This is a genomic window from Minwuia thermotolerans (assembly GCF_002924445.1).
Lineage (GTDB): Bacteria > Pseudomonadota > Alphaproteobacteria > Minwuiales > Minwuiaceae > Minwuia > Minwuia thermotolerans.
In genome coordinates, this window is the sequence record NZ_PIGG01000026.1 from 56070 (window position 1) to 111683 (window position 55614).

At 67.4% G+C, this 55614-nt stretch carries 54 protein-coding genes (2 of these 54 running past the window's edge); 31 read left to right on the forward strand and 23 right to left on the reverse strand.

The window, feature by feature from the left end; translation table 11 throughout:
• A protein-coding gene (locus CWC60_RS05965; RefSeq protein WP_109793081.1) for a LysE family translocator crosses the window boundary here: on the forward strand, nt 1-66 show its final stretch. The gene continues 537 nt to the left of window position 1, outside the view; only the last 66 of its 603 coding nucleotides appear in the window; its start codon lies off the left edge, out of view; it ends in the stop codon at nt 64-66.
• Nucleotides 67-79: 13 nt separating this feature from the next.
• Here CWC60_RS05965 and ada read toward each other — a convergent pair whose 3' ends face one another.
• Nucleotides 80-1150 carry a bifunctional DNA-binding transcriptional regulator/O6-methylguanine-DNA methyltransferase Ada gene (gene ada / locus CWC60_RS05970; RefSeq protein WP_109793082.1) on the reverse strand — a complete coding sequence of 357 codons (1071 nt, stop codon included), beginning with the start codon at nt 1148-1150 and terminating at the stop codon, nt 80-82.
• A gap of 56 nt (nt 1151-1206) precedes the next feature.
• The gene (locus tag CWC60_RS05975; RefSeq protein ID WP_109793083.1) at nt 1207-3015 is read right to left on the reverse strand and encodes an acyclic terpene utilization AtuA family protein; all 1809 of its coding nucleotides are present in this window, start codon (nt 3013-3015) and stop codon (nt 1207-1209) included.
• Between the two features lie 84 nt (nt 3016-3099).
• On the opposite strand from CWC60_RS05975, the gene CWC60_RS05980 reads away from it, so the two are divergent.
• A complete protein-coding gene (locus CWC60_RS05980) occupies nt 3100-4356 on the forward strand; it encodes a mechanosensitive ion channel family protein (RefSeq protein WP_109793084.1) in 1257 nt (418 codons plus the stop codon).
• 9 nt (nt 4357-4365) lie between these two features.
• On the opposite strand, the gene CWC60_RS05985 is transcribed toward CWC60_RS05980, so the two are convergent.
• Nucleotides 4366-5511, reverse strand: coding sequence for a HupE/UreJ family protein (locus tag CWC60_RS05985; RefSeq protein WP_109793085.1), 1146 nt, complete (start codon nt 5509-5511; stop codon nt 4366-4368).
• A 31-nt stretch (nt 5512-5542) separates the two neighbouring features.
• Between CWC60_RS05985 and CWC60_RS05990 the strand changes: the two genes are divergently transcribed.
• Complete coding sequence (locus CWC60_RS05990) at nt 5543-6352, forward strand: DUF4198 domain-containing protein (RefSeq protein WP_164516399.1); 810 nt, start codon at nt 5543-5545, stop codon at nt 6350-6352.
• A gap of 56 nt (nt 6353-6408) precedes the next feature.
• On the opposite strand, the gene CWC60_RS05995 is transcribed toward CWC60_RS05990, so the two are convergent.
• On the reverse strand, nt 6409-8037 hold the full coding sequence (locus tag CWC60_RS05995; protein WP_109793086.1) for a GMC family oxidoreductase: 1629 nt from the start codon (nt 8035-8037) through the stop codon (nt 6409-6411).
• Nucleotides 8038-8102: 65 nt separating this feature from the next.
• On the opposite strand from CWC60_RS05995, the gene putA reads away from it, so the two are divergent.
• Entirely contained in the window at nt 8103-11702 is a 3600-nt protein-coding gene (putA, locus tag CWC60_RS06000; RefSeq protein ID WP_109793087.1) for a bifunctional proline dehydrogenase/L-glutamate gamma-semialdehyde dehydrogenase PutA, read from the forward strand.
• Nucleotides 11703-11793: 91 nt separating this feature from the next.
• Here putA and CWC60_RS06005 read toward each other — a convergent pair whose 3' ends face one another.
• The 6 genes from CWC60_RS06005 to CWC60_RS06030 all read right to left on the reverse strand — a co-directional run bounded on the left by CWC60_RS06005 (nt 11794) and on the right by CWC60_RS06030 (nt 18739).
• A complete protein-coding gene (locus tag CWC60_RS06005) occupies nt 11794-12666 on the reverse strand; it encodes an SHOCT domain-containing protein (RefSeq protein WP_109793088.1) in 873 nt (290 codons plus the stop codon).
• 81 nt (nt 12667-12747) lie between these two features.
• The gene (locus tag CWC60_RS06010) at nt 12748-14031 is read right to left on the reverse strand and encodes an NAD(P)/FAD-dependent oxidoreductase (protein WP_109793089.1); all 1284 of its coding nucleotides are present in this window, start codon (nt 14029-14031) and stop codon (nt 12748-12750) included.
• A complete protein-coding gene (gene typA / locus CWC60_RS06015) occupies nt 14028-15851 on the reverse strand; it encodes a translational GTPase TypA (protein WP_109793090.1) in 1824 nt (607 codons plus the stop codon). The genes CWC60_RS06010 and typA overlap by 4 nt, the downstream gene beginning before the upstream one ends.
• A 62-nt stretch (nt 15852-15913) precedes the next feature.
• Nucleotides 15914-16681 (reverse strand): enoyl-CoA hydratase/isomerase family protein, encoded by a 768-nt coding sequence (locus tag CWC60_RS06020; RefSeq protein WP_164516400.1) that lies wholly within the window; start codon nt 16679-16681, stop codon nt 15914-15916.
• A gap of 90 nt (nt 16682-16771) precedes the next feature.
• The gene (locus CWC60_RS06025) at nt 16772-17359 is read right to left on the reverse strand and encodes an ActR/PrrA/RegA family redox response regulator transcription factor (protein ID WP_109793092.1); all 588 of its coding nucleotides are present in this window, start codon (nt 17357-17359) and stop codon (nt 16772-16774) included.
• A 39-nt stretch (nt 17360-17398) separates the two neighbouring features.
• The gene (locus CWC60_RS06030; protein WP_109793093.1) at nt 17399-18739 is read right to left on the reverse strand and encodes an ActS/PrrB/RegB family redox-sensitive histidine kinase; all 1341 of its coding nucleotides are present in this window, start codon (nt 18737-18739) and stop codon (nt 17399-17401) included.
• 226 nt (nt 18740-18965) lie between these two features.
• Here CWC60_RS06030 and CWC60_RS06035 point away from each other — a divergent pair, with 226 nt between their 5' ends.
• From CWC60_RS06035 to CWC60_RS06055, 6 genes are all read left to right on the forward strand, one after another.
• On the forward strand, nt 18966-19691 hold the full coding sequence (locus CWC60_RS06035) for a LytTR family DNA-binding domain-containing protein (protein ID WP_164516401.1): 726 nt from the start codon (nt 18966-18968) through the stop codon (nt 19689-19691).
• On the forward strand, nt 19688-20152 hold the full coding sequence (locus CWC60_RS06040; RefSeq protein ID WP_109793095.1) for a YcgN family cysteine cluster protein: 465 nt from the start codon (nt 19688-19690) through the stop codon (nt 20150-20152). Before CWC60_RS06035 ends, CWC60_RS06040 begins: the two co-directional genes overlap by 4 nt.
• Nucleotides 20149-21078, forward strand: a complete 930-nt coding sequence (locus CWC60_RS06045) for a dihydrodipicolinate synthase family protein (RefSeq protein ID WP_109793096.1) — start codon at nt 20149-20151, stop codon at nt 21076-21078. Before CWC60_RS06040 ends, CWC60_RS06045 begins: the two co-directional genes overlap by 4 nt.
• Nucleotides 21079-21164: 86 nt before the next feature.
• Nucleotides 21165-23129 carry a DNA topoisomerase IV subunit B gene (gene parE / locus CWC60_RS06050; protein WP_109793403.1) on the forward strand — a complete coding sequence of 655 codons (1965 nt, stop codon included), beginning with the start codon at nt 21165-21167 and terminating at the stop codon, nt 23127-23129.
• Between the two features lie 397 nt (nt 23130-23526).
• On the forward strand, nt 23527-24129 hold the full coding sequence (locus CWC60_RS23210; RefSeq protein WP_125182730.1) for a hypothetical protein: 603 nt from the start codon (nt 23527-23529) through the stop codon (nt 24127-24129).
• 40 nt (nt 24130-24169) lie between these two features.
• Nucleotides 24170-25006, forward strand: coding sequence for an LLM class F420-dependent oxidoreductase (locus tag CWC60_RS06055; RefSeq protein ID WP_109793097.1), 837 nt, complete (start codon nt 24170-24172; stop codon nt 25004-25006).
• A gap of 129 nt (nt 25007-25135) precedes the next feature.
• Here CWC60_RS06055 and asnB read toward each other — a convergent pair whose 3' ends face one another.
• From asnB to CWC60_RS06075, 4 genes are all read right to left on the reverse strand, one after another.
• Complete coding sequence (gene asnB, locus CWC60_RS06060; RefSeq protein WP_109793098.1) at nt 25136-26938, reverse strand: asparagine synthase (glutamine-hydrolyzing); 1803 nt, start codon at nt 26936-26938, stop codon at nt 25136-25138.
• Nucleotides 26938-27744: an aldolase/citrate lyase family protein gene (locus tag CWC60_RS06065; RefSeq protein ID WP_109793099.1), complete on the reverse strand. Its 807-nt coding sequence runs from the start codon at nt 27742-27744 to the stop codon at nt 26938-26940. Before CWC60_RS06065 ends, asnB begins: the two co-directional genes overlap by 1 nt.
• The gene (locus tag CWC60_RS06070) at nt 27741-29219 is read right to left on the reverse strand and encodes an aminotransferase class I/II-fold pyridoxal phosphate-dependent enzyme (protein WP_277422316.1); all 1479 of its coding nucleotides are present in this window, start codon (nt 29217-29219) and stop codon (nt 27741-27743) included. The genes CWC60_RS06065 and CWC60_RS06070 overlap by 4 nt, the downstream gene beginning before the upstream one ends.
• A 100-nt stretch (nt 29220-29319) precedes the next feature.
• Nucleotides 29320-30573 (reverse strand): O-antigen ligase family protein, encoded by a 1254-nt coding sequence (locus CWC60_RS06075; protein ID WP_164516402.1) that lies wholly within the window; start codon nt 30571-30573, stop codon nt 29320-29322.
• 156 nt (nt 30574-30729) lie between these two features.
• Between CWC60_RS06075 and CWC60_RS06080 the strand changes: the two genes are divergently transcribed.
• The 6 genes from CWC60_RS06080 to CWC60_RS06105 all read left to right on the forward strand — a co-directional run bounded on the left by CWC60_RS06080 (nt 30730) and on the right by CWC60_RS06105 (nt 38785).
• Complete coding sequence (locus CWC60_RS06080) at nt 30730-32478, forward strand: feruloyl-CoA synthase (protein WP_109793100.1); 1749 nt, start codon at nt 30730-30732, stop codon at nt 32476-32478.
• 201 nt (nt 32479-32679) lie between these two features.
• Complete coding sequence (gene flgK, locus CWC60_RS06085; RefSeq protein WP_109793101.1) at nt 32680-34770, forward strand: flagellar hook-associated protein FlgK; 2091 nt, start codon at nt 32680-32682, stop codon at nt 34768-34770.
• A 16-nt stretch (nt 34771-34786) separates the two neighbouring features.
• Complete coding sequence (locus tag CWC60_RS06090; protein WP_109793102.1) at nt 34787-35743, forward strand: flagellin; 957 nt, start codon at nt 34787-34789, stop codon at nt 35741-35743.
• A 96-nt stretch (nt 35744-35839) separates the two neighbouring features.
• The gene (locus CWC60_RS06095; protein ID WP_109793103.1) at nt 35840-37075 is read left to right on the forward strand and encodes an acyl-CoA dehydrogenase family protein; all 1236 of its coding nucleotides are present in this window, start codon (nt 35840-35842) and stop codon (nt 37073-37075) included.
• A 12-nt stretch (nt 37076-37087) separates the two neighbouring features.
• Nucleotides 37088-38029, forward strand: a complete 942-nt coding sequence (locus CWC60_RS06100; RefSeq protein ID WP_109793104.1) for an alpha/beta fold hydrolase — start codon at nt 37088-37090, stop codon at nt 38027-38029.
• Between the two features lie 42 nt (nt 38030-38071).
• Entirely contained in the window at nt 38072-38785 is a 714-nt protein-coding gene (locus tag CWC60_RS06105) for a response regulator (protein WP_109793105.1), read from the forward strand.
• Here the strand turns inward: CWC60_RS06105 and CWC60_RS06110 are convergent, their stop codons facing one another.
• From CWC60_RS06110 to CWC60_RS06130, 5 genes are read right to left on the reverse strand one after another with little or no spacing between them, the layout of a single operon-like run.
• The gene (locus CWC60_RS06110) at nt 38786-39187 is read right to left on the reverse strand and encodes a hypothetical protein (protein ID WP_109793106.1); all 402 of its coding nucleotides are present in this window, start codon (nt 39185-39187) and stop codon (nt 38786-38788) included.
• Between the two features lie 27 nt (nt 39188-39214).
• Complete coding sequence (locus CWC60_RS06115) at nt 39215-40096, reverse strand: lipid kinase (RefSeq protein WP_164516403.1); 882 nt, start codon at nt 40094-40096, stop codon at nt 39215-39217.
• A 39-nt stretch (nt 40097-40135) separates the two neighbouring features.
• Nucleotides 40136-40600 (reverse strand): PaaI family thioesterase, encoded by a 465-nt coding sequence (locus tag CWC60_RS06120; protein WP_109793108.1) that lies wholly within the window; start codon nt 40598-40600, stop codon nt 40136-40138.
• Nucleotides 40597-41043, reverse strand: coding sequence for a PaaI family thioesterase (locus tag CWC60_RS06125; RefSeq protein WP_109793109.1), 447 nt, complete (start codon nt 41041-41043; stop codon nt 40597-40599). The genes CWC60_RS06120 and CWC60_RS06125 overlap by 4 nt, the downstream gene beginning before the upstream one ends.
• Nucleotides 41043-41996: an LLM class F420-dependent oxidoreductase gene (locus CWC60_RS06130; RefSeq protein ID WP_164516404.1), complete on the reverse strand. Its 954-nt coding sequence runs from the start codon at nt 41994-41996 to the stop codon at nt 41043-41045. The genes CWC60_RS06125 and CWC60_RS06130 overlap by 1 nt, the downstream gene beginning before the upstream one ends.
• Nucleotides 41997-42075: 79 nt before the next feature.
• Between CWC60_RS06130 and CWC60_RS06135 the strand changes: the two genes are divergently transcribed.
• From CWC60_RS06135 to CWC60_RS06145, 3 genes are all read left to right on the forward strand, one after another.
• Nucleotides 42076-42501: a TIGR03668 family PPOX class F420-dependent oxidoreductase gene (locus CWC60_RS06135; protein WP_109793406.1), complete on the forward strand. Its 426-nt coding sequence runs from the start codon at nt 42076-42078 to the stop codon at nt 42499-42501.
• A gap of 27 nt (nt 42502-42528) precedes the next feature.
• Nucleotides 42529-43143, forward strand: coding sequence for an FMN-binding negative transcriptional regulator (locus CWC60_RS06140; RefSeq protein WP_109793111.1), 615 nt, complete (start codon nt 42529-42531; stop codon nt 43141-43143).
• Nucleotides 43144-43254: 111 nt separating this feature from the next.
• Nucleotides 43255-43794 (forward strand): hypothetical protein, encoded by a 540-nt coding sequence (locus CWC60_RS06145; protein ID WP_109793112.1) that lies wholly within the window; start codon nt 43255-43257, stop codon nt 43792-43794.
• A gap of 199 nt (nt 43795-43993) precedes the next feature.
• Here CWC60_RS06145 and CWC60_RS06150 read toward each other — a convergent pair whose 3' ends face one another.
• Nucleotides 43994-44587 carry a 2-hydroxychromene-2-carboxylate isomerase gene (locus tag CWC60_RS06150; protein ID WP_109793113.1) on the reverse strand — a complete coding sequence of 198 codons (594 nt, stop codon included), beginning with the start codon at nt 44585-44587 and terminating at the stop codon, nt 43994-43996.
• Nucleotides 44584-45258, reverse strand: a complete 675-nt coding sequence (locus CWC60_RS06155; RefSeq protein ID WP_109793114.1) for a cupin domain-containing protein — start codon at nt 45256-45258, stop codon at nt 44584-44586. The genes CWC60_RS06150 and CWC60_RS06155 overlap by 4 nt, the downstream gene beginning before the upstream one ends.
• Nucleotides 45259-45343: 85 nt before the next feature.
• Here CWC60_RS06155 and CWC60_RS06160 point away from each other — a divergent pair, with 85 nt between their 5' ends.
• Nucleotides 45344-46048, forward strand: coding sequence for a hypothetical protein (locus CWC60_RS06160; protein WP_109793115.1), 705 nt, complete (start codon nt 45344-45346; stop codon nt 46046-46048).
• 86 nt (nt 46049-46134) lie between these two features.
• Entirely contained in the window at nt 46135-47328 is a 1194-nt protein-coding gene (locus CWC60_RS06165) for an amidohydrolase family protein (protein WP_109793116.1), read from the forward strand.
• A gap of 10 nt (nt 47329-47338) precedes the next feature.
• Here the strand turns inward: CWC60_RS06165 and CWC60_RS06170 are convergent, their stop codons facing one another.
• Complete coding sequence (locus CWC60_RS06170; protein WP_109793117.1) at nt 47339-47692, reverse strand: hypothetical protein; 354 nt, start codon at nt 47690-47692, stop codon at nt 47339-47341.
• A gap of 94 nt (nt 47693-47786) precedes the next feature.
• Here CWC60_RS06170 and CWC60_RS06175 point away from each other — a divergent pair, with 94 nt between their 5' ends.
• The 10 genes from CWC60_RS06175 to CWC60_RS06220 all read left to right on the forward strand — a co-directional run bounded on the left by CWC60_RS06175 (nt 47787) and on the right by CWC60_RS06220 (nt 55181).
• The gene (locus CWC60_RS06175) at nt 47787-48485 is read left to right on the forward strand and encodes a glutathione S-transferase family protein (RefSeq protein ID WP_109793118.1); all 699 of its coding nucleotides are present in this window, start codon (nt 47787-47789) and stop codon (nt 48483-48485) included.
• Nucleotides 48482-49624, forward strand: coding sequence for a trans-sulfuration enzyme family protein (locus CWC60_RS06180; protein ID WP_109793119.1), 1143 nt, complete (start codon nt 48482-48484; stop codon nt 49622-49624). The genes CWC60_RS06175 and CWC60_RS06180 overlap by 4 nt, the downstream gene beginning before the upstream one ends.
• Before the next feature lie 24 nt (nt 49625-49648).
• Nucleotides 49649-50266 (forward strand): glutathione binding-like protein, encoded by a 618-nt coding sequence (locus CWC60_RS06185; RefSeq protein WP_109793120.1) that lies wholly within the window; start codon nt 49649-49651, stop codon nt 50264-50266.
• Nucleotides 50263-50760 (forward strand): YbaK/EbsC family protein, encoded by a 498-nt coding sequence (locus CWC60_RS06190; protein WP_109793121.1) that lies wholly within the window; start codon nt 50263-50265, stop codon nt 50758-50760. Before CWC60_RS06185 ends, CWC60_RS06190 begins: the two co-directional genes overlap by 4 nt.
• A 101-nt stretch (nt 50761-50861) precedes the next feature.
• On the forward strand, nt 50862-51146 hold the full coding sequence (locus tag CWC60_RS06195) for a hypothetical protein (protein ID WP_109793122.1): 285 nt from the start codon (nt 50862-50864) through the stop codon (nt 51144-51146).
• Nucleotides 51147-51205: 59 nt separating this feature from the next.
• Nucleotides 51206-51877, forward strand: coding sequence for a ceramidase domain-containing protein (locus CWC60_RS06200; RefSeq protein ID WP_109793123.1), 672 nt, complete (start codon nt 51206-51208; stop codon nt 51875-51877).
• On the forward strand, nt 51852-52589 hold the full coding sequence (locus CWC60_RS06205; RefSeq protein ID WP_109793124.1) for an enoyl-CoA hydratase/isomerase family protein: 738 nt from the start codon (nt 51852-51854) through the stop codon (nt 52587-52589). Before CWC60_RS06200 ends, CWC60_RS06205 begins: the two co-directional genes overlap by 26 nt.
• 3 nt (nt 52590-52592) lie before the next feature.
• The gene (locus tag CWC60_RS06210) at nt 52593-53630 is read left to right on the forward strand and encodes an LLM class flavin-dependent oxidoreductase (protein WP_109793125.1); all 1038 of its coding nucleotides are present in this window, start codon (nt 52593-52595) and stop codon (nt 53628-53630) included.
• A gap of 27 nt (nt 53631-53657) precedes the next feature.
• Nucleotides 53658-54587 (forward strand): toll/interleukin-1 receptor domain-containing protein, encoded by a 930-nt coding sequence (locus tag CWC60_RS06215; RefSeq protein WP_109793126.1) that lies wholly within the window; start codon nt 53658-53660, stop codon nt 54585-54587.
• Between the two features lie 18 nt (nt 54588-54605).
• Nucleotides 54606-55181, forward strand: a complete 576-nt coding sequence (locus CWC60_RS06220) for a TMEM165/GDT1 family protein (protein WP_109793127.1) — start codon at nt 54606-54608, stop codon at nt 55179-55181.
• Nucleotides 55182-55272: 91 nt separating this feature from the next.
• Here CWC60_RS06220 and CWC60_RS06225 read toward each other — a convergent pair whose 3' ends face one another.
• Nucleotides 55273-55614, reverse strand: partial view of an acyl-CoA synthetase gene (locus CWC60_RS06225; RefSeq protein WP_109793128.1) — the end only. It continues 1518 nt past the right edge of the window; only the last 342 of its 1860 coding nucleotides appear in the window; its start codon lies beyond the right edge, outside the window; its stop codon occupies nt 55273-55275.

Sequence of the window (55614 nt, forward strand, 5' to 3'; positions counted from 1 at the left end):
ATGGCCGTGGCCATGATGGCGGTCGTGGCGATGACGCTGCTGGCCGGCGGCATCGCCGGGGCGTGAGACCGGACGCGGCTCAGTCGCGCCGTTCCATCTCCAGCAACGCCTGTTTGCGCTCCAGCCCCCAGCGGTAGCCATGCAGCTTGCCGTCCGATCCGACGGCGCGATGGCAGGGTATGGCCAGCGAGACGGGGTTCCGCCCGCAGGCCGACCCCACGGCGCGGACCGCCTTTGGCTTGCCGATCGCCTCGGCGATCTCCGCATAAGTGCGTGTCTCGCCGTAGGGAATGTCCATCAGCGCCTGCCAGACCCGCCACTGGAACGCCGTCGCCCGAACATCAAGCGGCAGGGCCGGATGCGGGCCGTCGCTGTCGAGATAGGCCGTCAGCGCCGCCAGCGATTCCGAAAGCGCCGCGCCGTCCTCGGCCAGTTCCGCATTCGGATACTCCTCGCGAAGTTCGCCGGCAAGCCGGGCCGGATCGTCGCCCAGATAGACCGCCGACACGCCCTTTTCCGTCGCCGCCGCCAGGACCAGGCCCAGCCGGCTCGCAGCGAAGCCGTAGGCCATGCGCACGCCCGGCGCGCCGCGGGCGTAGACGCCGGGCGCCATGCCGAGCGTCCGGTCCGCGTTCTCGTAGACCCTGCTGGGCGAGCCATAGCCGGCGCCGTAGATGGCGTCGGCGACGCCGTTCTCGGCGCGCAGCCCGGATTTGAGCAATGCCACGCGCCGGGCCTCGGCGTACTGGCGCGGGCTCAGCCCCACGGCCCTCTTGAACGCCTTCTGGAAGTGATGGGCATTGAAGCCCGCCCGCTCGGCCAGCGCCGAGAGCGAGGGCACCGCGCCGGCCTCCGTCAGGCTCCGCTCGATGCCGCGCGCGGCATCCTCGATGGCGGCCATCATCGGGTCGGCCAGGTGCTGGCGCTGGGGATGGCAGCGCTTGCAGGGGCGGAAGCCGGCCTGTTCGGCCGCCGCCGGCACGTCGAAGAACATCACGTTCTCGCGCTTCGGCGTGCGCGCCGGGCAACTCGGCCGGCAGTAGATGCCCGTGGTCTTCACACCCAGGACGAAATGGCCGTCGAAGGTCGCGTCGCGCGTCTCGACGGCGGTCCAGAAGTTCTGTTCGGTCATGGTTCGCTCCTCGATCATGACCGGCAATCTCGTCCTTTCTCCCGGCCGCGGCTATCCGGGGCTTGTCGTCTATATCAGGCGGCGGCCCGGCCGGCATCGATGCCCCAGGACCTGGGGATATCGATATCCATGTCCATCAGCATCTGGGCGTAGGCCTTGCCCTGCGGGTCATTGCGCAGGCTTGCCACGCCGCCGCCGCCCAGGCTGCCGTAGAGCATGAAGTTCATCGCCCCGATGCCGGGGAGGTCGTAGCGGTCCACCTTCACCTGGTCGTCGAAGACATGGGCCATGTAGGCGCCGACCGCCTCCGCCGTCAGGGCGTGGCGCAGCACAGGCAGGTATTCCGGCCTGCGGGCAATGACGCCGATGTTGGAATGCGCGCCCTTGTCGCCGGATCGACCATGGGCCACCGCCAGCAGCGGTACCGTCACCGTCTCGCCGGACGGCGCCTCGGCCGGTACAGCGTCGACGTCGCCGACCATGGCGGGATCAAATCCACCCCCGGTCGGCACATCGACATCGAACCTCGCGCCGTCGACGACGACGGAAACGGGCACGTCCGACTTCTTCGCCAGGAAGGAGAACAGGCGGATCACCGGCTGGGCCTTCGGCCGGCCGGCGCCGAAGCCGGTGGTGCCCTGGCTGAACGACGTTCCGGCCGCCGCAATCTCCTTGGTGAAGATCGAGAGCGCCTTCATGTCCGGATGCTTGACGGCGAGTTTCATGATCGCCTCGCGCGCGGCCCGGGCGCGGGAATGCGGGCCGTACATGGATTCGCCGCCGAGTACCTCCAGATGGGTCTCGGTGTAGTCGCCCAGATTCCGCTCCGCCAGCATCCGCCGCGTGCGCTTGAGGATGGCGTCGGCCGTCTTCTCGCACTTCGCCACGGCCTCCCAGCCGCCGATGGTCATCATGGCGACGGCGCGGAAACCGTCCTGCCAGGTGGCGGAGACCTTGTAGCTGTCCGTCGGCGGTCGGCCCTTCGCGCCCTTAACCAGCACGCGGTTCTCGCCGACCTCCTCGACCTCGACCTCCGTGAAGTCGCAGACCACGTCGGGCAGCATGTAGGCGCGGGGATCGCCAATCTCGTAGAGCAACTGCTCCTTGATCGTCCCGGCCTCGACCAGGCCGCCGGTGCCTTCGGGCTTGGTCAGCACGAAGCTGCCGTCGGCGCGGCATTCGGCGATCGGGTAGCCGATGTCGTCCCAGTCGGGGACGCGGTGATAGTCGGTGTAGAGTCCGCCCGTCGCCTGGGCGCCGCATTCCAGGATGTGACCGCACAGGCTGCCGGCGGCCATCAGGTCGTGGTTGTCCGGCGACCAGCCGAATTCGTGCATCAGCGGTCCGAGGGTCACCGCCGAATCGACCGCGCGCCCGGTAATGACGACGTCCGCGCCCTCGTCCAGCGCCTTCGCGATCGGCACCGCCCCCAGATAGGCGTTCATGGACCAGCATTTCTCGGGGAAAGGCGCGCCGGAGAACATTTCCGTCACGCCCGCCTTCCGCAGGGCCTCCTCCCGGTCCATCAGGTCGTCGCCCTCGACCCAGGCGATCTTCAGGCTGACTCCGGCCTCCTCGGCGACCTTGCGCAACGCCTCCGCGCAGGCCTTCGGATTCACGCCGCCGGCATTGGAGACGACCTTGATGCCCTTCTCGGCGATGTCGCGGATGACCTGTCTCATCGCCACGGAGACGAAGTCTACCGCATAGCCGGCGTTCGGGTCCTTGGCGCGCATCCGGGCCATGATCGACATGGTGATCTCGGCCAGGTAGTCGAAGACCAGATAGTCGATCTCGGCGCGGCGTACGAGCTGCGGAGCGCCGACCCCCGAATCGCCCCAGAAGCCGGATGCGCCGCCGATGCGGATGATCTTCTCGCTCATGTCATCCTCCCCAGAATGAACTGACTTTGTGCCGCAGTAGCAGAAAATTGCCCTGACCGCCGCCTCTACCTATCCTGCGCCGCCATGAGCGAGTTGCAAGCCTTCTGGGAAGAGATCGAACTCGTCTGGCAGCGCGGCGTCTTCGGCGTGGAGACCGACCGCGCGCTGCTGGCCATCGCCGTCTTCCTCCTTTTCGTCATCCTGCGCGGGCTGTTCACCGCGGTCGTGGTGGCAGGGCTGGGGCGTCTCACCCAGCGGACCGAGACCACCATCGACGACCAGATGCTGGAAGCGGCCCGCGGCCCGCTTCGATTCGTGTTCCTTGTCGCTGGCCTGTTCTTCGCGGCCCGGGTCGCGCCCCTGCCGCCGGAGGTCGACGAGTATGTCACCAGGATCGTCCGCTCGCTGATCGCCTTCACCATCTTCTGGACCATCTACCGGATGGCGGAGCCGCTGTCGTTCCTGCTTGACCATGTCTCCAACGCCATGCGGGGACAGGAGATCGGCGCCGCCCTCAAGAAGTTCGCGGTCCGCATCTTCCGGGTCATCGTTGCGGTCATCGGCGCCGCGGCGATCCTGGAGGAATGGGATTTCGATGTCGCCGCCGTGCTGGGTGGTCTCGGCCTGATCGGGATGGCGGTCGCTTTCGGCGCGCAGAACCTGATCGCCAACCTGTTCGGCGGCGTGGTGATCTTCCTCGACAAGATCTTTGTCGAGGGACACTGGATTCGCGCCGGCGACGTGGAGGGCGTGGTCGAGAAGATCGGCTTCCGCACCACCAAGATCCGCCGCTTCGACAAGTCGCTGGTCACCCTGCCGAACACGAAGCTTTCCGATGACGCGGTGGTCAACTTCTCCATGATGACCAACCGCCGGATCTACTGGGTGATCGGGCTGGAATACCGCACCACCCACGAACAGCTCCGCCAGGTGGTGGAGGGGATTTCGGCCTACGTCCACAACAATGACGACTTCGAGACCGACCCCAACCGCGTCTCCACGCTGATCCACGCCGACAGTTTCAACAACTCCTCCATCGACATCATGTTCTACGCCTTCACCAAGACGACCATCTGGGCCGAGTGGATGCGGGTGAAGGAGGAACTGCTCTACGAGGTGAAGCGCATCGTTGAGGAGGCCGGTACGTCTTTCGCCTTCCCGTCGTCCTCGATCTATGTGGAGGCGCTGCCCTTTGGCGAGCCCGAGGTGCCGATCCGCATCAAGGACACGCGTTCGTCCGGCGGTGGTGGTGGCGAGCCGGACCGCTCGATCGAGCCAAGTGGCGACACCCAGACCGTCCGGCCCGGCGCCCGCGGACCGAGCGGCGAAGACGGGGAATAGAGCGGGTGTTCAGATGACGCCGATGCGTTCGACGGTCCAGTAGAGGCCGGTGAGCGCGATCGCCGTCGAAGCCGGTATCACCACGGCGCGGCGGTAGATCCTCTCCGGCAGGCCCCAGATGCCGACGGCCAGCCAGGCCACCAGGATCACGGCGAGCTGGCCGAATTCGACGCCGATATTGAAACCGATCAGCGCCTCCAGGAACTCGCCGCGCGCCAGGCCGAGATCCGTCAGCACACCCGCGAAGCCGAGGCCATGTAGCAGCCCGAAGCCGAAGACGACGAAGGGCCGCCACGGGGTGAGATGGCGGGTGAAGATGTTCTCGATGGCGACGAAGGCGATGGAGAGGGCAATCAGCGGCTCGACGACCGACGGGTGGAGTTCGACCACGCCGTAGAGCGACAGCGCGAGCGTGATCGAATGGGCCACGGTGAAGGTCGTCACCTGCACCAGAAGCGGCCGCATGCGCTGCGACAGGAGAAAGAGGCCGAGGACGAACAGGATGTGGTCGAGGCCCCTGGGCACGATGTGGATGAAGCCCACCCAGAGATAATCGGCCACCACCGCGACCGCCGTTCGCTGCGGCGCAAGCCCCTCCAGCGGCAGGCTCTGTTCGGTCGTGCCGTCTGAAAGCCACCAGGTACGGAACTCGCTGTCGCCCTCGCGTTTCATCTTCAGCGCGATGGGGCCGTAGGCTTCCGGGTAGGACCAGGTGAAGCGCTCGGAGCCGGGCGGAATGGGCCCTGCCGCCGCGATGCGGGTGACGCGGGTGACCGAGATGTCCTCCGCCGGCTGCGGTTCCACCGAAACCAGCTCCGGCACCACCACCCGCCCGTCGAAGCGCAGCGCGAAGTCGTCCATCACCCGCTGGGCGTCGGCCCGGAAGGCCTCGGTCAGCTCGGCTTCGTTCATGGCGCGGTAGCGGTCGTAGATTTCCGCGTTGGGGCTGTCGTTGGTGTCGTCGTAGCCGGGACCGATCTCCGCCAGCATTGCCTCGGCGTTCATTTCCATGTCTATCTGGAAACGGCCGTCGGCGCCGAGCACCACTTCCACGACGGAGGGCTTGATCTCGTGTGCGCCAGCTGCCGCGCCCCACAGAAAAAGCGGCGCCGCCGCGAGCAATGCGAGGATCGAGATGACGAAAGCCCGGCGCATCGGCCGCTCCCTTTATCGTGCTGGACGGACCATGGCTTACCGCGTCGCCGCCCTTGGCGCCATCGCCCTGTTGGCCGCCGGCGGGGCCGCGGCGCACGAGTTCTGGCTGCTGCCCGACAAGAGCCGCGCGGGCACCGACGAGGCCGTGGAGATCACCATCGCCGTGGGCCAGAACTTCGTCGGCAACACCCTGCCATTCATTCCGGACACGACGGAACGGTTCGACATCTACGGTCCCGGCGGCACGCTGACCGACGCCGCGCGCGGCTTCGCCAGGGATCCGGCCGGCGTGGTGCAGCCCAGCCGCCCCGGTCTCTACACGGTCGCCTATCAGAACAAGGGCAATTCGATCGTCATCGACCCGGAGACCTTCAACAAGTATCTCCGCGACGAGGGACTGGATATCGCCCTGGAGCACCGGCAGGCCAACGGCCTGATGGACACGCCGGGACGCGAGTTCTACACGCGCTACCCGAAGACCTGGGTGCTGTCGGGCGACAATATCGACGCCGGGCGCTGGGCGCTGGCGCCGTCGAACCTGCGCTTCGAGATGGTGCCGCTGTCGAACCCCTTTCGCTGGCTCTCGGGCGACTCGGTGGATGTACGCGTGCTCTACGAGGGCCAGCCGCTCGAAGGCGTGCTCGTCACCACCTTCACCAAATCGAGCCAGGGCCGCATCGGCGCGGTCCGCTCCGGCCCGGACGGTGTGGCGAGGATTTCGATCGACCGGCCGGGGCGCTGGCTGGCGGCGGCGGTGCACATGATCCCCGCCGAGGGCCGCCCCGACATCGACTGGGAAAGCTTCTGGACCAGCTTCACCATCGACGTGCCGGCGGAGTGATGCCACCCATGCGGCGTCCCGGGGTCTTGGATCGTGTCCAGAGACGCTCTTCGGGGTCACCCCCTCAGCACGTACTCTGCGCCCTTCTCGGCGATCATGATTGTCGGCGTGTTGGTGTTGCCCGAGGTGATCGTCGGCATCACCGAGGCGTCGATCACGCGCAGGCCCTCGAGGCCGATGACGCGCAGCCGCTCGTCGACCACCGCCTGCCCGTCGTCCGCGCGGCCCATCTTCGCCGTGCCGACGGGATGGAAGATCGTCGTGCCGATGTCGCCCGCCGCCTGGGCCAGGGCCGCATCGTCGTCGCCGACGCCGGGGCCGGGCAGCAACTCCTCGGGCTCGAACTGCAGCATCGCGGGCTGCCGCATCAGCTTTCGCGTCACCCGGATCGCGTCCGCGGCGACCTGCCGGTCCTCCGCCGTCGCTAGGTAGTTGGGCGCGATCAGCGGGTGGTCTTCCGGCTTCGGTGAGCGGATGCGGATCGTGCCCCGGCTGGTCGGCTGCAGGTTGCAGGCGCTGACCGTGATCGCGGGGAAGCGGTGCAGCGGGTCGCCGAACTTGTCGAGCGACAGCGGCTGGACGTGGAACTGGATGTTGGCGCGGTCCCGAGACGGGTCGGAGCGGGTGAAGATGCCGAGCTGCGACGGCGCCATGGTTAGCGGGCCTTTGCGGAACAGCGCGTATTCCAGACCCATCGCCGCGCGGCCGATCAGCGAGTGATAGGTCTCGTTCAGCGTCTTGACGCCGTGGACCTTGTAGATCGCGCGCTGCTGCAGGTGATCCTGCAGGTTGCGGCCGACGCCCTGGCGGTCGGCGATGACGTCGATGCCGTGCTCGCCGAGCCATTCCGCAGGCCCCACGCCGGAGAGCTGGAGGATCTGCACCGAGCCGATGGCGCCGGCGGACAGAATCACCTCGCCCCGCGCCTTCGCCATGTATTCCGCGCCGTCGCGGCGAAACCGCACGCCCACCGCCCGCCGGCCCTCGAAGGCGACGCGCTCGACGGTGACGCCGGTCTCCACGCGCAGGTTCGGGCGGCGCATCACGGGCTTCAGGAAGGCGCGGGCCGCCGAGACGCGGACGCCGCGCCTCTGATTGACGTGGAAGTAGCTGACGCCCTCGTTGTCGCCGGTGTTGAAGTCGGGGATCCGGCTGACGCCCATCTGCTCGGCGGCGTCCTCCACCGCATCCAGCACCTTCCAGGAGACGCGGGGCGGCTCGACCCGCCATTCGCCGCCCGTGCCGTGATGTTCGTTCGGTCCCAGGAAATGGTCCTCGATCCGGCGGAAGACCGGCTGCACGTCCTCCCAGTCCCAGCCGTCGAGGCCGAGCTGGCGCCAGTGGCGGTAGTCGTCCGCCTGGCCGCGCATGGAGATCATGGCGTTGATGGCGGAACTGCCGCCCAGCGCCTTGCCGCGCGGATAGATCAGGCTGCGCCCGTTGAGTCCGGCCTCGGCCTCGGTCTTGTAAAGCCAGTCCGAGCGCGGATTGCCGATGGCGAACAGATAGCCGACGGGGATGTGGAACCAGATCCAGTTGTCCCTGCCGCCGCCCTCCAGCACCAGCACCCGGTTCTTCGGGTCGGCCGACAGCCGGTTGGCGAGTACGCAGCCGGCCGAGCCTGCGCCGACCACGATGTAGTCCCATTCGCCCTCGAAGGACGTGGCCTCGTCTCCGTTCCCCATGGGGGCATTGTCTCAGGCGGCAGGGTACCGTGGCAAGCGCATGCGCGTTTCGCTAGTCTTCCGCCATGACAGAGACGCTCGACGATATCCGCCAGCGGCTCCGGGCCGCGATCCTGGCCGACGAGGCAGAGACCATCGCGCGGCTGCGCGAGGAAGCGCGGCTGTCGCCGGCGGAACGCGATGCCGTCAGTCACCGTGGCGCCGGCCTGGTCCGGTCGGTGCGCGAAGCCGGGCCGCCCGTGGCGCTGGAAGCCTTCCTGTCCGAATACGGCCTGTCGACGCGGGAGGGCGTGGCGCTGATGTGCCTGGCCGAGGCCATGCTGCGGGTGCCCGACGCCGAAACCATCGATGAACTGATCCGCGACAAGATCGCGCCGCACGACTGGGGCAGCCATGTCGGCGATTCAGGTTCCATCCTGGTCAACGCCTCGACCTGGGCGCTGATGCTGACCGGCCGGGTGCTGGAGGACGAGGAGCCGGGCATAGCCGGCGCACTGCGCGGGCTGGTCCGGCGCATGGGCGAGCCGGTCATCCGCACGGCGGTCGCCGGCGCCATGAAGGAACTGGGCGGGCAGTTCGTCCTCGGCCAGACGATCGAGGAGGCGATGAAGCGCGGCCGGCCCATGGAGGAGAAAGGCTACACCTATTCCTACGACATGCTGGGCGAGGCCGCGCGGACCGAGGCCGACGCCGCCCGCTACCGGGAAGCCTATCGCAGCGCCATCGCCTCGATCGCGAAGCATGCGAAGTCCGACGAGATCGCCGCCAATCCCGGCATTTCGGTCAAGCTCTCCGCCCTGCACCCGCGCTACGAGTTCGGCAAGGGCGAAGCGATGATCGGGACGCTGGCGGAACGGACGCTCGAGCTCGCCCGGCAGGCGGCCCGGGCGAGGATCGGCTTCAATATCGACGCCGAGGAGGCCGACCGACTCGACCCCTCGCTGGACGTGATCGAGCGTGTGCTCTCCGATCCGGAACTCGCCGGCTGGGATGGCTTCAGCGTGGTCGTCCAGGCCTATGGCCAGCGCGCCGGCCCGGTTCTCGACTGGCTTCACGCCCTGGCGGAGAAGCTGGACCGGCGAATCATGGTCCGCCTGGTCAAGGGCGCCTACTGGGACACCGAGATCAAGCGCGCCCAGGTGATGGGCCTCGACGGCTTCCCCGTGTTCACGCGCAAGATCAACACCGACATCAGCTACATCGCCAATGCGCGCAAGCTGCTGGAGATGCGCGGCCGTATCTACCCGCAGTTCGCCACACACAACGCCCACACGGCGGCGGCGGTGCTGCACATGGCCGGCGACCGCATGGAAGGCTTCGAGTTCCAGCGTCTGCACGGCATGGGGGAGGCGCTGCACGAAGCGATCCGGAAGAAGGACGGCACGCGCTGCCGCATCTATGCGCCGGTCGGCAAGCACCGCGACCTGCTGGCCTATCTGGTCCGGCGGCTGCTGGAGAACGGCGCCAACAGCTCCTTCGTCCACCAGATCGCCGACACCGAGGTGCCGCCGGAGGAGATCGCGCGCGACCCCTTCGCCGAACTGGAGAAGCTGGAGAGCGTGGCCCATCCGAAGATCGCGCGCGGCACCGATCTCTACGGCAGGGGCCGGCGCAATTCGAAGGGCTGGGATATCACCGATCCGGCGGACGTCGCCCGCATAGAGGCCGGGCGCGCGCCCTTCGCCTCGCCGCACCAGTGGACCGCGGGGGCGGAAGGGATGGTCCGCGGCGTGGTCAATCCGGCCGATCCCGATGATGTGGTGGGCCAGGTGTTCGAGGCCGACGCCGCCATGGCGAAGGCTGCGGTGGGCCGCGCCATCGACGCGCAGCCCGGCTGGGCCGCGACGCCGGTCGCCGAGCGCGGTGCGATTCTGAACCGCGTCGCCGATCTCTACGAAGCGGCGGCCGAGGAGTTCTTCGCCATCGCCGCGCGCGAGGCCGGCAAGACGCCGCTGGACGCCGTCGCCGAGGTCCGCGAGGCGGTCGACTTCCTGCGCTATTACGCCATGCAGGCCCCCCGCGTGGAACAGGGCACGGCGGCGCGCGGCGTCATCGCCTGCATCAGCCCGTGGAATTTCCCGCTGGCGATCTTCACCGGCCAGGTGGCCGCGGCGCTGGCGACCGGCAACGCGGTGATTGCCAAGCCTGCCGAGCAGACGCCGCTGATCGCCGCCCGCGCCGTCGAGGCCATGCACGAGGCCGGGGTGCCGGCCGACGTGCTGCAGCTCCTGCCCGGCGACGGCCCGTCGGTGGGCGCGCCGCTGACCGCCGATCCGCGCCTCGCCGGGGTCTGCTTCACCGGCTCCACCGAGGTCGCCAAACGGATCGAGCGCCAGCTCGCCGAGACCGGCCCGGCGGACGCCATGCTGATCGCCGAGACCGGCGGGCTGAACGCCATGATCGTGGATTCCACGGCGCTGCCGGAGCAGGCCGTGCGCGACATCCTGGCCAGCGCTTTCCAGAGTGCGGGTCAGCGTTGCTCGGCGTTGCGTGTGCTCTACGTCCAGGACGACGTCGCCGATACCATGCTGGAAATGCTGTTCGGCGCGATGGATTCGCAGGCGCTCGGCGACCCCTGGTCCTGGGCCACCGATGTCGGTCCGGTGATCGACGAAGAGGCCCGCGACGACATCCGGGCCTATGTCGACGCCGCTGAGCAGAAGGGCCGGGTGCTGAAGCGCATGGCCGTGCCCGAGCGCGGCCTGTTCGTCGGCCCGGCGGCGATCGAGGTCAGCGGAATCGGCGAGATGGAGCGGGAGGTCTTCGGCCCGGTCCTGCACATCGCCCGCTACGATGCCGAGAAGGTCGACAGCGTGGTCCGGGAGATCAACGCCCGCGGCTACGGCCTCACCTTCGGCATGCACAGCCGCATCGACCGCCGGGTGCAGGACCTGGTCGAGGGCGTCCATGTCGGCAATCTCTACGTCAACCGCAACCAGATCGGCGCCATCGTCGGCTGCCAGCCCTTCGGCGGCGAGGGGTTGTCGGGCACGGGACCCAAGGCCGGCGGCCCGCACTATCTCCGCCGTTTCCGCCGGGCGGTCGAGGCGCCGCAGGACGCGCCATCAGGCAAGGCCATCGGAGCGGACGATCTTCGCAAGGCGCTCTCGAAGCTCGATGCCGGCGGCTGGGCCGGTCAGCCGGGGCGGGTGACGGCGCTGCGCAACGCGCTCCGCGGCAGGGCCGAGGAAGCGATGGCCGCCGCGGCGGCGCTGGATTGCGGGCCGATCGACCTGCCCGGGCCGACGGGCGAATCCAACCGCTACTGGCTGAACCCGCGAGGGCCCGTGCTGTGCCTCGGGCCCACGGCGGAGGCGGCGCTGGATCAGGCGGTCCAGGCGCTCCGCATCGGCGCGCCGGCGCTGATGGCGGCGCCCGGGGCCAGGGAAGCCGCACAGCCACTGATCGAGGCGAAGCTGCCCGTCGCGGCGCTGGATGGCGAAGCCGACGCGACGGCGCTCGCGGAACTGGAGATCGGCGTTGCGGCCTTCTGCGGCGGGGCGGACCGGATGCGCGCGCTGAAAAAGGCGCTGGCGGCGCGCGAGGGGCCGATCACGCCGCTGATCGCCGAACGCATCCACCCGGCGGCCTTCGCCCACGAGCGCGCCATCTGCATCGACACCACCGCCGCCGGCGGCAACGCCCAGCTGCTGGGGAGCGTTTGACTGCCAATGTCTGCCGCCCTTGGACTCGATCCAAGGGCCCAGCGAACCGAAAGACTGGATCCTGGGGTCAAGCTCCAGAACGCCGAGTCAGTCAGATCCGCGAGAGCAGCTCGGTCTTCTTGGCGTTGTAGTCCTCGTCCGTCAGCGCGCCCTTGTCGCGCAGTTCGGCCAGCCGCTCGATGGTCCTCAGAACGGAATCGACGTCAGCCAGGGCGGTGGAGGGGCCGGCGGTCATCGTCGCGGGCGGCGGGGGCGGCGGGGCCGCCCGGGGCGCCTCGGTCCTGGTCTCCTGCGGTGTTTCCGGATCCACACGCGCGGGAGCGTGTTCAGCCTGCACGCCTGAGTCCTGCCAGGAAGCCTGACCGCCGCCGCCCTGGGTCTGGGTCTGGGCCTGGCCGCCGCCGTCGACGCGCGGCAGCTCGACCAGGGCCAGATTCCCAAACTGGCTCTGGAAGCTCAGCGACGACAGGCCGCCGCCGGACTGGCTCTGGGAGACGCCGCCGATATTGTGCTCGCGGGTGTCGAACAGGAAGACGCGCTCGCCCAGCTTTACCGCCAGCCGCCGCGTGGACGGAAAGACGGCGTAGGCGATGTCGTTCTGGCCGCCGGTGGCGCTCGGCTGGCCCAGCCCGTCGGGCCACCAGCCATGGCTCTGGCCCATCATCCCCATGGACGTGGTCTTCGGCGCCTCGACCAGCCGTTCGGCGTTCATCTGGCCGGCGAGGTCGCTGGCAAGGCCGGCGACGGTCGCCTGAAGCCCGTGATTGAACATGTCGCCGACCATGGTCATGCCGCCGGCCAGCCACTGGCCGCTGCCGCCCAGTTCGGGAATGTTGAATTGCGCCATGGTGCCGCCGCCGCGGACCAGCGCGTGCAGCATGGCTTCGGCCGTCTGCTCGGAGACGCCGTATCGCCCGGCCGCCTCGCGCACCGCCCGACGGCCGGCCTCGGTCAGTCCGCTCATTGTCGCCTCCTCGATGGAATATGGCACGGAGATGAGGCTTCCCCCTGGCGAAGTCCAGCGGGAAGTTGGGGCCGTCGTTCCTCAGACCGCCGTGCCGACCTCCAGCGCCGTGCCGTCGGCGAAGCGGCCGAAGCGGAAGGCGGCAAGGTCGAGGGAAGGTCTGCCGTCTGCGACGATCTCGCTGACCAGCCGCCCGACGATCGGACCCATGCCGAAGCCGTGGCCGGAAAAGCCGGTGGCGATCACCAGGCCCTGCGGTTCGTCCATCGCCTCGATCACCGGCAGCAGGTCGGGCGTCATGTCGATATAGCCGGCCCAGCTCCTGTCGATGCGCGCGGCCTTCAACGCCGGAATCGCCTGTTTCAGCTCGGCCAGGGCCTCTTCCAGCACCTGCATGTTCGGCTTCGGATCGAGCACGCGATGGCGCAGCAGTTCGTTGGCCAGCGCGGCGTCCGAAAAATGTCCCATCGCCGTGTCCAGCAGCAGCTTGCGGAAGCGGATGCGGAAGTCGCCGGCGTGCTGGCGGCTGAGTTTCCGGAACGACCGCCCGTGCAGAAGGCTCTGCACCATCAGGTCGTGATCGGCGGAACGGCGGGCGAAGTTGACCGTGCCGTCGCGGCGCTGGCGGATGCCGACGCCGGCCCAGATGGCGGACTTCGCGAATTCGGGCTGCGGATCGGTGCGTCCGACCGAGCCGGTGACCCAGACCTGCGGCAGTTTCAGCCCCAGATGGCTCAGCATCTTCGACGACCAGGCGCCGGTGGTCAGGACCACTACCGGCGCGCGGATTTCGCCCTGTTCCGTCTCGACGCCGGCGACGCGCCCGCCCTCCCGGATCAGCCGGAAGACGGCGCAGTTCTCCAGGAACGTGGCGCCGCGGCCCTCGGCGGCGCGCGCCAAGGCCGGTGTGACCTTCGCGGGTTCGGCGTGACCGTCGGAGGGAGTGTAGATGGCGCCGTGTTCGCCGAAATTCGTGCCCGTGGCGATCCGGTCGATATCGGCGCGGTCGACCATGCGGCTGTCGAGGCCATGCGCCTTCGCGTGATCGAGCCAGCGCCCGAACATCGCCCGCTCCGCCTCGTCGCGGAACACGACCATGTTGCCGCCGGCGGTCCACTCCAGGTCGGCGTTCAGTTCCCGCTCCAGCCCGCGCCAGAGGCGGTTGGCTTCCATCATCAGCGGGATCTCGGCCGGGTCGCGGCCCTGCTGGCGGACGAAGCCCCAGTTGCGGCTGGACTGCTCGCCGGCGATGCGGCCCTTCTCGCAGACGACGACGTTCAGTCCCCGCGAGGCCATGTAGAAGGCGCTGGCCGCGCCGGCGATTCCGGCGCCGATGACGACGGCGTCGGCCGGCAGGTTGGTCACGAAGCCGCGCGGCGCTCGAACTTCTTGCGCTCGTGACGGTCCAGGAAGCGCTTGCGCAGGCGGATGTGGTTCGGCGTGACCTCGACCAGCTCGTCGTCGTCAATATAGGCGATGGCCTGCTCCAGGCTCATCCGGCGCGGCGGGGTGAGGTCGACGGCGTCGTCCTTGCCGGCGGCGCGGATGTTGGTCAGCTTCTTGCCCTTGAGCGGGTTGACCTCCAGGTCGCCGGAGCGCGCGTTCTCGCCGATGATCATGCCGTCGTAGATGTCCTCGCCGGCGCCGACGAACATGACGCCGCGCTCCTCCAGGTTCCACAGGGCATAGGCCACCGACCGGCCGGTCTCCAGACTGATCAGCACGCCGTTGCGGCGTCCCTGGATCGGCCCCTTCCAGGGCGCGAAGCCGTGGAAGACGCGGTTCATGATGCCGGTGCCGCGCGTGTCGGTCAGGAACTCGCCGTGATAGCCGATCAGCCCGCGCGAGGGCGCGACGAAGGTGATCCGGGTCCGTCCCTCGCCGGAGGGGCGCATGTCGACCAGCTCGCCCTTGCGGCCGGCCATCTTCTCCACGACGATGCCGGAGAACTCGTCATCGACGTCGATGACGACGTCCTCCATCGGCTCGATGCGGTTGCCCAGCTCGTCCTCGCGGAACAGGACGCGGGGCCTGGAGATGGAGAGCTCGAAGCCTTCCCGGCGCATGGTCTCGATCAGCACGCCCAGCTGCAGCTCGCCCCGGCCGGCGACCTCGTAGGCGTCCTTGTCGGCCGTCTCGGTCACGCGGATGGCGACGTTGCCTTCCGCCTCCTTCAGCAGGCGGTCGCGGATGACGCGGCTCTGCACCTTGCCGCCGTCGCGGCCAGCCAGCGGCGAATCGTTGATGCCGAAGGTGACCGCCAGGGTCGGCGGATCGACCGGCTGGGCCGGGATCGGGTCGGTGACCGTCGGGTCGCAGATGGTGTTGGAGACGCCGGCGGCGGTGACGCCGGCGATGGCGATGATGTCGCCCGCGCGCGCCTCGTCGATCGGCGTGCGCTCCAGGCCGTCGAAGCTGAGCAGCTTGGTGACCCGCAGCGTCTCGACCTTCTTCCCGTCGCGGCTCAGCGCCTGGACGGTCTGGTTGGGGCGGATCGTCCCGTCATAGACCTTGCCGGTCAGCGTGCGGCCCAGGAACGGGTCGGCGTCGAGCAGGCTGGCCAGCATGCGGAACGGCTTGGCCGGATCGCCGCCGGGGGCGGGCACATGGCGCATGATCAGCTCGAACAGCGGCTTCAGGTCCCCGCCGCGGTCATCGGGGCTCTCGGCGGCCCAGCCATCGCGGCCCACGGCGTAGAGCACGGGAAAGTCGAGCTGCTCGTCACTGGCTTCGAGGGCGGCGAACAGGTCGAAGACCTCCTCGTGGACCGCCTCGGGACGGGCATCGCCGCGGTCGACCTTGTTGACCACGACGATGGGCTTCAGCCCCAGGCCGAGCGCCTTGGAGGTGACGAACTTGGTCTGGGGCATCGGCCCCTCGGCCGCGTCGACCAACAGGATGACGCCGTCGACCATCGACAGGATGCGCTCCACCTCGCCGCCGAAATCGGCGTGGCCGGGCGTGTCGACGATGTTGATGCGGGTCTCGCCGTACATCACCGAGGTGCACTTGGCGAGAATGGTGATGCCGCGCTCCTTCTCCAGGTCGCTGGAGTCCATGGCGCGCTCGGCGATCTGCTGATGCGCCTTGACGGTGCCGGACTGCCGGAAGAGGGCATCCACAAGGGTGGTCTTGCCATGATCGACATGGGCGATGATGGCGATGTTGCGGCGATCTGTGCTCATGGGCGGCTATGTAGCCCCGGCCCGCGCTTGCTGCAATGCACAAAAGCGGGGGCCACGCCGGATCAGCCGCCGCGTCTGCTCATGGCCTCGAGCTGTTCGGCCGCCCTGATACGGGTCTCGGGACCGATCCATGGCTGGGCCAGCGGCTCCGCGCCTTCCAGCGCGGCGGCCATTCGCGCCAGCGCCGGCGCCCGGAACTGGCGTTTGACGGCGGCGTAGGTCTCCCGCGGCGAGCCGGCGAGATGCGCCGCCATCTCCAGCGACCGGGACAGCACTTCCGACGCCGGGCGCAGTTCGTCGACCATGCCGCGCGCCAGCGCTTCGCCGGGTCCGAACAGGTCGCCGGTCAGCACGGCCTTGCGCCATTCCTCGGGACGCAGCTCCGCCTTGAGGATCTCGATCGCCGTCACCGGATAGGGGATGCCCACGCGGATCTCGGTGACGCCGAGCAGCGCGTTCTGATCGACCGCGACCCGGTAGTCGGCCGCCAGCGCGAGAACCAGGCCGCCGGCGATGGCGTGGCCGTTGACGGCTGCGACAAGGGGAACGGGGAGCCGGTAGGCGGCGTGGAACAGCCGGTTGAGGACGCGCAGCATCGTCCGTTGTTCCCCGGCGTCGTAGTGCGGCACTGTCTTCAGGTCGGCCCCGGCCGAAAAGCAGTCGCCGCGTCCGGTCAGCACCGCGGCGCATGCGCGTCCGTCGGCGGCGAGGGCGATCAGCTCACGAGTCACGGTTTCGCAGTAATCGATGTCGAGCGCGTTCACCGGCGCCCTTTGCAGTCTGAGGAGGGCGATATCGCCTTCCCAGTCCACCGCCATTTCTTCGGACATGCGACCCTCCCCTTGTGCGGTCATCATCATTTGCTGGCCGCCTGCTGTGCCGCAACAGGGCCTGTCATTCCGGGGCGTCCGGCTTGCCGCCTACTTAGGCGACCGTTTCGCCAGAATGCGCTGCAGCGTGCGGCGGTGCATGTTGAGCCGCCGCGCGGTTTCGGAGACGTTGCGGCCGCATAGCTCGTAGACCCGCTGGATATGCTCCCAGCGGACGCGGTCGGCCGACATGGGGTTCTCCGGCGGGGCCGGGCGTTCGCCGTCGACCACCAGCAGCGCCTTGGAGACGTCGTCGGCGTCGGCCGGCTTGGCCAGATAGTCGATGGCGCCGGCCTTCACCGCGGCCACCGCCGTGGCGATGTTGCCGTAGCCGGTCAGCATGACCACCCGCGCCTCGGGCCGGACGTCGTGAAGGACGGTGACGATATCGAGGCCGTTGCCGTCCTCGAGACGCAGATCGACCACGGCGAAGGCGGGGTGGATTTCGCGCACCAGCGCCATGCCTTCCTCGACCGACTCGGCCACTTCCACGTCGAAGCCCCGTTTCTCCATGGCGCGCGCCAGGCGCTGGCGGAAGGGGCGGTCGTCGTCGATGATCAGCAGCGAGCGGTCGTCCAGGGTTTCCAGATCGATCTGCTGCCGACCGTCATCGGCGGCGTCGTTGTTGTTTTCGTTCATGCTCACGTTCCGGAAGCTCCGACTCGATACTCTGGTCCGTCACTGTTGCCCTACAGGTAAATGACCCGCAAGGTTCGGGTCAATAATGCCACGCCCCCAGCGGATGGCAACGCGGGCGCCGGTGACGATGCCGTTTTCGACGCGGTTGGCATAGGTCACGCGCGCCCCGGAATGCTCCAGCAGCGTCGTGGCGATGAAGACGCCGAGGCCCATGCCGCCCTTGTGGGGCCGCGACGTCTTGTAGGGCTCGCCCAGATTGCGCAGCACGTCCGGCGGGATGCCGGGCCCGTCGTCCTCGATGACGATGACGATCTCCGGTTCGTCCCAGTAGATGCGGATCCAGACATGGGTGCGGGCGAAATCGACCGCGTTCTCGGTGATGTTGGCCAGCCCGTGCAGCACCTCGGGACTGCGGTAGACATTCGGCGGCCGGCCGGTCTGCGGCTCGATCGAGATCGCGACGCCGAGACTGGCGTAGTGCTCGGCCGCGGCCTCGACCAGGCCGACGATCGTGGTTTCGCGGAAGGCCCGGTCACCCTCGCCGGGCCGGCGGGAGAGTTCGGCCAGGATATCGCGGCAGCGTTCGGCCTGGCTGACCAGCAGGTCCAGATCCTCGCGGTGTTCCCAGTCCCCGGGCAGTTCACGTCCCAGCTCCTTGGCGACCAGGTGGATGGTGCCGAGCGGCGTGCCGAGTTCGTGCGCCGCCGCGGCGGCCAGTCCGCCGACCGCCGAAAGCTGCTGTTCGCGCGACAGCGCCGACTGGGTCGCCGCCAGCGCGTCCGACATGCGCTTGGTCTCGAAGGAAATCCGCCCCGCATAGGCGGACATGAAGACGATGCCCAGCGCCAGACCCGCCCAGATGCCGCCGATATAGAGGTCGGGCAGCACCAGCGGCTCCGGCGACCAGGGCAGCGGCAGATACCACATGGCCAGCAGGCTGATGAACATCAGCGCCAGCCCGCCGAGGACGATGGTGCTCCAGAACGACAGGATGGTGGCCGAGATCGTCACCGGCACCAGGATCAGGATGGCGAAGGGGTTGGTCAGGCCCCCCGTCATGTACAGCAGGGCGCCGAGCTGCAGCAGGTCGTAGGCCAGGAACAGCGAGGCGCCCCGGTCGGAAAGCCGCGCCGTGTTCGGGTACTGCAGCGCCAGGATGATGTTCAGCCCCGCCGAGGCCGCCACCGTGACCATGCAGGGGACGATCGGCAGCTCGAAGCCGATGCCGTAGCGCACGAAGAGCAGCGAGAAGCTCTGGCCGATCACCGCCATCCAGCGGATCAGGATCAGCGTCTGCAGCCGCACCCGCCCGGAGCCGCTGCTGCCCGGCCCGGTCCCGACGACGAAGAGATCCTCCGAATGGAAGGTGCGATCGTTCATGTCCCTCCAATACCGCCGATCCGCCGTCGAGGGAAACAGGACTCGAAAGTCCGGACAGGGTCCAACCCTCGGTTGGATTGGGGCGGCGCCGGCGCTAGATAGGGCGCGTGAGAACACGATGCGGATACGGGGCGGACCCTTGGCTTCCGACGGCGTGAGCGGCGAGCGATCCGCGGATCGGGCCGGCGCGCTGGCCCGCCTGCGTGCGCCCGCCATGGAGACGGGCATGGTTCTGGCCGTATTCGGCCTGGCGGTGATGATCGGGCCCTTCGGCACGTTCGGCCTGACGGTGGCGGAGCGGGCCCAGTACTGGGGCATCATCATCGGGGTGAACTGGGCGCAGCTCCGCTTTCTCCAGATTCTGCTGTTCCGGCTCGCGGGTCACGACCGCTTCTGGCTCGCCACCCTGGGCAGCACGCTGACGGCCTCCTTCCCCGCGACGCTGGAGGTGCTGTGGCTGGAGCGGACCTTCCGTCCGGAGATCGCGGCGGAACTGACCTACCTGGAGCTCTACCCTCAGGTTCTGGCCCTGACTCTGGCGATCATGGCGCCGGTCTCCTGGTTCTTCTTCAGCCGCGCGATGGCCGCCGAGCTGGACGAGATCGAGGCCAATGCGCCGCAGATGCCGTCCGCCGCCGAGAGCGCGTTCCACCGACGCATCCCGCTGGCGCTGGGCCGCGAACTGCATGCCCTGCAGGCCGAGGATCACTACGTCCGGGTCTACACGTCGAAGGGCGACGACCTGGTGCTGCACCGTTTCAGCGACGCGGTCGAGGAACTGGCCGGACATGACGGGCTGAGGGTGCATCGTTCATGGTGGGTCGCCCGCGAGGGCGTCGCCGGCGTCGAGCGGCGCGACCGCAAGGTCTGGCTGAGGCTGAAGAACGGCCAGGAGGCGCCGGTCAGCCGCACCTATCTGGGCGACGTGCGCGATGCGGGGTGGCTGTCATGAGGTCGATTGCCGACCGCCGCCTGCGGCAGAGCCGCTTCTGGGAGAAGAAGAGCCTGGCCGAGATGACCGACGCCGAGTGGGAAGCGCTGTGCGACGGCTGCGGCAAATGCTGCCTCTACAAGCTGCAGGACATCGACACCGACGAGATCGTCTTCACCAATGTCGCCTGCCGTCTGCTGGACTGCCGCACCTGCCGTTGCGGCGACTACGCCAACCGGTTCGCGCGCGTCGACGACTGCGTCCAGCTCAGCCGGGAGAATGTCGGCGATCTCGCCTGGCTGCCTTCGAGCTGCGCCTATCGCCGGCTGGACGAGGGCCGGGGGCTGGCCGACTGGCATCCGCTGGTGACAGGGGACCCCGAAAGCGTTCATCGTGCCGGCATATCCGTGCGTGGCCGCGTCGTCCCCGAGGACGAGGCCGATCCCGATCTCGAAAATCATGTCCTGGAAGGGGAGCCATGACTGAAGCGCGCCAGGGGGTCTGGGCGGCCTCGATCACGCCCTTCAACGCCGACATGTCCATCGACCGCGGCGCGCTCTGCGCCCATGTGGACTGGCTGCTGGAGAATGGCTGCGACGGCGTCGCGCTGCTGGGGACGACGGGCGAGGCGAACTCGCTGGGCGTCAACGAGCGTCTGTCGCTGATCGAGGAAATGGAGGGCCGCTGGCCGGCGGACCGCATCATGATCGGCGTCGGCACCACGGCGATACCCGACACGGTGGCGCTGATCCACGCCGCAGTGGACCACGAATTCCCCAACGTGCTGATGCTGCCGCCCTTCTACTACAAGGGCGTGGCCGACGACGGCCTCTACCAGACGGTGGCCGAAGTGATGCGGCGGATGGGCACCTCCCGGCCGCGCATCCACCTCTACGACTTTCCCGCGATGGTGGGCTTTCCCTTCTCGACCGGGCTGATCGCGCGGCTGAACGATGCCTTCACCCACACCGTCGTCGGCATGAAGGATTCCTCGGGCGACTTCGCCAAGATGAAGGACGTGCTGACCCGGGTGCCGGGCTTCGCGGTCTATGCGGGGACGGAGGCGCTGCTGCTGGACATCCTGAAGGAAGGCGGCGCGGGGTGCATCTCGGCGACCTGCAACGTCACCGCGCCGGGCGCGGCGGCGGTCTGGCGGGCCTGGCGGAGCGGCGACCTGGCGGCGGCGGAGGCGGCGCAGGCGAAGCTGACCGCCCAGCGCGAGGCGCTGCAGAAATGGCCCATGGTGCCGGCGGTCAAGGCGGTGCTGCGCCGGGCCTTCCCCGACCGGGTCGGCCGGGTCATCCGCCCGCCGCTTCTCAGCCTGTCGGACCTGGACCGCGAGCGGCTGTTCCAGGCCCTGGACGAGATCGGCTTCGAGATCCCGGGAGCGGCCGCCAGAACTGCATAGTGCTGGCATATCTCGTGTTTCGACTTGTCGCCCACACCTGATATGGTGGCTTGGGTTTCAGCCAACAGCGTGATTCGATGAACGACATGAGCGATCTTTTCGCCGCGGGCAAGAACGACGGCGGCGACAGCTATTCCGCCAAGGACATCAAGGTCCTGGAAGGGCTCGAGCCCGTCCGGCAGCGCCCCGGCATGTATATCGGCGGCACCGACGAGCGGGCGCTGCACCATCTGGTGGCGGAGGTGCTCGACAACGCCATGGACGAGGCCGTGGCCGGTCACGCCAGCCGCATCGAGGTGGGGCTGGACGCCGACGGGGCGGTCACGGTCGACGACAACGGGCGCGGCATTCCGGTCGATCCGCATCCGCGCTTCACCGACAAGTCGGCCCTGGAGGTGATCCTCACCACCCTGCATTCGGGCGGCAAGTTCGAACAGGGGGCCTACGCCACCGCCGGCGGCCTGCACGGCGTCGGCGTGTCCGTCGTCAATGCGCTTTCCGACGAAGTGAACGTGGAGGTCGCGCGGGAGCGGCGGCTGTGGCGGCAGTCCTTCCGGCGGGGCAAGCCCACGGGGCCGCTGGAGGATCTGGGCCCGGTGCAGAACCGGCGCGGCACGCGCGTCCGTTTCCATCCCGATCCGGAGATCTTCGGCGCCAGCCTGACCTTCAGACCGGCCCGAATCTACCGCCTTGCCCGCTCCAAGGCCTATCTCTATCCGGGCGTCGAGATCCGCTGGCGCTGTGCGCCGGAGCTGATCCAGGACGACACGCCGTCCGAAGCTGTGCTGCGGTTTCCCGGCGGGCTCGCCGACTACCTGACCGAGAATCTGGGCGAGCAGCCCGTGGTGGCGCCTGCGGCCTTCGCCGGTCAGGTGGAGCTGCCCGACGGCCAGGGCCGTGTGGAATGGGCCCTGCAGTGGCTGGAATACGGCGACGGCTGGACCACCAGCTACTGCAACACCATTCCGACCCCGCAGGGCGGCAGCCACGAGAACGGTTTCCGCTCGGCGATCAGCCGCGGACTGAAGGCCCATGGCGAGCTGACGGGCAACAAGCGCGCGGCGCAGATCACGGCCGACGACGCGCTGGGCGGCGCGGCGGGGCTGCTCTCCGTCTTCATCCGCGATCCGCAGTTCCAGGGCCAGACCAAGGAGAAGCTGTCGAGCCCCGAGGCCCAGCGCCTGGTCGAGAATGTGGTCAAGGATCATTTCGATCACTGGCTCTCGGGCAGCCCGAAGATCGCCGAACGGCTGCTGGAGAAGGCGATCGACCGCGCCGAGGACCGCCTGCGCCGCCGCAAGGAGAAGGAAGTCAGCCGCAAGACCGCGACGCGCAAGCTGCGCCTGCCCGGCAAGCTGGCCGACTGCACCTCCAACCAGCGCGACGACACCGAGCTGTTCATCGTCGAGGGCGATTCCGCCGGCGGCTCCGCGAAATCCGCGCGCAAGCGCGAGACCCAGGCGATCCTGCCGCTGCGCGGCAAGATCCTGAACGTGATGAGCGCCGGGGCGGAGAAGCTGGCGCAGAACCAGGAACTCGCAGACCTGTCGCTTGCGCTCGGCTGCGGCATGGGTGCGCGCTTCAACCCCGAGGACCTGCGCTACGGCAAGGTCATCATCATGACCGACGCCGATGTCGACGGCGCGCACATCGCCGCGCTGCTGATCACCTTCTTCTTCCGCGAGATGCCGGGCCTGGTGGACCAGGGCCGGCTCTACCTCGCCTGCCCGCCGCTCTACCGCATGAGCCAGGGCGGCAAGACGCATTACGCCATCGACGACCGCCACCGCGAGGAACTGCTGAAGACCGAGTTCAAGGGCAAGGCGAAGGTCGAGGTCAGCCGCTTCAAGGGCCTGGGCGAGATGCCGCCGGCCCAGCTCCGCGACACTACCATGGACCCGAAGAAGCGAAGGCTGCTGCGCGTCGACCTGCCGGCCGAGGACCGCGCCGACGCCGCCGGCCTGATCGAGCGGCTGATGGGCCGCAAGCCCGAGAAGCGTCTGGAGTTCATCCAGGACAACGCCCGCTTCGTCGACGACGTGGACGTGTAGCGGGTGGATTTTCCCCCCTCTGTGTACACCCCCATGACCACGTACGATCACTAAACGATCACTGATGATACGATCACACATGATCACAGCGCACCTTTGCAAAAAGCCCAGTTTTCCGCGCCTGAGATCGAATGACGTATTTCAGTTCAGATATTGAATGTGCCATATTTATGGCGCTCTGGTGTACTGAATCTGCATTTTTTGGCTGTAACTGGACAAATTGAGCGCGACAAAAATCATGGACGCCCAAGAAATTTTTCATAGATTGAAGGTGGGAGAACCGGGAAGCGGCGAAGCCTAGGGTCCAAACCCAGAACTTCGCCTTCCCGTAACCAGACCATGGTTTTCCTAGGGCCAAGGGTCCAATCCTTGGCCCGCCCCTTATAGGAGGCAGATTATGGCAGGCTCAGGCCGCAGTCGATCTAAGATTGAACGTCGAAATCGCTTGCTTCGTGATAGCTTGTGGCCTGATGCGGAGTCGCGAATCTGGCACTATCAGAAAAGCGATGGCTGGCTGAACATACCTAGGGCAATGCCTGCAATCCTTCGAACTATGGATTCGTTGACAAAAGGGCAGCCCGTATCATCGACCTATTTTGACCTCTGGTGTAGAACCTACAACAATGGGTTTGTTACTGCGAGCAAGCCGGGTGAGATGGCCTTTTTTTCTGGCTTTGATGGCGAAAGAGCGCAAAGAACTTGGATTTCTCGTGTTCGTAAATTGCAGGAACTCGGATTCATAGATATTAAAGAGGGCCCAAGTGGTCCTGTAAGTTACATATTAATTGAGAATCCTTATACTGCTCTTAAGAAATTGAGTGATAAAGGGTTGATTCAAGCGCGAATGTGGAATGCATTGATAGCGAGAATGATTGAGATTGGAGCTGATGATTTTGAATTGTTGTCGGGCGAGAATGATGAAAAGGATGGTGGGCAAGTTGAGGCTGGTTCCGTCACAAGAGGGCGAAAGGCGAGAATAAAAAGAGAGCCAAGGCGATAATTTTATCCCTTTCTTTTAAGTTTTTTGGTGGAGGAAGACCATGAAATTCGGCGTGATGATGTTTCCGACGGACTATTCCATCGCTCCGGCGGCGCTGGGCAGGGCGGCCGAGGAGCGGGGCTTCGAGAGCATCTGGCTGCCCGAGCATTCGCACATCCCGGCGTCGCGGAAGTCGCCCTGGCCGGGCGGGGCGGAGCTGCCGAAGATGTACTACGACGTCATGGACCCGTTCGTGGCGCTGGCGACGGTGGCGTCCGTGACCTCGAAGCTCAAACTCTGCACCGGCATCTGCCTGATCGTGCAGCGCGACGTCATCCAGCTCGCCAAGGAAGTGGCGACGCTGGACCAGCTCTCGGGCGGGCGGGTGATCCTCGGCATCGGCGCGGGCTGGAACGCCGAGGAGATGGAGGATCACGGCACGCCCTTCGACCGGCGCATGAAGGTGATGCGGGAGAAGGTCGAGGCGCTGAAGGCGATCTGGACCGAGGCGAAGGCGGAATATCACGGCGAGTTCGTGAACTTCGACCAGATGATGGCCTGGCCCAAGCCGGTGCAGCAGCCGCATCCGCCGATCCTGGTCGGCGGCGGCTTTCCCGGCGGCGCCAAACGCGCGATCCGCTATGGCGACGGCTGGATGCCCATCGACGGGCGCGGCTGGGACATCACCGAGACGCTGTCGGAGTACCGTCAGATGGCGGCGGCGGAAGGCCGCGAGCCCGACGACCTGCCGCCCACGATCTTCGCCGCCTCCGAGGATCCCGACCGGATCCGGACCTATCGCGACGTCGGCGTGGAACGCCTCGTGTTCGGCCTGCCGCCGGAGAAGGAAGACACCATCCTGCCGAAGCTGGACGAACTCGCGAAGCTGATGGACTGATAATTGGCGTCGCTGCCCGGCTCGTCCGGGCAGCCCTCGGCCCGCACCGCAGCTCGATGGATGGCCCGGACAAGCCGGGCCATGACGATATAAGGCAGGTCGCCGATCTTCCTTCGCCTCGCCGGCGCTTCAGGGCGGCGTCTCGCCGTCGATGAAGATGCGGTGCCAGTGCTCCAGCGCCAGCAGGGCGCGGATCTCGCGGGTGTTGTTCTGCGATCCCTGGATATGGTTCTCCAGCATCAGCTCGACGGCGTCGCGGTCGAACAGCCGCCGGTCGTGGAACCGCTCGCCGCGCAGCATCTCCCGGGCATAGGCGGCCAGTTCGGTGCGGAACCATTCGCCGACGGGGACGGTGAACATCTGCTTGCGGCGATCGGTCAGGGCCGCGCCGATCAGCGGCCGGACCGTGTTCTTGAGCACCACCTTGGTCTCGCCGTTCCGGAGCTTCATCGCGCCCGGCAGGCGGAAGGCGTGCTCGACTACCCTGTAGTCGAGGAAGGGCGTCCGCGCCTCCAGCGAGACCGCCATCGCCATGCGGTCGGGTTTGACCAGATTGTTGCCTGGCAGCAGCAGGGCCGTATCGAGATAGAGGGCCTGATTGACGCGGTCCATGTGGGCGGCGGCCTCGAAATGCTCCTCGATCAGGTCGAAGGTGGAGCAGCCGTCGGTCTCGGCGGCGAAATCGGGGTGGTAGAGCGCCCGCCGCGCCTCGCCCTCGGGGAACATCGCCAGCGCGCGATCGAAATAGCGCCGGCGGAAACCGGCCTCGTCCATGTCTTCGGGCATATCGACGAAGGCGTGCACGTACTTGTCGTAGCCGGCGAACAGCTCGTCGCCGCCGTCGCCGGTCAGCACCATCTTGACCTGCCGCGCGGCCAGCTCGGCGACCCTCAACGTCGGCAGGAATGAGACGTCGCCATGGGGCTGGTCCAGGTGATGCAGCGCCCGGGGCCATCGGTCCAGCATGCGCGGCGAGACGATGTCCAGGTGATGGGATGCGCCGAAACGGCGGGCGGCGGCCTCGGCATGGGCGCTCTCGTCGAAGCGCGGATCGTCGAAGCCGATGGCGAAGGTCTCGACGGGCCGCTCCATGTGCATCGACATCAGCCCGACCACGGTCGACGAATCGATGCCGCCCGACAGAAAGGCGCCGAAAGGCACATCGGCCCTGAGCCTGAGACGGACCGCGTCGTCCAGCAGAGCCAGCACCTCCGCCTGCGCGCCGGCCTCCTGACCGCGCCACGGCTGGTGGCCGCAGTCCGCCAGCCGCCACCAGGCGTCGGTCTCCGCGCCACGCGGGGTGATCTTCATGTGCCCGCCGGGCGGCAGGTGCCGGATGCCCTGGAATGCCGTGAGAGGCGGCGGCACGTAGTTCAGCGTGAGGAAATGGTGCAGCGCGGCCTTGTCGGCCTCAGCCGGTGCGCCACCGGCCAGCAGCGCCTTGATCTCCGAACCGAACAGCAGCCGATCGCCGTCCTCGTACACGAACAGCGGCTTGACGCCGACCCTGTCGCGCCAGAGGTGCAGCACCGGCTCCGGTCCGCGCGCGTCGTAGACGGCGATCGCGAACATGCCGTTCAGCCGGCGGACGAAACCCGGCCCGTCCCTGAGATAGAGGCCGAGCAGCACCTCGGTATCGGAATGGGTCCGGGGGCGCCAGCCCGACTGCCGCAGTTCCGCGCCCAGTTCCACATAGTTGTAGATTTCGCCGTTCTGAACCAGGGCGACCTTGCCCTCGGCGGCGGTCATGGGCTGATGGCCGCCGGCGATGTCGATGATGGACAGCCGACGGTTGCCGATGGCGCCGTGGTCGAAGCGCGCGACCCCCGAATCGTCGGGGCCGCGGTAGATCAAGCTGTCGCTCATGGCCTTCAGCGCCGCGTCGGTCATCGGCCGCGCGCCGCGGTCGAAATATCCGTAAATGCCGCACATCAGCCGGCCGCCCTCTGCGCCGCCGCGAGTTCCGCGATGCGCCGGGCGATACGCTGCCGGTCACGCTCGGCTGCGGCGGGCGTTCGCGCCGCCAGATCGCGCTCGCAGTCTCGGATGCGGCCGACTTCCCTGCCCCAGTCGAAATCCGCGCCGGCTGTCGCCTTGAAGCTGCGCGAAAGGATGACGGCGGTCGAGCCGAGGCGGACATGCTCGCCCAGGATCCATTCGGCCGGCAGATCGCCCCGGCCGATGCGCGCCATGCCGCCGAAACCGAAGGACAGGCCGTGCTCCAGCGCGATGCGGCCCAGACGTTCCACGGCGCCGTCTGCCAGGGGCTCGAACATGAACCGGTCGCCGCGCTGGCGGTGCAGGTCGTTCAAGCCGATGAAGATCTCGCCGACGCCCTCGATCGCGCAGATCTCGGGCAGCCGGTCGGCGGAGGCGACGGTCTCGATCAGCGGAACCACGGGGGCGCGGCCTGCGACCAGGCGGCAGAGCGCGCCAACCTCCCCTGGGGTCGTGATCATCGGCAGCATCAGCATGTCGGCGCCCTGGTCCAGGACGCGTTCGATATCCGCCGCTGCTACCGACGGCCAGGGGTCGAGCCGAACCAGCAGCGTGGCGTCCGGCGCGGCGCGGCGGTAGCGCGCGATCTCTTCGACGCCGTGTTCGCTGATCCAGGTGCCGCCGCCCTGGCGTTCGAACTTCCCGCTGCGCTCCAGGTCGACGAAAATCCTGTCGACGCCGCCCCTGGCCGCTGCCGCCGCCATCTCCGGGCTTTCCGGAATCACCATCAGACGGATCATATGGCGACTGCCTCGGTCAGGGCGTCGATCACGCGGCCCTGCTCATCATCGGTCATGCCCGTGCCGGACGGCAGGCACAGGCCGGTGAGGAACAGACGGTCGCTGACCGACTGGCGCTCCGAATGAGTGAAATAGTCCGCGCCGCGGAACAGGGGCTGCAGATGCATCGGCTTCCATACCGGCCGGGTCTCGATATTGCGCTGACGCAGCAGGCGCATGATGGCGTAGGGGTGGCGGTCGGTCCGGTCGGGATCGAGCGTGATGACCGACAGCCAACGATTGCTGCGGCTCCATTCCGGCTCCGGCATCCAGCCGACGCCCGGCAGGTCGCCCAGACCCTGGCGGTAGCGTTCGAAGATGGCGCGGCGGCGCGCCACGCGGTCGTCCAGGGCCTTGAGCTGGCCGCGGCCGATGCCGGCCAGGACATTGGACAGCCGGTAATTGAAACCGATTGTGCTGTGCTGGTAGTGCGAGGCCGGATCGCGCGCCTGGGTGGCAAGCCGCCGGGCTTCCGCCATCATCTCCCGGTCGCCGCCGATCAGGGCGCCGCCGCCCGAGGTGGTGATGATCTTGTTGCCGTTGAAGGAGTAAACGCCGAGCCGGCCGAGCGTCCCGCTGGCGCGGTTGCGGTAGCGCGCGCCGAGGGATTCGGCGGCGTCCTCGATCACCGGTACGTCGTGGGCGTCGCAGAGGTCCAGGATCGGCGCCATGTCCGCGCTCTGTCCGTAGATGTTGACGACGATGACCGCCGCCGGCTTCCGGCCCGCGCGCCGGTCCGCCTCCAGGGCGCGCTCCAGCGCTGCCGGGCTCATGTTCCAGCTCTCCGGCTCGCTGTCGATGAAGACCGGCTCCGCGCCCTCGTAGAGTATCGGATTGGCGCTGGCCACGAAGGTCAGGCTGGAACAGTAGACCCGGTCGCCTCGCCGGACGCCGAGGAGTCTCAGCGCCAGATGAATGGCCGCCGTGCCGGAACTCAGCGCTACTGCCTCGCTCGCCTCCACGGTTTCCGCCAGTTCGCGCTCGAAGGCGTCGACATGCGGCCCGACCGGCGCGATCCAGTTGGTAGCGAAGGCTTCCGCCACCAGCGCCTGTTCGGTTTCGCCCATGTGCGGCGCCGACAGCAGGATCGGCGCGCTCATCCGGCCAAGGTGATAGAGGCCGACCGGGCGGCCGGTCTCGTCCAGCACCGGCAGATGGACGACCTGCCGTTCCCGCATGATCCGCCGGGCGCCGTCCTCGTCCAGGCCGCGACGGGCGACGGTTGGCTCGACGGGTTCCAGGACGGTCAGATCCGCGTCCAGTGCGTGGCCGGCGATGACAGCCCGGCGCAGATCGCCATCGGTGATCATGCGCCGCAGCGCGCCGTTGCCGTCGACCAGCAGCAGGCAACCGCTGCTGGCGGTATTGAGCTGCGCCATCGCTTCGCGGATGGTCGACTTGGCTTCGATGAGAAGGGGCTGCAGGTCGGTGATCATGGGCGCCCGCGTCTGGCGATCCGGGTTCGGGAACGGGCGGCACTATCGTGGCAGGGCTGCCGGCGGTCAACGTGCGGCGGGAAGGCAGGGGCCCGGACCGTCATGCCTCGCCCTCCCGCCGGGCCAGGACGACCGCCAGCGCCGCCAGCATGAAGAAGGCGCAAAGCCACCAGCCGAGCCAGATCGAGTGCGCCGCGCCGAGCGCCGCCAGCACCATCACCGCAAGCGCCGTGAAGCCAGGCCGGAGCACAGGCGATGCGCGCAGGATGGCGAGAAAGACGCCGCCGGCCAGCACGCAAAGCAATGCCGCGCCAGCCAGGCCCAGATCCTGCCAGATCTGCACGAAGATCGAGTGCGGATGCCAGATTCCTTCGGGACCGTAGAAGACGTTGGGGCCGGGATAGTCGCCGTGCACGCGCTGATAGCCGATGCCGTGGCCCAGCCAGAACCGCTCCGGGACCGTCTTCGCCAGCGCCGCCCAGATCTCCGAGCGCTCCCGGATCTTGTGGGTGAGCGTGCTGCCGCCGGCGAACAGCGCCCCGGTCGCCCGGTCGAGCAGCGGAAACAGCCATGGCGTCGTCAGGATGGCGGCGAGAACGGAAGCCATGATCGCGAGGACGCCCGCTCTGCCCGCCGCCAGCACCAGCAGGGCGGCGATCAGGCCGGCCAGCGCCATCACCAGCGACGTTTCGCTGATCGTCAGCAGCGACGCCGCCATCAGAGCCGCCAGCACGAGCGGCGGTGCCCAGCGCCGTCCGGAGGTGACCGCGAGCAGGGTGAGAGCCAGTGTCGCCAGCATCCAGAAATCGTTGAACCGCGCCAGGAAGTCCGCCGGCTCGTAGCTGTTCGCGCGATCCAGCAATGCGCCATCCCATCCCCCTTCGGCCACGGCCAGCCGCAATCTCAAAAGCCAGCGGCCGCTCAGCATGTCGGCGAGGGCGATGAGCGCCGCGATGCTGCACCCGGCGGTGAGCCAGGGGCGCAGGCGGACGCCGTCCAGTGGTGCGCGGGCGGCGCACCAGAGCAGGACGATGCCGGCCAGCAGCGCCGGGCCGGCGCGGCCGGCCAGCTTCTCCATGCCGGGCCGGTAGGTGCTCTCGCCCCAGCCCGGGCTCAGCAGGGCCAGCAGCGTGATCGCTGCAAGTGCGGCAATGGCCAGGATGAGCGGCAGCCCGGGCCTTGAGGCGCGGAACTCCCGCCGTCCCGGAACCCAGGCGGCGAGGAACGCCAGCACCGCGGGCGCGATCAGCCAGGCCATGGCGCGGTCCGAGGGGAAAGCGAGCCAGGGAAGGAACAGCGCCATGAGGATCACGGCGGTCTGGGCGAGCCTTGGCCCGAGCCGGATGGCTGTCATGGACGGCACCTTCTGGGAGCGGCGGATTCGGCGGCGAAGTTGCTTCAGGCGGGTGCGGGCCGCAAGCTCTTCGTTGCCGGATGCGCAATCCCCTCTGGCGAGTGCCGTCCCGCGCCGGTATCTGTTGATCGAATGGGAGGACGGGAGGACTTCGCCATGGGTGCAACGATCGCGGACAGGATGCTGGCGCGGCGGGCCGAGCGCGAGGTGCTGCCGGGCGGCGGGTTCGTGCTCAGTTCGCCGGCGGCGCTGGGCGAGCATCCGCCGACGATCGGCGCAGCGCTCGGCGAGCAGGCCGCGCGGCGGCCGGATGCGCCCTTCCTGCGCTACCGTGACGGCGATGGCTGGGCGACGCTGAGCTATGCCGACACACTCGGGCGCGCCAACGCGGTGGCGCACCGTCTGCGGGAACTCGGCCTCTCCAGCGAACGCCCGCTGATGATCCTGTCAGGCAATTCGATTGGCCACGCGCTCGCCAGTCTCGGGGCGATCGTGGCGGGCGTGCCTGTCGTCCCCGTCTCGCCAGCCTACAGCCTGATGAGCGGCGACATGGGCAAGATCGCCCACATCGCCGGGCTGGTCACCCCCGGCGCGCTTTACGCCGATGCACGCGAGCCCTTCGGGAAGGCCATCGCCGCTGCCGGCCCCGATCTGCCGCTGCTGCAGGCCGCCGATATCACGGAACGCGCAACCGCCGAGTCGGATCCGGACGCGCACACGGGACCGGACGACATCGCCAAGATCCTCTTCACCTCCGGTTCGACAGGCATGCCCAAGGGCGTGATCAACACCCACCGCATGCTCTGCGCCAATCAGGCGATGATCCAGGCAGGCTGGCCGTTCGTCATGGAGGCTCCGCCGGTGCTGGTGGACTGGCTCCCCTGGAACCATACCTTCGGCGGCAATTTCTGTTTCAATCTGGCGCTGTTCAACGGCGGTGTCTTCCACATCGACGACGGCAAGCCGGCGCCGGGCCTGATCGAGCGCACGGTGGAGAACCTCCGTCTGGCCTCGCCGAACCTCTATTTCAACGTGCCCGCCGGTTTCGCCGCGCTGCTGCCGTTCCTGGAGGACGACGCGGCCTTGCGCGAGAACTTCTTCCGCGATCTCGAACTGATCTTCTACGCCGGGGCCGCGCTGCCCCAGGATCTGTGGGAGCGGCTGGAGAAGGTCGCCGCCCGCTCAGGCAAGGAGCCGCCGATGATGGTCTCCGCCTGGGGCTCGACCGAGACGTCGCCGCTGGCGACGCTGGTGCATTTCCCGATCCCGCGCGCGGGCAATATCGGCCTGCCGGCGCCGGGCGTGGAACTGAAGTTCGCGCCCGTGGGCGACAAGCTGGAACTCCGCGTGAAGGGGCCGAACGTCACGCCCGGCTACTGGCGGCAGCCGGAACTGACGGCGGCGGCCTTCGACGCCGACGGGTTCTACCGCATGGGCGACGCGGGCTATCTGGCCGACGACGCGGACCCTTCGGCCGGCGTGATCTTCGATGGCCGGGTCTCCGAAGATTTCAAGCTGATGACCGGCACCTGGGTCAGTACCGGCGCGCTCCGGGTCCGGCTGGTCGCCGCCTGCGCGCCGCTGGTTCAGGACATGATCGTCTGCGGCCACGACCGGGCCGAGGTCGGCGTCCTGATCTGGCGCGGGCCGGGCGCGGCCGACATGGCCGTCGACCGGCTGACCGACGAGCTGTCGCAGCGGCTGGCCGCATGGAATGCGGGGAACCCCGGCTCGTCGACCGCGGTGCGGCGGTTCCGGGTGCTGGAGACGCCGCCCTCCATCGACGCCAACGAGATCACCGACAAGGGCTATGTGAACCAGGGCGCGGCGCTGGCCGCGCGCGCCGCCGATCTTGCCGCGCTCTACGACGACGCGGCGGCGGGGACTTATCTGGTCGCCCGCTGACTGGCCCCGCCATTGCAACCTGCCTTCGTGAAACCGTGCCGGGGACGACTTTCCGGTATGGAGAAGAAGGCAGAAAGCGATGGAATTTCATAAGCTTGACCAGAAAGACGGGCTGATCCGGGCGGCGGGAAGAATCTGCCGGGCGGATCGCCGGACGTCCGGGATTCCGGCAAGGCTTGCCGCCCGCCGGGGAGGCCGCGCATGAGCCTGACCGCTTCTCTCAACTCCGCGCTCAGCGGCCTCAATGTCGCCCAGGCCGGTATCGCCGTCGTCTCCGACAATGTCGCCAACGTCAATACCGAGGGCTATGCCCGAAAGTCCGTGATCCAGAGCGCCCGGGTCACCGGCGGCGTCGGCACGGGCGTCAAGGTCGAAGAGGTCCGCCGCATCGCCGACCAGTTCCTCAACAGCGAACTGCGCATCGCGATGGCCGAGTTCGGACGCTTCGAGGCCAGGAGCACCCTGCAGGAGCAGGCGACGTCGCTGATCGGCGATCCGACCGGGGAGCGCAACCTGGTCGCCCTGCTGGACAAGGCCCTGGTGGCGGCGGGCGCGCTCTCCGCCAACCCCGAGGCCAGCGGCAACCGCAGCGCCCTGGTCGACGCCCTGCAGCGCTTCGGCGAGGATCTCGACCGGGTTTCCGACGGTATCCTTGATCTGCGCCGCCAGGCCGACCGGCGCATCGACGAAAAGGTCGGCCAGGCCAACACGCTGCTCTCGCAGGTCCACGACCTCAACCTGCGCATCGCTTCGCTGGCCCAGTCCCAGGAGGCAAACGGCCTGATCGAACAGCGCGAGAAGAAGCTGGACGAGCTCTCGCAGATCATCGGCATCCGCGTCAGCAATACCGAGGACCGCCGCGTCTCGATCAGCACGACCGCGGGCCTGCCCCTGCTCGACACGGAGTTGCGCCGGATCGTCCACGAGAATGCCGGCAGCAGCGATTTCGGCCAGGTGTTCTCGCCGCTCTCGGTCGAGCGGGTGGATTCGCTCAGCGGCCAGACCTTCACCATCGACGGCAATATCGACGACCTTCTCGGTTCGGGCGAACTGCGCGGCCTGCTGGAAATGCGCGACGGCGACCTGAACCAGCTATCGGTCGAGGTCGGCGCCTTCGCCGGCCAGGTCGCCGACCGGATCAACGCCGTACACAACGAATTCACCGCCGTGCCGCCGCCTTCGGCCATGACCGGTCACGACACCGGCGCGCTGGCCACCGACCCGCACGGCTTCACCGGCATCGCCAGCTTCCACGCCTTCGACGGCAGCAACAACATCGTCGCCACGGCGACCGTCGACTTCGGCGCCATCGGCGGCACCGTCAACGATGTCATCAATGCCGTGAACGCGGGCCTGGGCGGCGCCGGCACGCTGGCGCTGAACGGCGGCGTCATGAGTTTCTCCGCCGCCGGAGGCTCCGCCGGCGTCGGTATCGCCCAGGATGCGGCGAACCCCGCCGACGCCAGCGGGCGCGGTTTCGCCCACCGCTTCGGGCTGAACGATCTGGTGCGTACGCCGACGGGGCCGCATTTCCAGACCGGGCTCGCCGCCGGTTCGGCGCACGGCTTCACCGGCGAAGCGACCTTCGCCATGGTCGGACCACGCAACGAACGGCCGTTGTCGACCGCGATCGATTTCGGCGCGGTCGGCGGCACGGTCAACGACCTGCTCACCCAGCTCAATACCGACTTCGCGGGCGCCGCGACCTTCGGCATCGACGGTGCAGGCCAGCTCACCATGACCCCGGCCGGTGGCTTCTCGGATTTCCGTCTGGAACTGACCGCAGACAACACCCAGCGCGGCGCCTCGTCCCGTTCGGTTTCCGACTTCTTCGGCCTCGGTTCGGGACCGCAGGCCTCTATGGCCGCCGGCTTCGCCGTTCGCAGCGACATCGCCGCCAGCCCGTCTGCCCTCGCCCTGGCGGAAATCAACGCCGCGGGCACACCGGCGGTCGCGGTCGGCGACAACGCCGGGGCCGTGGCCCTGCAGGGACTGACCTCGGCCACCGACGCCTTCTCGGGCGCAGGCCGTCTGCCGGCGATGAACGCGACGCTTTCCGAAATCGGGGCCGAACTGATGGGCCGGGCCGGGCAGGCTGCGCAGGACATCACCATCCGAGCCGAGGACCGCGAAGCCCTGATGGAAGAGCTGAAGCTCAAGGTCGCGGAAATCTCGGGCGTCAACATGGATGAGGAAATGGCTCAGCTGATCCAGCTGCAGACAGCGTTCAACGCCGCCTCGCGCGTCATCTCGACGACGAACGAGCTGTTCGACATGCTGTTGCAGATCTGATTGGAGTGAACATCTGATGCGGATTGGAACCTTCAGCCAGAACGACCTGCTGGTACAGCAGATGCTGCGCCAGCAGGTGGAGCTCAGCCGCAGCCAGGAGCAGGTCTCCACCGGCAAGCGCTACAACGACACCGAGGGCTTCGGCGCCCAGTCGGCCAACATCGTCAACAGCCGCTCGCTGCTGACCCAGATCGAGGGCTTCCAGACCTCCAACCAGGCGCTGAAGGGCCGGCTCTCGGCCTTCGATTCCGCGCTTGTCGAGCTGGAATCGATCGGGGGGGAGCTTCGCGACGCGCTGCAGAAGGCCCGGGGTCTGGGCGACGGCACCGGCTTGGGCTCCACGGTCAGCGGTTTGCTGGAACGCGCCGCGGCGGTGCTCAACACCCGCTTCGAGGGCCGCTTCCTGTTCGGCGGGACGACCTCCGATCAGCCGCCTCTGCTGGTCACCGACGAAGCCGGGATCCTCGCGGTCGCGGAGCCGCCGGGCGGGCAGTTCTTCGCCGATAGCGGCGAGGCGCTCACGGCCCGCGTCGACGAGCGCACCACCATCGAGATCGGCGTCACCGCCTCCCAGGTCGCCGGCGATCTGCTGCATTCCATGCAGCGCATCCTGATGTTCGATTCCGGCACCCTGCCGGCGGGCGCGGCCGGCTTCGCGCCGGCGGACGCCCTGGCCGGCCAGCTCTCCGAGAACGAGATCGACTTCATCGCCGACGAACTGGACAACATCTCTACCGCGGTCACCGGCCTGCAGACCGCGGCGACGGAGAACGGCCTCAACATGAAGGCCCTGGACGACGTCCAGGGGCGTCTGGAGGATCAGCAGATCGCGCTGACCGACATCCTCGCCAACGAGGAGGACGTCGATCTGGCCAAGGTCGCCGCGAAGCTCAATCAGCAGCAGGTGGCTCTGGAGGCCAGCCTGCGCATGATCGCCCAGATGCGCTCCATGAGCCTGCTCAATTTCCTCTGATCCGGCGCGCGGCGCGCCCCGCGAGAAGAAGGCTTAACCCGGGCCGCTCCGGCGTCCAGAATGGCCGCGGGAGCATGACGTACTGGGGAGGAAGACTTGGCCGCTGTCGCATTCGAACTGCCCGACGAGGTGAGAGACGTCGTCGAGGGCCTGAAGGCCTTCGCGCGCAAGGAGGTGCTGACTCGCCACGAGAAGCACCGGGGGCTGCTGGAGGACGGCCGCCGCAAATATGCCGACGACGGCCGCATCGCACCGGAGGTGGTCGAACTGATCCGCGAAGTGCGGATGGCCGCCTCGGAAGCCGGCTATTACCAGATGTGCGTCCCCGAAGCCCTGGGCGGCGGCGGTCTCGGCATGCAGGCCTATTACGCCGGCTGGGAAGCGCTTTTTCACATGTGCGGGCCGCACAACTGGCTGATGGTATATGCCATCAGTCACTGGGCCTTCGGCCCCAGCCGATTGCTGGAAAAGGTCACCGACCGGGCGCGGGAAGATATCCTGGAGCCGCTGATGTCGGGGCGCGCGGGCATGTGCTTCGGTCTCTCCGAGCCCGGCGCCGGCTCCGACGCTTCCATGATCCGAACCCGCGCGACGCCGGACGGCGACGGCTGGGTGATCGAGGGCCGCAAGATCTGGACGACGAACTCGCCGGTCGCCGACTACTGCATCGTCTTCGCGGTGACGGACCCGGAGCGGGCGAAAGCGAAGAAGGGCGGCATCTCCGCCTTTCTCGTCCCCACGGACGCGCCCGGCTTCGAGGTGCAGCGGATCGTCAAGATGTTCGGTCAGATCGGCGGCGACGAAGCGGAGCTTCGCTTCGAGGGTTTGCGCGTCGAGCCATGGCAGCTCGTCGGCGAATTGCACGAAGGTTTCGCCACCGCGCTCTACGGCGTCTCCCTGGGTCGGGTCTACAACTCGGCCCGCGCGGTCGGTACCGGCCGCTGGGCGCTGGAACTGGCGATCGAGTACAGCCAGGCGCGCGAGTCCTTCGGCAAGACCATCTCCGAGTATCAGGGCGTGACCTTCCCGCTGGCGAGTTCGGCGATGGAGCTGCACGCCGCCCATCTGATGGGCCTCAACGCCGCGAAACTGCTGGACTCCGGTGCGCCGGCGGTGAAGGAACTGTCGATGACCAAGGCCTTTTCCGTGGAGATCGGAGTCAAGGCGGTCGACCGCGCGATGCAGACCCACGGCGCCATGGGGTTCACCAACGAGGTCGGTCTGTCGGAGGCCTGGCACAATCTCAGGATCATCAACGTCGCCGACGGCACCAACGAGATCCTGCGGCGGACCATCGTGCAGCGGCTGATGAAGGGCGATCTCGATCTGTAGGAGGGCGGGGCGATGGCGGACTGGCAGGTAACAGCGGCGGACGGCGTGCGGCTGGGCGGGCTGCGCTGGGACATCCCCGAACCGCGCGGCCTCGTCTACATCGCGCACGGTCTGGCCGAGCATGTCGGCCGCTATGACCGCTTCGCCCGGCGCCTGAACGGACTGGGCTTCTCGGTCGCCGGCCACGACCACCGCGGCCACGGGCGCAGCGTCGCGGGCGATGCCGAACCGGGGCACATCGCCGACCGTGACGGCTTCCATCTCATGGCGGACGATCTCGGCCGCGGCATGGATGCGTGGCGGGCGGAGCATGACGGGCTGAAGCTGGGCCTCTTCGCCCATTCCATGGGCTCCTTCCTGGCGCAGATGGGCATGTGGCGCTGGCCGGAGAAGGTCGACGCCGTGGTTCTGTCGGGCTCCAACGGCCCGCCGCCGCCGATCGCGGGCGCGGGGCGGCTGATCGCGCGCATGGAACGGCTCCGGCTCGGCCGGCGCGGCCGCAGCCTGCTGATTCATGGCCTCGCCTTCGACGCCAACAACAAGGCCTTTGCGGCGGACGGTCCCACGAAACTGGAATGGCTGAGCCGGGACCGGGACGAGGTGGACGCCTATGTCGCCGATCCCCGGTGCGGCTTCATCGCCACGACGGCGAGCTGGATCGCGCTGCTGGACGCGCTGCCGAAGCTGACGGCGAAGGGCAATGTCGGCCGGATTCCGAAGAATCTTCCGTTGCTGATCGCCTCCGGCGACCGGGATCCGATCGGCGACATGGGCCGGGGCGTCCGCCGCCTGCAGGCCATCTACGCCGGCCACGGCATGTCGGACGTGACGCTGAAACTCTACGAGGGCGGCCGGCACGAGATGCTCAACGAGATCAACCGCGACCAGGTCATGGCCGATCTCGGCGACTGGCTGGCCGCGCGCCTTGTGACAGGCCGCGGCGGCGGGGCATAATCGGCGCTTCGGCCCAGCGGCCATTCAACCTCGAGGTGCAGCGTGGACGCGCCGGAACGCCTGTCGATTCTCGTCGCTGACGACAATCCTGCGGCGCGCACCCAGATCGTCCGCATCCTGGAAGAACTGGGCCATGACACCACGGCGGTCGGGGACGGCGCCGAGGCGGTCTCGGCCATGGCAGCGCTGCGTTTCGACCTTGTGGTTCTCGACTTCGAGATGCCGGGCTTGCGCGGCGACGAGGTCGCCCGCCGCGCCGGCGCCGACGGGCCGGTCTCGATCGGGCTTTCCTCGGCCGGTCTCGGCCGCACCGAGTGGGGCGATGCGCCGATCGCCGAATGGCTCGCCAAGCCGGTCGACGCCAGGGCCCTGGCGGAGGCGGTCCGCCGCGCCGCGGCGCGGGGCCAGGACAGCGTCACCTCCGCACCGCCAGTCGATCTCACCCATCTCGCCACCTACACGGACGGTGACGCGGCCCTGGAACGGGAGCTGGCGGCGCTTTTCGCCGAGTCCTGCGAACGCTATGCCGGTCAGATGGCCCGTGCGGAGGACAGCCATCAGTGGCGGGACGCGGCGCACGGGCTGAAGGGCGCGGCGCGCGGCATCGGCGCCACCGAAGTCGCGCGGCTCGCGGCGTTCGCGGAAACCCTGCTGGGCCGCGGCGCGGAACAGCGCCGACAGGATGTGCTGGAACAGATCCGGGCGGCGGCGGACGACGTCAGCGCCTTCTTCGCCCGTCACCTGCAGGAAGGCTGATCAGATACGGATGCGCAGGTCGTCCATCGCCTTCAGCGCGGCGGTGTCGCCCACCTGATGCCGCACGCGGGCGACGGTGTCGCGCAGGTTCTCGTCGACCCGGCCGGCGACTTCCTTCAGCACCTCCTCGCCATCGTCGACGAACAGCGCCTGCAGGCGCGCGATCGCCTGTTCGATCATCACGGTCTCGTCGTGGGGGGCGTGGGGAAAGTCGTCCTTGCTGCGCACGACGTCAGCGAGGTTCTCGGCGAGAGCGTCGATCCTGTCCGCTTCGGCCAGGACGCGCCGCGCCCGGTCGGTGTCGAGCCCATCGGCGGCGGCCCTCAGCCGGGCGACGCCATCCCGGGCCTCGACGATCACCTCGTTGATGGCGACGACTTCGTCACTGCGGATCAGTTCCATGCCCGTATTCTCCGGTCTCCATACTGGTCATTTAGTAGCGGGAACGAAAACCTCCAAGGCTTTCGGCAGCACGGAGAAATCGGCGGGCGTTTCGGCGATCACGTCGCCGTCGACATTGATCTCCTGCGTCGGCGTCGTCTCGACGCGCACGGCGGCGGCGCGGAGGGTGCGGACGTCCTGACGCCGCTTCAGGGCGCCGAACTTCAGATAGGGCAGCAGTTTGAGCATGCCCCATGGTCCGAGCGGTTTGACGTAGTAGACGTCCAGCCAGCCGTCATCGATGGCGGCATCGTCGGCGATGGTGAGGCCGCCGCCGTAATGGACGCCATTGCCGACGGCGATCATGGTCGATTTCGTCTTCTTGGTGTCGCCGTTCCACGTGATCCGGGCCTCGAACGGTTTCATGTCCCGCTGGGCGTCGAGCCAGCTCAGCGGATAGCTCAGCAGTTTGAGGCGCTTCTTGCGCTCGCCGGTATGGTAGTTCGCGACCTTTACGCTGAAACCCAGGCTGGCGACATTGAAGAAGGGCCGGCCGTTTACAATGCCAAGGTCGATGCGCCGCAGACCGCCGCGCAGCACCACCCTGGCCGCGCGCTCGGGCTCGTGGGGAATGGCGAAGGTGCGCGCCAGATCGTTGGCGGTGCCGAGCGGCAGGATGCCGAAGGGACGTCCCGCATCCAGCAATGCTTCCGCGGAATGGCTGAACGTGCCGTCGCCGCCGCCGAGAACGATGCGGTCCGAAGCGGGACCCAGGCTGCGGATCAGGTCGGAGATCTCCGCCGGGTCTTCGGGCAGGTGAAAATCGACCCTGTCGCCCCCCGTTTCGAGCGTCCGGCAGGCCCTGCGGCCCGCGTCGGCCGCGTCGCCGCCGCCCGGATTGACGATCAACAGGGTTCTCTTGCCGCTCACTGTCAGCCCGCCCTTCCCGAAACGCCGTGCCGGGGAGGCTTATCCCGCCTCGTTCCCGGGTATGAAAGAATAGCGGCTGTCGCCGTCCTTCGGCACCTTCATGATTCCGTTGGCGCGCAGCACGATTTCACCGTCCGCCTCCAGCCAGGCGTTGCAGAAGACCATGCGCGGGGTGGCCCGGACCAGTTCCGTGCGGCCCTGTACCCATTGGCCGAGTTTCGCCGGCGCCACGAAGTCGCAGGTGAGATTGACGGTGGGATAGAAGCGGCGCTGGCCGTTCGCGACAGCCGCGCCGAAGCCGATCTGCACGTCGACAAGGGTCGCCAGCATGCCGCCGTGGCAGGTGCCGACCGGATTGAGATGCTTGCGTTCGACGCGGAAGCCGAGACTGGCCTGACCGTCGACGACGCGGCCGTAAATCGGTCCGACCAGGCCGAACAGGCCGTCACGGACGCCGAAGGGCTTGAAGCCCTCGGGTATGGTTGTCGCTTCGGTTTCGCTCATGAAAATGCCGCCCTGGGATCGAATGTGCCGTATTCGCTGCCGCCCAGCTTGAAGATTCCGTTGGCGCGGGCCAGCAGCTCCCCGTCGCCGCGCCGGATGCGGCAGTCGGCGAAGACCGTGCGTCCGCCGCGACGCAGGATCTCCGTGCGGCCCTCGACCCAGTCGCCGATATTGGCGGGCGCCAGAAAGTCGATGTTGGCGGCGACAGTCGGGATGAACTGCGCCGTATCCAGCTGGTAGTTCAGCGCGCAGTTGAGCTGCATGTCGACCATGGTCATCAGCATGCCGCCATGCAGGTTGCCGGCGGCATTGGTGTGGCGGCGCTCGACGCGGAAGCCGAGCGACAGTCCGCCGTCCAGGTCGCGCCAGTAGAGCGGGCCGTTGGCCTCGACGAACGGCGCAGGGATTCTTGCAGGGCGAAAGCCCTCCGGAATGTCGGTCATCAGGCCTTCGCGACCACGTCGGCCATGAACTGCTCCATCCGTCCGATGCTGTTCGCGGCGTCGCGGGCGGCCAGGTTGAGCATCAGGTGATTGAAGCCGGCCTCCTTCAGGCGCGCCACATCCTCCGCGACGGTCGCCGCCGAGCCGGTCAGGATCATCCGTTCGCCGTCCTTGTTCTTCACTTCCTCGCCGATGGTGTTCCAGTGGCTCCAGTAGGCGAGGTCGATGGTCGACATGTCGCGGCCGGCCTCATCGGCGAAGCCCTTCAGCCGTTCCAGCCGCTTCGCGATCCGGGCATGGGTGTCCAGCGGGAATTTCGGATTGTTGCCGATCGGGTACCAGCCGTCGCCATGGCTGACCACGCGCTTCAGCGCCGGCGCGCTCTCGCCGCCGATCCATAGCGGCGGATGCGGCTTCTGCACGGGCAGGGGGCGGGTGCCCACATTGTCGAAGCGCACGTACTTGCCGTGGAAACTCGCCTGCTCGCTGGTCCAGACGGTGCGGAAGACCTCGAGATACTCGTCGGTCACCGCGCCGCGCTCGTCATAGGGCGGGACCTGCAGGGCTTCGAACTCCTCCTCCATCCAGCCGGCGCCGCAGCCGATGGTGATACGGCCGTTGGAGAGCTGATCGATGGTCGCGATGATCTTCGCCGTCAGCAGCGCCGGACGATGCGGCACCACCATCACCGATGTCAGCATCCGCAGCTTCGTGGTCGCGGCCATGGCGAAGGCGATGGCCGTGAGCTGGTCCATGCATTCGCCCGTCGCGGTGCCGGGGAAGGAGCCGTCGGGACTGTAGGGATAGGTACTGTCGATCTGCGTCGGGATGACGACGTGATCGGGCACCAGCATGTAGCTGTAGCCGAGCCGCTCGCCGGCCGCCGCGAGGGTCTTCAGCCCCTCGGCGTTGGCCATCGGCCCGCGGGTGAACCAGGCGAAGCCGAAATCCATGACATCCTCCCCATGCGCACTATCTTCGGGGCCGAAGATAGCGGGCCTGCCGCCCGGGTCAAAAGGCATTGGTTGCGACATGATCTCGAAGGAGGAGCGGGAATTCGTACTGCGCCGGCCGCTGGGGCATCTGGGCACGGCGGACGCCGGAGCCGCGCCGCATGTCATGCCGGTCTGTTTCGCGCTGGAGGCGGCGGAAATATTCATCCCCATCGACGAGAAGCCGAAGGGGGGTGATATCCGCCGGCTGAAGCGGCTGCGCAACATCGCCGACAACCCGCGCGTCTGCCTGATGGTCGACCGCTACGATCCGGACTGGTCCGGGCTCGGCTGGGTCATGCTGCGGGGCGCTGCGGCGATCTGGGAGAGGGCGGCGGACCGCGCCGGTGCGATCGAGCTTCTCCGCGCACGCTATGTGCAGTACCAGAGCATGGACCTGGAGACGCGGCCGCTGATCGTCATCCGGGTCGACAATGTCAGCAGCTGGGGCGACCTGAGCCGATAGGGTCCGTCCGCCGGGGGGAGAAGCACGATGTACACGCCCGCGCATTTCGCCGTCGAGGACAGGGCAGCCTGTCACGACATCATCGAAGCCAACGAGTTCGGGCTGCTGGTGACGGCCGCTGGCGGCGCGCCCGAGGCCAGCCATCTGCCCTTCGTGCTGGATCGCGGCGAAGGGGAGCGGGGCGTGCTCTACGCCCATATGGCGCGCGCCAACCCGCAGTGGCGCGATTTCGGCGAAGCCGACGCCCTCTGCATCTTCGCCGGTCCCCACGCCTATGTCTCGCCGACCTGGTATCCCGGTGACGGCCCCGCCGTGCCGACCTGGAACTACACCGCCGTGCATTGCCAAGGCCGGCCGGAGATCATCGATGATGCGGTCGAACGCGACCGTCTGATGGAGCGGCTGTCGGCGCGCTACGAGGGCAGCGGGCCCTGGTCCTATGGCGGCCTGCCCGAGAAGTTCCGCAGCGCGATGGTGAAGGGGATCGTGCCCTTCCGCATTCCCATCGCGCGCATGGAAGGCAAGGCGAAGCTGAGCCAGAACAAGTCCGCCGCCGACCGCGAGGCGCTGGCCCGCGGCCTGGTGGAAAGCGGGCGGCCCATGGAGGCCGAGATCGCCGCCGCGATGCGGGCGATCGAATGACCCGCTGGCGCAGGTGAAACGCCGCGCCGCCTTCGCTATCCTGCGGCGCAGCGCATTGCGGTCACAATTCGGGGCGAGAAGCCGCATGTCACCAACCGAACGGAGGGCGTCATGAACCGATATCTGCTCGCTGGCGCGATCGGGCTGCTGCTGGCACTGCCGGCAATGGCCCAGAACCAGAAGGACGAAGAGCAACCGGCGGCGGATGCGAACCCGGCTCCGGAGGTCATCAAGGTCTATGACGAGAACACGCTGAAGCCGGAGGATATCCGGGCCTGTCTGAAGAGCGACATCGCGATCGCCGACATGGAGACCAGGGTCGCCGACTACGAGGATACGCTCGTCGATTTCCGTCAGAAGATCGCCGATCTCGGCGAAGACCTCGACCGCCGCCGCAAGCAGATCGACGGCACCGATCCGGAGGCGGTGGCCGAGTACAACCGCCGCGTCGACCGCCATGCGGATATGATCGACCGCTACAACGAGAAGTTCGTACCCAACCTCACGGACCGTCGGAAACGGCTGAACGAGGCCATCGACGCCTACAACCGCGACTGCGCCGACAAGGCCTATTTCGAGGAAGACTGGCTGGAGGCCGTGGCGGAGCTCGGCATCAAGGATCCGCGCGCGACCGCAGGCGGCGGCAAGTAGGCCGTGGTCCCCTTCGTGGAAAGGTCTATAGCGTTCCGCTATTTGATTGAACCGCCACTCACCCGGCGTGTCACCCCCCGCCTCTGTGCGGGGGTCCGGAGCGGCTTCGCCGCAAGTCGATGATCCTAGCCGGATGCCCGCACGGGGGCGGGCATGACACCGAAGCTCTACGGGCGATTCAATCCAACCGAGGATTGATCTAGGCTGCCAACTGCTGCAGCCGCTCCTCGACCATCCAGAGACGGTCGCCGCCCCAGAACAGCTCCCCGTCGATGGCGAAGGTTGGCACCCCGAACACGCCCATGTCGATGGCCAGCTGTCTTTCGCGCTCGTGACGCTCGGCGCCCTCGCCCGTGTACCAGTCGTCGAAGCCGGCGGTGTCCGCGCCGACTTCCGCCAGCACCGCCTTCACCTCCTCGACCACGCCGGGATCCAGTTCGCGGTGGAAGAACTTCTCGAAGGTGCGCCGCGCATAGGCGTGCAGCAGCCCCTGTTCCTCGGCGTAGGTCAGCCCGATTCCGGCGGGACGGGAATCGAAGATCTTCTTCGGCCCCAGCACCGTCAGCCCCTTGCGGTTGGCCAGCCGGCGTGCGTCCATGTAGGCGTATTTCACCTTGCGCCATTCGTTTTCGGAGCGGGTTTCCACCGCACCCAGGAATTCGGGGATGTGCAGGGTGAAGTGGACCCAGCGGAAGGTGACGCCGTAGCGCTCCTCCAGCGCGAGCAGATCGTCCATCACCAGATAGGCGAAGGGACTCTTCAGGTCGGTAAAATAGATCAGTTCCGCGTTCATGCGCCCCTCCCCAAGTGGCCGGTCTTGACATAGAGCAGGCAGCCGCCGTCCGACCGTGGCCGATGGCTCGATCCGTCCGGAAGCCGCATCCACGTTCCGGCACGGTAGCGGCCGTTCTCGTCGGCCAGCTCGCCCGACACCACGAAGACTTCCTCCCCGCCCTCATGGGTGTGATGCGGCGCTTCCGCGCCCGGCGCAAGTCTTGACAGGTAGATGCGTTCTGCATGGCCGGGCTCGTCGAACAGGTCGAAGACCTCCCTGCCGGCCCATGTCGGCCGCCAGCCAGCCGGATCGCTGGTGTCGATGCGGCGGGTGGGCCGGTCGGTCCCGGCGTACTGGCAGAGCTTCACGAACAGCGTGCAGCCGTTCTCGGTCCAGGGGCGGTGGCGTGTGCCGGTGGGCAACAGGGTCATCGTTCCGGCTGGATATTCGCCGAATTCGTCCGCGAAGACGCCGTCCAGCACCAGCACCTCCTCGCCGAAGGGGTGATCGTGTTCCGGGAAGCCGCAGCCGGGATCGAAGCGCACGACCGAAGTGACCATGCCCTTTTCGGTATCGCCGATCAGTTCCAGGCGCTTGCGCCACACGCCGGGCGCGGGACTCGCCTGCCAGTCCATCTGGTTGGTGTCGATGATGACGGTCTTGCTGCGGTCGGCGTGCAGGTCGGACATGCGGCGGGCTCCGTTTGAATTCGCTCCATTCTGACGCAAGTTAGGGCGCTGGGGGATTCGGGACGAGAGCGGGGAGGGCTGAAACATGCAGCAGATCGTCATTCAGAAGCGATTCCGTGGGCCGTCGAAATCGGCCAATGGCGGCTATATCGCGGGCCTGCTGGCGGAGCTGATCGACGGGCCGGCGGAGATCACGTTGCGCGCGCCGCCGCCGCTGGAGACGCCGCTGGACCTTGTCGGGGCCGACCAAGGGTTCGACCTGCGCCGCGAAGACCAGTTGATCGGTTCGGTGCGGCCGGGCCGTTTCTCGCTGCGGGTTCCCGAGAAACCGACGGACGCGGAGATCGAGGCGGCGCTACCTCATTATCCGGGCGCACGGAACAGCCCCATCCCGCACTGCTTTGTCTGCGGCGTGGACAACGCCCCGGGCGAAGGGCTGCGCGTTTTCGCCTCGCCCGTGGCGGGGCGGGACCTCGCCGCCGCCAGGTGGGACCCGCATGCGAACATGGCCGACGAAGACGGCTTCATCCTGGAGCGCTACGTCTTCGCGGCGCTGGACTGCCCCGGCGCCCATGCCTGGCACGGCGAGACCGGCGGCAGCATGCTGCTCGGCCGTATCGTCGGCGAGGTGACCGGCCGGGTGAGAGCCGGGGACCGGTGCACCGTGCTGGCCTGGCGCGAAGGGATGGAGGGCCGCAAGGCCTATGCGGGCTCCGCGGTGCTCGGCCCCGACGATCGTGTCGTCGCCAGCGCCTTCGCCACCTGGATCACGGTGCCGTCGGTCAGTTGACCGCTGCCGGTCGTCTCGGGGAAACTGCGGAACAGTATCAGCGGCCGGCCCGGCTTCCGGGCGCCGCCGCCACGGGGAGAGACGCCATGCCATATGCCGAAGGCCGCATCATCCACGATGCCGACAGCCACCTGATGGAGACGGCGGATTGCCTGGACCCGTACCTGGAAGAGCGCCTCAGGGCGCGCTTGCACGCGACGCCGGGCTATCTGAGGCGCAAGGCCCAGCAGGAGGCGGCGGTCGAGGCCGCGAAGGCGAATCATGCCGACCCCGAGTTCCGCGCCGCTGCCAACGAGAACGTGATGCTGCGCAAGAATTACGACGCCCACGGCGCCTTCATCCGTGACGACCGCGGCGAGGCGCTGGACTACATGGGCTTCGCCAGTCAGCTCGTCTTCACCACCTTCTGCCTCGGCAATTTCGAGCTCGACCAATCGGGCGACATGGAGCTCTGCTACGCCGCCGCCCGCGCCCACAACCGGATGATGACGGACTTCTGTTCCGTCGACCGCCGGCTGCTGCCGACGGCCTATATCCCGCTGGAGGAATTCGAGCGCGCCCGCGCCTGCATGGCCGAGGCGATCGAACTGGGCGCGAAGGGCCTGATGGTGCCCTCCAAGTGCCCGCAGAACCATAGCCCCAGCCATGTCGGCCTGGACCCGCTGTGGGCCATGGCCCAGGAAGCCGGCCTGCCGGTCCTGTTCCATGTCGGCGGCGAGCAGAAGCTGAACCCGGCCTACAAGGAGAACGGCCTGCCGCCGGTCAAGGACTTCCACGGCGGCGACGACAACTTCACCTCCGTCAGCTACATGCCGATCCCGGAGGCGGTGATGCAGACCGGCGCGACGCTGATCTTCGACGGCGTCTTCGACCGTTTCCCCGCCCTGAAATGGGGCGCGATCGAGCTGGGCGCGAACTGGGTGCCGGGCTGGATGCGGGCGATGGATTCGGCCGCGCACGCCTTCATCCGCAACGAGGAGCGGCTGCAGAAGCTGAGCGCGAAGCCCTCCGAGATCGTGCGCCGGCAGTTCCGCGCCGCGCCCTATCCGCACGAGGATGTGAGCTGGATCATCGCCAATGCGGGCGAGGAGGTGACGATGTTCTCCTCCGACTTCCCGCATATCGAGGGCGGCCGGAACCCGCTCAAGCGGTTCGGCGACTCGCTGGCCGACACGCCGGCGCGTGCGGTCGAGCGGTTCTACTGCGACAACTTCATCGATCTCATGGGGCGGGGCCTCGCGGAAGACCTGCGCCGTCCGGCGCAGATCTCGGCGGCCTGAACCGCGAGCGTCAGGCGACGCGTTCGTAGAGGGTCAGGATGTATCGGCGGTCTTCGGGGTCGAGTTCGCCGCGCTCCAGTTCCTCGCGGTGTTCGCGCAGGTCCTCGGCGGTGCCTTCGTAAAGGCCGGGACGCGCCAGCAGGGCGTCGATGGCCTTGAGAACAGACCTGTCGTCCTCGCCGATGTCGAGCTTCGGCGCGGCCTCGGCCTGCTGGCCCAGGTTCGGGTCGATGATCTCGTCCCAGCCCAGGTCGGCCGCCTCCAGCATCGACTGCGCCTCGCGCGCCGCGGCGGCGGCGGCCGCGTCATCGGCGTCGCCCATGCGCTCCAGCGCGTCGATCAGTGCATCGCGGTCGATAGCCATGTTGACGGTCTCCGGTTCTTCAGTTCACTTGGCGGGCGGATCGCGCCATATCACGAAGCGCGGGCAAAGGACAGTGCATGCGGGACGGAAGCATATGATCGATCTCTACTACTGGCCGACGCCGAACGGCTGGAAGATCTCCATCATGCTGGAGGAATGCGGGCTGGACTACCGCATGGTCCCGGTGAATATCGGCGCGGGCGAGCAGTTCGAGCCGGATTTCCTGAAGATCAGCCCCAACAACCGCATGCCCGCCATCGTCGACAATGACGGCCCCGAAGGCGCGCCCTGGCACCTGATGGAATCGGGCGCGATCCTGATCTACCTGGCGGAGAAGACCGGCCGCTTCCTGCCCGCCGAGCCCGGCGGCCGCTACCGCGCCATCGAGTGGCTGATGTGGCAGATGGGCGGCGTCGGCCCGATGTTCGGCCAGAACGGGCATTTCCGTCTCTACGCTACCGAGGACATCCCCTACGCGAAGCAGCGCTATCTGAACGAGTCCAACCGCCTCTACGGCGTCCTCGACCGGCGTCTGGGCGAGGTGGAGTACGCCGCCGGCGACTATTCCATCGCCGACATGGCGCTGTTTCCATGGTTCATGGTGCACCGCCAGCAGGGCGTGGCCATGGACGACTACCCGAATGTCCGCCGCTGGTACGAGGCGATCAAGCAGCGGCCCGCGGTGCGCCGGGGCGTCGATCTCGGCCGGGAACTGCGCCGCAAGCCCGACGAGATGGGCGAGGCCGAGAAGAAGAACCTGTTCGGCGACAACCAGTTCGCCAAACGCGCATGAGCGCCGGTTCGGACAAGCCGGCGACCTACCTGGCCCAGGCGCTGGGTCATGTCGAGCCGGCGAGCCGCGGCCTGGCGCCGGCGATCTATCCGGCCACGACCTACGAGCGCGACGCCGACCTGACCCTGCCCGGCGGGGCGGAATACGCCCGCGACGACAACCCCGGCTACACCCTGGCCGAGGAGATGCTGGCCAAGCTGGAAGGCGGCGCCGAGGCCATGCTCTACGCCTCCGGCATGGCGGCGGCGGTGGCGCTGTTCCAGTCGCTGAGGTCGGGGGATTCCGTAATCGCGCCGGAGGTGATGTATTTCGGGCTGAAGGCCTGGCTGCAGGATTTCGGCGAGCGCTTCGGCCTGAACGTCCGCTTCGTCGCCAACGATGCGGACGCCTATGCCGCTGCGCTGAAGGAACGGCCGGCGAAGCTGGTCTGGGCGGAGACGCCGGCCAACCCGCTCTGGCAGGTGACAGACCTTGCCGCCGTGGCGGAGGCCTGCCGGGCCGCGGGCGCGAAGCTGGGCGTCGACAACACGGTGCCGACGCCGCTGTTCACCCGGCCGCTGGAACTCGGCGCGGATTATGTCATGCATTCGGCCACGAAGTCGCTGAACGGCCATTCCGACGTGGTCGCCGGCGCGCTGGTGACCGGGAATGCCGATGATCCGCTCTGGCAGGGCGCCCACGTCCAGCGCCACAAGGGCGGCGCCATCGCCGGGCCGTTCGAGGCATGGCTGCTGGCCCGCGGCATGCGGACGCTCGCCGTCCGGGTCGAACGCGCTGCCGCGAACGCCATGCGCATCGCCGAGGCGCTCGAGGCGCGCGGCGACGTCACGGTTCTCTATCCCGGCCTGCCGAGCCATCCGGGCCATGCGATCGCGAAGCGGCAGATGACCGGCGGTTTCGGATCGATGATGTCGGTGCTGACCGGCGGCGGGCAGGAGAGGGCGTATCGCGTGAAAGCGGGGCTCAGGCTGTTCCGCCGGGCGACGTCGCTGGGCGGGGTCGAGAGCCTGGTGGAACACCGCCGCATGGTGGAGGGGCCGACGTCGATGGCGCCGGACGACCTGCTGCGTCTGTCGGTCGGGATCGAGGACGCAGACGACCTGATCGCGGACCTGATGCAGGCGCTGGACGGCGCCTAGACAATAGGGGAAGGAAGCGCAGCGATGATCGAACTCTACACCTGGGGCACGCCCAACGGCCGCAAGGTCTCCGTGATGCTGGAGGAATGCGGGCTCGACTATCAGGTTTATCCCGTGAACATCGCGAAGGACGAGCAATTCGATCCGGACTTCCTGAAGATCAGCCCCAACAACAAGATCCCCGCCATCGTCGACAGCGAGGGGCCGGACGGGGAGCCGATCTCGGTCTTCGAGACCGGCGCCATCCTGATCTATCTGGCGAAGAAGACGGGAAAGTTCCTGCCTGCCGAACCGCGCGCCTTCCACGAGACCATGCAGTGGCTGATGTGGCAGATGGGCGGTGTCGGTCCGATGATGGGACAGGCGCATCATTTCCGCCGTTTCGCGCCGGAGAAGATCCCCTACGCCATCGACCGCTACACCAACGAGACCGCGCGCCTCTACGGCGTGCTCGACAAGCGTGTCGCCGACAGGGACTGGCTGGCCGCCGGCGAATACACCATCGCCGACATCGCCACCTTCCCGTGGATTGCGCGCCATGAGTGGCAGGGCATGAAGCTGGAGGACTTCCCGAACCTGAAGCGCTGGTACGACCGCATCTGGTCGCGCGACGCGGTGAAGAAGGGCTTCGAGGTGCCATGAGCAACGGCGAGAAGCTGCTGCAACGCGAACCGGTCCAGCGCGTCCAGAACGCGCTGCGGGAGGCCGGGCTGGACACGGCGATTCGGGCGCTTTCGGAGACGGCGCGGACGGCGCAGGACGCGGCGCGCTCCCTCGATTGCGAACTGGGCGCGATCGTGAAGTCGCTGGTCTTCCGCGCCGGCGACAAGGCGGTCATGGCTCTGATCGCGGGCGACCGTACCTGCGACACCGATGCGCTGCGGGAAGTCCTCGACCTGCCCGACGAACTGGACCGGGCAACGCCGGAGTTCGTCCGTGCCGAGACCGGCTTCACCATCGGCGGGGTCGCGCCTCTGGGTCATGTCAGCCCGGTTCCCATTGCCATCGATGCGTCGCTGGCCCGATTCGTGACGGTCTACGCCGCCGCCGGCCACCCGCACTGCGTCTTTCCGGCCACGTTCGACGATCTGATGCGGGCGACCGGCGCGACCGCCTCGGAAAGGATCGCGAATTAACCTTTCGGTGACGTCAGGATTACCGGGCGTTAACCTTTTCGGGCCCACGATCCTCCCGATGACGCGGCGGAAGCCGCATCGATCGGGAAGGAACCAACGACATGGGACGTTTTGATCCGAATCTCGCCGACGACCTGATGATCCGCGCCGAAACCGGCGATCGCGACGCGCAGTACCGCCTGGGCCTTGTCTACGCCACCGAGAACGGCCCGGACGCGCTGGTGATGGCGCACAAGTGGTTCAACCTGGCTGCGATGTCGGGCGATACCCGCGCCCGCGCCGAGCGCCAGGAAATGGCCGAAATGATGAGCGCCGCCGAGATCGCCGAGGCCCAGCGCCGCGCCCGGGCCTGGATGGCCGAGCGCCAGACCGCCCGCGCGGCCTGAAACAGACGGTTACCGGCCGGCGCTTGACCGGCCGCTGACATTGCCGCCTGATCGGCGGCATGAACGAATTCGTCGACGCCTATTGCGAGCGCACGGCCTACGGCTTCTGGAACGAACCGCTCAACGCCGTCACCAACCTAGCTTTCATCATTGCCGCCATCTGGCTCTGGCGCATCGCCGGGCGGCGTGGCGTACGAAGCGATCCGTATTTCCTGATTCCCGCAGCCCTGCTGGTCGCGACCGGCATTGGCAGCTTCCTGTGGCACACCACCGCCCAGGGCTGGGGCGGCGCCCTCGATACCGCGGCGCTCTCGCTCTGCCTCCTCGCCACCGTCTACGCCGGCGCGCGCCGGTGGCTGGGCATGCGCTGGTACACAGCGCTGGTCTGGCCGGCCTTCATGATCGCCGCCGCGGTGGCGCTGGGACGGCTGCCCGTGCCCGGCGCGTTCTATCTCGGGCCCTTCGTCACCGGCCTGGCCCTGTCGTTCTGGCTCTGGCGGCGCGGTCATCCGGCCTGGGGCTGGATCGCTGCCGCCGTCGCCGTCTTCGTTCCTTCCTTCATCTTCCGCTCGATCGACGAGCGGCTCTGCGATCTCTGGCCTGTCGGAACCCACTTCCTTTGGCATATCCTGAACGGCGCGGTCCTCGGCCTGGCCATCGCGCCGCTGGCGAGGGGACTGACACGGGGAGAGGGAGGACACAACGATGGCGCTGGTCGAGCGGACCGATGACGACGGTCTCTGCATACTCACGCTGAACCGGCCGGAGGCGCTGAACGCGCTCTCGCCGAAACTGGTCATGGAACTGCGCGCCCATGTCGACGCCCTGCACCGCCAGCAGGACGAGATAGGCGTCGTCATCCTGCGCGCCGAAGGCCGCTCCTTCTGCGCCGGCAACGACCTGAAGGCGATCCAGTCGGGCGAGGAAGCGCCGGCGCCCAACTATCAGTCGGACACGGTGGACCTCATCGAGACCCTGCCGCAGCCGGTGATCGGTGCGGTGCAGGGCCATTGCTACACCGGTGGGCTGGAACTGGCGCTGGCCGTCGACATCATCGTCGCCGGGTCGTCGGCGAAGTTCGCGGATACGCACGGCAAGTGGGGCATGACCCCGCGCTGGGGCATGAGCCGCCGGCTGCCCGACCGCGTCGGCGTGCAGCGCGCCAAGGAGATGATGTACTCCGGCCGCACGGTGGACGCCGAGGAGGCGGTGCGGATCGGCCTCGCTGTCGAATGGGTGCCCGACGAGGAACTGCAGGATCACGTCGTGAAGATGGCCCGCGGCTTCCTTGCCAACTCCTGGCACACGCTGCGCGGCGACAAGATGCTGGTCAACGAGGGCCAGAACCGCGGCCACAGCGACGCGCTCGCCTTCGAGCGCGTGCACAGCCCGGGCCGGTCGCCGGACGTCGCCGAACGCGTGAAGAACTTCGGAAAGGGCTGAGCCATGGCGCTGCTCAAGGTTTCCATCAGCGTCGGCGGCTATGACCGCAGCGGCATGGGCGCGGTGGCCGAATTCGTGAAGGCGGCCGAATCCATGGGCGTCGACTGCGCCTGGTCGGCGGAGGCCTGGGGGCAGGACGCCGCCACCTCGCTCGCCTATCTCGCCGCCCGGACCAGCCGGATCAGGCTCGGCACGGGCATCATGCAGATCAGCGCGCGCGTCCCCTCCATGACGGCGATGACCGCGCTTTCGCTCCACAGCCTGTCGGGCGGGCGCTTCATCCTGGGGCTGGGGGTCAGCGGCCCGCAGGTCGTCGAAGGCCTTCAGGGCCGGGACTACCGGAAGCCGCTCACCCGCCTGAAGGAAACGGTCGACGTGGTCCGCATGGCCTTCCGGGGCGAGAAGCTGAAATACGACGGCGAGACCATCACCCTGCCCAGGCCGGGCGGGGAAGGAAAGGCGATCCGCCTGGACTTCCCGCCGACGGAGATCCCGATCTACCTCGCCACCCTGGGGCCGAAATCCCTCGAATATACCGGGGAGGCAGCGGACGGCTGGCTTGGCACGTCCTTCTCGCCGGACCATCCGGAAGCGCACCTGGCCTATATCCGCCGGGGTGCGGAACGCGCCGGGCGCAGCCTCGCCGACATTCATCTCAACGCGGCCTGCTCGGTCGGCATCGGGGAGGATGTCGAGGCGCTGATCGATTCCCGCCGGCCCGGCATCGCCTTCCAGATGGGCGCCATGGGCTCGGCGCAGACCAATTTCTACAACGAGGCCTTTCAGCGTTCCGGCTTCGAGGACGAGGCGAAGGAGATCCAGCGGCTCTGGATCGAGGGCTGCCGCGACGAGGCGGCGAAGATCGTCCCCGACGCGATGATCACCGAGTTCGGCGCCGTCGGCACGCCGGAGATGGTGCGGAAGCGCTTCGAGACCTACGCCGCCGCCGGCGTTGGCGGCGTCACCGTCCGCTTCGATCCGAAACTCGACGCTGCCGGCCAGCTCGCCCAGCTCGAGAAGGTGATGGAACTGGTAGGCTGATTTAAATATCTATGCGAGAGATTTACTATGTCTACAAAAGTGGTCGGATTTTTCTGCTATGCGCATAGGGATTTTGATAATTCTAGTGGTGAATTGAGTTGGGTATTTGAGCAAATTCAGCGCGAGCTGCGACTTCAATCTGGCGAAGATGTGGAGGTGTTTCATGATAGAAAGAATATTCGTTGGGGAGATTTATGGAGAAGTGCCATTGATTTAACACTTGTTTCATCATATTTTTTAGTGCCAATCTTGAGCCCATCGTTTTTTACCAGCAATGAATGTAGGCGAGAATTTTTTGAGTTTTTAAAATCTGATCAAGTTGATTTATCTTATAGTCGAATATTTCCAATAAAATTTATTCACGATAGAAAGAGAATGACTGATGATTCAGAGGATGAATTAGTAAGAGAGGCGTTACGTAGGCAGTACATAGATTGGACAGCATATCGTTTTTGTGAGGAAAAAAGGAAGGTGGAGAAGATAAACGAAATGGTTCTTAGACTTGCCGATATTATGGAATTGCATAAAAATAACATCCTTGCTGAGACGAAAAAGCCAATAATAGACCAGTCCCCCAAATCAAGTGAATATGAAGCACAGTCTGAATCAATCTACAATGAGTTGAGTTCTAATGTTCTAAAAATGCCGATAAATGACAAATCACTGGAAGTATATCAGAAATTATTGATACCAAACATGCCAACTTCTCCGAACCTAAATCATCGCCTGCTTGTCGATATTGATCGGCTAGGATATGAGTATATCTCCGATATTCATCGTGTCGTAAGAATGCAAGAGAAAAATGTAATAGAATACTATAAAGAAAATCCCAACTTGTTTGGTTTTTCGACAGATTTTCTAACCAAATCATTGATATTTGAAGATAAAGAATTTCGAGCACGACATCCAGCGAGCGCCCAGACGTTAAATGTCGCGCAACAAATCGGACGAATATAGACACGATTCGAAACGCCCATGGAAGCACTGATCGTCTCCGCCGGCGTGGTCGCCCTGGCCGAGATCGGCGACAAGACCATGCTGCTGGCCCTGGTGCTCGCCGCGCGTTTCCGCGCGCCGGCGCTGGTGATCGCCGGCATCCTTGTCGCCACCCTCGCCAATCATGGTCTGGCCGCGCTGGTCGGCGTCTCGGCGGCGGAACTGTTGGACGGGGCGTGGCTCAGGTGGATCGTCGGGCTGTCCTTCCTCGCCATGGCGGGATGGACACTCATTCCCGACAAGGCAGACGACCTGAATGTGGAACCGCGCCGCCGCTTCGGGCCGTTCCTCGCCACGACGGCCGCCTTCTTCCTGGTCGAGATCGGTGACAAGACCCAGCTCGCGACCGTGGTGCTGGCCGCGCGCTTCGATTCCATTCTGATCGTCACGATCGGGACCACGGCGGGCATGCTGGCGGTCAATGCGCCGACGGTGCTGCTGGGCGGGGCGCTGTCGGAGCGGTTGCCGCTGGGTGCGATCCGCGCGGCGGCGGCGGCGATCTTCGCCGTTCTCGGTATCCTGACTCTCGCAGCGCCGGAGACGATCGGAGCGTAGTCCAGTGCTCGTCATTGCCCGGTTCAGCCGGGCAATCCATATGCGGGGCCGATGGACCGCCCGGACAAACCGGGCGGTGACGGCGCGTGTGTTACCCCCGCCCGATCTCGAAGCGGGTCTCGTAGCCGCCGACCGTCTCGCGGATGCGCTCCTCGGTCTCCGGCGGCCCGTCCTTCACCGTGATCGCCGCCAGCGTGCCATGGACCTTGTCCTGGCGGACCTCGACCATGATCTCGGCGCCCAGTTCGTTGGCGAGCATGCCGATATCGCGGTCGAAGACGCGTTGCACCGCCTCGATCCGGAGCGAGGGCTTGAAGATCTTGCCGACGCCGGTGAGCGGCATCTCCTCGATCGGGATGATCTCGACCGGGTTCGCCGCGCGTTCGGTGATGCGTTCGGCGACGAAGCCCTTCAGTTCGTCCTCTGTGGCCGA

What these genes read in the sequence shown, in the direction of transcription:
- ada (WP_109793082.1), bottom strand. Translation starts at nt 1,150, where the DNA reads ATGATCGAGGAGCGAACCATGACCGAACAGAACTTCTGGACCGCCGTC.
- CWC60_RS05975 (WP_109793083.1), bottom strand. Translation starts at nt 3,015, where the DNA reads ATGAGCGAGAAGATCATCCGCATCGGCGGCGCATCCGGCTTCTGGGGC.
- CWC60_RS05980 (WP_109793084.1), top strand. Translation starts at nt 3,100, where the DNA reads ATGAGCGAGTTGCAAGCCTTCTGGGAAGAGATCGAACTCGTCTGGCAG.
- CWC60_RS05985 (WP_109793085.1), bottom strand. Translation starts at nt 5,511, where the DNA reads ATGCGCCGGGCTTTCGTCATCTCGATCCTCGCATTGCTCGCGGCGGCG.
- CWC60_RS05990 (WP_164516399.1), top strand. Translation starts at nt 5,543, where the DNA reads ATGGCTTACCGCGTCGCCGCCCTTGGCGCCATCGCCCTGTTGGCCGCC.
- CWC60_RS05995 (WP_109793086.1), bottom strand. Translation starts at nt 8,037, where the DNA reads ATGGGGAACGGAGACGAGGCCACGTCCTTCGAGGGCGAATGGGACTAC.
- putA (WP_109793087.1), top strand. Translation starts at nt 8,103, where the DNA reads ATGACAGAGACGCTCGACGATATCCGCCAGCGGCTCCGGGCCGCGATC.
- CWC60_RS06005 (WP_109793088.1), bottom strand. Translation starts at nt 12,666, where the DNA reads ATGAGCGGACTGACCGAGGCCGGCCGTCGGGCGGTGCGCGAGGCGGCC.
- typA (WP_109793090.1), bottom strand. Translation starts at nt 15,851, where the DNA reads ATGAGCACAGATCGCCGCAACATCGCCATCATCGCCCATGTCGATCAT.
- CWC60_RS06020 (WP_164516400.1), bottom strand. Translation starts at nt 16,681, where the DNA reads ATGTCCGAAGAAATGGCGGTGGACTGGGAAGGCGATATCGCCCTCCTC.
- CWC60_RS06025 (WP_109793092.1), bottom strand. Translation starts at nt 17,359, where the DNA reads ATGAACGAAAACAACAACGACGCCGCCGATGACGGTCGGCAGCAGATC.
- CWC60_RS06030 (WP_109793093.1), bottom strand. Translation starts at nt 18,739, where the DNA reads ATGAACGATCGCACCTTCCATTCGGAGGATCTCTTCGTCGTCGGGACC.
- CWC60_RS06035 (WP_164516401.1), top strand. Translation starts at nt 18,966, where the DNA reads ATGGTTCTGGCCGTATTCGGCCTGGCGGTGATGATCGGGCCCTTCGGC.
- CWC60_RS06040 (WP_109793095.1), top strand. Translation starts at nt 19,688, where the DNA reads ATGAGGTCGATTGCCGACCGCCGCCTGCGGCAGAGCCGCTTCTGGGAG.
- CWC60_RS06045 (WP_109793096.1), top strand. Translation starts at nt 20,149, where the DNA reads ATGACTGAAGCGCGCCAGGGGGTCTGGGCGGCCTCGATCACGCCCTTC.
- parE (WP_109793403.1), top strand. Translation starts at nt 21,165, where the DNA reads ATGAGCGATCTTTTCGCCGCGGGCAAGAACGACGGCGGCGACAGCTAT.
- CWC60_RS23210 (WP_125182730.1), top strand. Translation starts at nt 23,527, where the DNA reads ATGGCAGGCTCAGGCCGCAGTCGATCTAAGATTGAACGTCGAAATCGC.
- CWC60_RS06055 (WP_109793097.1), top strand. Translation starts at nt 24,170, where the DNA reads ATGAAATTCGGCGTGATGATGTTTCCGACGGACTATTCCATCGCTCCG.
- asnB (WP_109793098.1), bottom strand. Translation starts at nt 26,938, where the DNA reads ATGTGCGGCATTTACGGATATTTCGACCGCGGCGCGCGGCCGATGACC.
- CWC60_RS06065 (WP_109793099.1), bottom strand. Translation starts at nt 27,744, where the DNA reads ATGATCCGTCTGATGGTGATTCCGGAAAGCCCGGAGATGGCGGCGGCA.
- CWC60_RS06070 (WP_277422316.1), bottom strand. Translation starts at nt 29,219, where the DNA reads ATGATCACCGACCTGCAGCCCCTTCTCATCGAAGCCAAGTCGACCATC.
- CWC60_RS06075 (WP_164516402.1), bottom strand. Translation starts at nt 30,573, where the DNA reads ATGACAGCCATCCGGCTCGGGCCAAGGCTCGCCCAGACCGCCGTGATC.
- CWC60_RS06080 (WP_109793100.1), top strand. Translation starts at nt 30,730, where the DNA reads ATGGGTGCAACGATCGCGGACAGGATGCTGGCGCGGCGGGCCGAGCGC.
- flgK (WP_109793101.1), top strand. Translation starts at nt 32,680, where the DNA reads ATGAGCCTGACCGCTTCTCTCAACTCCGCGCTCAGCGGCCTCAATGTC.
- CWC60_RS06090 (WP_109793102.1), top strand. Translation starts at nt 34,787, where the DNA reads ATGCGGATTGGAACCTTCAGCCAGAACGACCTGCTGGTACAGCAGATG.
- CWC60_RS06100 (WP_109793104.1), top strand. Translation starts at nt 37,088, where the DNA reads ATGGCGGACTGGCAGGTAACAGCGGCGGACGGCGTGCGGCTGGGCGGG.
- CWC60_RS06110 (WP_109793106.1), bottom strand. Translation starts at nt 39,187, where the DNA reads ATGGAACTGATCCGCAGTGACGAAGTCGTCGCCATCAACGAGGTGATC.
- CWC60_RS06120 (WP_109793108.1), bottom strand. Translation starts at nt 40,600, where the DNA reads ATGAGCGAAACCGAAGCGACAACCATACCCGAGGGCTTCAAGCCCTTC.
- CWC60_RS06125 (WP_109793109.1), bottom strand. Translation starts at nt 41,043, where the DNA reads ATGACCGACATTCCGGAGGGCTTTCGCCCTGCAAGAATCCCTGCGCCG.
- CWC60_RS06130 (WP_164516404.1), bottom strand. Translation starts at nt 41,996, where the DNA reads ATGGATTTCGGCTTCGCCTGGTTCACCCGCGGGCCGATGGCCAACGCC.
- CWC60_RS06135 (WP_109793406.1), top strand. Translation starts at nt 42,076, where the DNA reads ATGATCTCGAAGGAGGAGCGGGAATTCGTACTGCGCCGGCCGCTGGGG.
- CWC60_RS06140 (WP_109793111.1), top strand. Translation starts at nt 42,529, where the DNA reads ATGTACACGCCCGCGCATTTCGCCGTCGAGGACAGGGCAGCCTGTCAC.
- CWC60_RS06145 (WP_109793112.1), top strand. Translation starts at nt 43,255, where the DNA reads ATGAACCGATATCTGCTCGCTGGCGCGATCGGGCTGCTGCTGGCACTG.
- CWC60_RS06150 (WP_109793113.1), bottom strand. Translation starts at nt 44,587, where the DNA reads ATGAACGCGGAACTGATCTATTTTACCGACCTGAAGAGTCCCTTCGCC.
- CWC60_RS06155 (WP_109793114.1), bottom strand. Translation starts at nt 45,258, where the DNA reads ATGTCCGACCTGCACGCCGACCGCAGCAAGACCGTCATCATCGACACC.
- CWC60_RS06160 (WP_109793115.1), top strand. Translation starts at nt 45,344, where the DNA reads ATGCAGCAGATCGTCATTCAGAAGCGATTCCGTGGGCCGTCGAAATCG.
- CWC60_RS06165 (WP_109793116.1), top strand. Translation starts at nt 46,135, where the DNA reads ATGCCATATGCCGAAGGCCGCATCATCCACGATGCCGACAGCCACCTG.
- CWC60_RS06170 (WP_109793117.1), bottom strand. Translation starts at nt 47,692, where the DNA reads ATGGCTATCGACCGCGATGCACTGATCGACGCGCTGGAGCGCATGGGC.
- CWC60_RS06175 (WP_109793118.1), top strand. Translation starts at nt 47,787, where the DNA reads ATGATCGATCTCTACTACTGGCCGACGCCGAACGGCTGGAAGATCTCC.
- CWC60_RS06180 (WP_109793119.1), top strand. Translation starts at nt 48,482, where the DNA reads ATGAGCGCCGGTTCGGACAAGCCGGCGACCTACCTGGCCCAGGCGCTG.
- CWC60_RS06185 (WP_109793120.1), top strand. Translation starts at nt 49,649, where the DNA reads ATGATCGAACTCTACACCTGGGGCACGCCCAACGGCCGCAAGGTCTCC.
- CWC60_RS06190 (WP_109793121.1), top strand. Translation starts at nt 50,263, where the DNA reads ATGAGCAACGGCGAGAAGCTGCTGCAACGCGAACCGGTCCAGCGCGTC.
- CWC60_RS06195 (WP_109793122.1), top strand. Translation starts at nt 50,862, where the DNA reads ATGGGACGTTTTGATCCGAATCTCGCCGACGACCTGATGATCCGCGCC.
- CWC60_RS06200 (WP_109793123.1), top strand. Translation starts at nt 51,206, where the DNA reads ATGAACGAATTCGTCGACGCCTATTGCGAGCGCACGGCCTACGGCTTC.
- CWC60_RS06205 (WP_109793124.1), top strand. Translation starts at nt 51,852, where the DNA reads ATGGCGCTGGTCGAGCGGACCGATGACGACGGTCTCTGCATACTCACG.
- CWC60_RS06210 (WP_109793125.1), top strand. Translation starts at nt 52,593, where the DNA reads ATGGCGCTGCTCAAGGTTTCCATCAGCGTCGGCGGCTATGACCGCAGC.
- CWC60_RS06215 (WP_109793126.1), top strand. Translation starts at nt 53,658, where the DNA reads ATGTCTACAAAAGTGGTCGGATTTTTCTGCTATGCGCATAGGGATTTT.
- CWC60_RS06220 (WP_109793127.1), top strand. Translation starts at nt 54,606, where the DNA reads ATGGAAGCACTGATCGTCTCCGCCGGCGTGGTCGCCCTGGCCGAGATC.